Source organism: Cronobacter malonaticus LMG 23826 (genome assembly GCF_001277215.2).
GTDB lineage: Bacteria > Pseudomonadota > Gammaproteobacteria > Enterobacterales > Enterobacteriaceae > Cronobacter > Cronobacter malonaticus.
On record NZ_CP013940.1, the window covers coordinates 3,884,848 to 3,942,518 of the forward strand.

Annotated in this window: 44 protein-coding genes, 4 tRNA genes, 3 rRNA genes and 1 riboswitch (1 of these 52 running past the window's edge); of the genes, 10 read left to right on the forward strand and 41 right to left on the reverse strand. The window is 56.8% G+C overall.

Annotated elements, in window-relative coordinates:
* Positions 1–9 precede the first annotated feature (9 nt).
* The 14 genes from wecG to trxA all read right to left on the reverse strand — a co-directional run bounded on the left by wecG (position 10) and on the right by trxA (position 15,022).
* Positions 10–750 (reverse strand): lipopolysaccharide N-acetylmannosaminouronosyltransferase, encoded by a 741-nt coding sequence (wecG, locus tag AFK66_RS18220; RefSeq protein WP_007780075.1) that lies wholly within the window; start codon positions 748–750, stop codon positions 10–12.
* 15 nt (positions 751–765) lie between these two features.
* Entirely contained in the window at positions 766–2,130 is a 1,365-nt protein-coding gene (gene wzyE, locus AFK66_RS18225; protein WP_007798159.1) for an ECA oligosaccharide polymerase, read from the reverse strand.
* Entirely contained in the window at positions 2,127–3,203 is a 1,077-nt protein-coding gene (locus AFK66_RS18230; RefSeq protein WP_032983056.1) for a TDP-N-acetylfucosamine:lipid II N-acetylfucosaminyltransferase, read from the reverse strand. The genes wzyE and AFK66_RS18230 overlap by 4 nt, the downstream gene beginning before the upstream one ends.
* Entirely contained in the window at positions 3,200–4,450 is a 1,251-nt protein-coding gene (gene wzxE / locus AFK66_RS18235) for a lipid III flippase WzxE (protein WP_007780069.1), read from the reverse strand. The genes AFK66_RS18230 and wzxE overlap by 4 nt, the downstream gene beginning before the upstream one ends.
* 1 nt (position 4,451) lies before the next feature.
* A complete protein-coding gene (rffA, locus tag AFK66_RS18240) occupies positions 4,452–5,582 on the reverse strand; it encodes a dTDP-4-amino-4,6-dideoxygalactose transaminase (protein WP_032983058.1) in 1,131 nt (376 codons plus the stop codon).
* 5 nt (positions 5,583–5,587) lie between these two features.
* Positions 5,588–6,271, reverse strand: a complete 684-nt coding sequence (gene rffC / locus AFK66_RS18245; RefSeq protein WP_032983059.1) for a dTDP-4-amino-4,6-dideoxy-D-galactose acyltransferase — start codon at positions 6,269–6,271, stop codon at positions 5,588–5,590.
* Positions 6,249–7,130, reverse strand: coding sequence for a glucose-1-phosphate thymidylyltransferase RfbA (gene rfbA / locus AFK66_RS22520; protein WP_007780061.1), 882 nt, complete (start codon positions 7,128–7,130; stop codon positions 6,249–6,251). The genes rffC and rfbA overlap by 23 nt, the downstream gene beginning before the upstream one ends.
* Before the next feature lie 18 nt (positions 7,131–7,148).
* Positions 7,149–8,216, reverse strand: a complete 1,068-nt coding sequence (gene rffG / locus AFK66_RS22525) for a dTDP-glucose 4,6-dehydratase (RefSeq protein ID WP_023899635.1) — start codon at positions 8,214–8,216, stop codon at positions 7,149–7,151.
* Positions 8,213–9,475, reverse strand: a complete 1,263-nt coding sequence (wecC, locus tag AFK66_RS18260; protein ID WP_023899636.1) for a UDP-N-acetyl-D-mannosamine dehydrogenase — start codon at positions 9,473–9,475, stop codon at positions 8,213–8,215. Before wecC ends, rffG begins: the two co-directional genes overlap by 4 nt.
* Positions 9,472–10,602: a non-hydrolyzing UDP-N-acetylglucosamine 2-epimerase gene (gene wecB / locus AFK66_RS18265; RefSeq protein WP_032968541.1), complete on the reverse strand. Its 1,131-nt coding sequence runs from the start codon at positions 10,600–10,602 to the stop codon at positions 9,472–9,474. The genes wecC and wecB overlap by 4 nt, the downstream gene beginning before the upstream one ends.
* 57 nt (positions 10,603–10,659) lie before the next feature.
* The gene (gene wzzE, locus AFK66_RS18270) at positions 10,660–11,709 is read right to left on the reverse strand and encodes an ECA polysaccharide chain length modulation protein (RefSeq protein ID WP_004386381.1); all 1,050 of its coding nucleotides are present in this window, start codon (positions 11,707–11,709) and stop codon (positions 10,660–10,662) included.
* 17 nt (positions 11,710–11,726) lie between these two features.
* Complete coding sequence (gene wecA, locus AFK66_RS18275; protein WP_007798133.1) at positions 11,727–12,827, reverse strand: UDP-N-acetylglucosamine--undecaprenyl-phosphate N-acetylglucosaminephosphotransferase; 1,101 nt, start codon at positions 12,825–12,827, stop codon at positions 11,727–11,729.
* A gap of 250 nt (positions 12,828–13,077) precedes the next feature.
* Positions 13,078–14,337, reverse strand: coding sequence for a transcription termination factor Rho (rho, locus tag AFK66_RS18280; protein ID WP_004386383.1), 1,260 nt, complete (start codon positions 14,335–14,337; stop codon positions 13,078–13,080).
* Positions 14,338–14,692: 355 nt separating this feature from the next.
* Positions 14,693–15,022, reverse strand: a complete 330-nt coding sequence (trxA, locus tag AFK66_RS18285; protein WP_004386384.1) for a thioredoxin TrxA — start codon at positions 15,020–15,022, stop codon at positions 14,693–14,695.
* Positions 15,023–15,139: 117 nt separating this feature from the next.
* On the opposite strand from trxA, the gene rhlB reads away from it, so the two are divergent.
* On the forward strand, positions 15,140–16,405 hold the full coding sequence (gene rhlB / locus AFK66_RS18290; RefSeq protein ID WP_007780047.1) for an ATP-dependent RNA helicase RhlB: 1,266 nt from the start codon (positions 15,140–15,142) through the stop codon (positions 16,403–16,405).
* A 5-nt stretch (positions 16,406–16,410) separates the two neighbouring features.
* A complete protein-coding gene (gene gppA, locus AFK66_RS18295) occupies positions 16,411–17,895 on the forward strand; it encodes a guanosine-5'-triphosphate,3'-diphosphate diphosphatase (RefSeq protein ID WP_032983060.1) in 1,485 nt (494 codons plus the stop codon).
* 67 nt (positions 17,896–17,962) lie between these two features.
* Here gppA and rep read toward each other — a convergent pair whose 3' ends face one another.
* A complete protein-coding gene (gene rep / locus AFK66_RS18300) occupies positions 17,963–19,984 on the reverse strand; it encodes a DNA helicase Rep (protein ID WP_007780043.1) in 2,022 nt (673 codons plus the stop codon).
* A 118-nt stretch (positions 19,985–20,102) separates the two neighbouring features.
* On the opposite strand from rep, the gene ppiC reads away from it, so the two are divergent.
* The gene (gene ppiC / locus AFK66_RS18305; RefSeq protein WP_001140255.1) at positions 20,103–20,384 is read left to right on the forward strand and encodes a peptidylprolyl isomerase PpiC; all 282 of its coding nucleotides are present in this window, start codon (positions 20,103–20,105) and stop codon (positions 20,382–20,384) included.
* Between the two features lie 258 nt (positions 20,385–20,642).
* Here ppiC and ilvC read toward each other — a convergent pair whose 3' ends face one another.
* Entirely contained in the window at positions 20,643–22,118 is a 1,476-nt protein-coding gene (ilvC, locus tag AFK66_RS18310; RefSeq protein ID WP_004387272.1) for a ketol-acid reductoisomerase, read from the reverse strand.
* Positions 22,119–22,379: 261 nt separating this feature from the next.
* Between ilvC and ilvY the strand changes: the two genes are divergently transcribed.
* Positions 22,380–23,273 (forward strand): HTH-type transcriptional activator IlvY, encoded by an 894-nt coding sequence (gene ilvY, locus AFK66_RS18315; protein ID WP_023899639.1) that lies wholly within the window; start codon positions 22,380–22,382, stop codon positions 23,271–23,273.
* Here ilvY and ilvA read toward each other — a convergent pair.
* The 6 genes from ilvA to ilvL form a co-directional block, all read right to left on the reverse strand.
* On the reverse strand, positions 23,270–24,814 hold the full coding sequence (gene ilvA, locus AFK66_RS18320) for a threonine ammonia-lyase, biosynthetic (RefSeq protein ID WP_007798111.1): 1,545 nt from the start codon (positions 24,812–24,814) through the stop codon (positions 23,270–23,272). The genes ilvY and ilvA overlap by 4 nt on opposite strands.
* 2 nt (positions 24,815–24,816) lie before the next feature.
* The gene (ilvD, locus tag AFK66_RS18325) at positions 24,817–26,667 is read right to left on the reverse strand and encodes a dihydroxy-acid dehydratase (RefSeq protein ID WP_023899640.1); all 1,851 of its coding nucleotides are present in this window, start codon (positions 26,665–26,667) and stop codon (positions 24,817–24,819) included.
* Positions 26,668–26,732: 65 nt separating this feature from the next.
* Positions 26,733–27,662, reverse strand: coding sequence for a branched-chain amino acid transaminase (locus AFK66_RS18330; protein ID WP_004387276.1), 930 nt, complete (start codon positions 27,660–27,662; stop codon positions 26,733–26,735).
* 20 nt (positions 27,663–27,682) lie between these two features.
* Entirely contained in the window at positions 27,683–27,940 is a 258-nt protein-coding gene (gene ilvM / locus AFK66_RS18335; RefSeq protein WP_007766319.1) for an acetolactate synthase 2 small subunit, read from the reverse strand.
* Positions 27,937–29,583 carry an acetolactate synthase 2 catalytic subunit gene (gene ilvG / locus AFK66_RS18340; protein ID WP_032978021.1) on the reverse strand — a complete coding sequence of 549 codons (1,647 nt, stop codon included), beginning with the start codon at positions 29,581–29,583 and terminating at the stop codon, positions 27,937–27,939. Before ilvG ends, ilvM begins: the two co-directional genes overlap by 4 nt.
* A gap of 138 nt (positions 29,584–29,721) precedes the next feature.
* Positions 29,722–29,820, reverse strand: coding sequence for an ilv operon leader peptide (ilvL, locus tag AFK66_RS21795; RefSeq protein ID WP_071601137.1), 99 nt, complete (start codon positions 29,818–29,820; stop codon positions 29,722–29,724).
* Positions 29,821–30,171: 351 nt separating this feature from the next.
* On the opposite strand from ilvL, the gene AFK66_RS18345 reads away from it, so the two are divergent.
* Positions 30,172–31,692 (forward strand): YifB family Mg chelatase-like AAA ATPase, encoded by a 1,521-nt coding sequence (locus tag AFK66_RS18345; protein WP_007780013.1) that lies wholly within the window; start codon positions 30,172–30,174, stop codon positions 31,690–31,692.
* A gap of 79 nt (positions 31,693–31,771) precedes the next feature.
* Here the strand turns inward: AFK66_RS18345 and AFK66_RS18350 are convergent, their stop codons facing one another.
* Entirely contained in the window at positions 31,772–32,110 is a 339-nt protein-coding gene (locus AFK66_RS18350; RefSeq protein ID WP_004387280.1) for a MaoP family protein, read from the reverse strand.
* Positions 32,111–32,217: 107 nt separating this feature from the next.
* Between AFK66_RS18350 and hdfR the strand changes: the two genes are divergently transcribed.
* Positions 32,218–33,051, forward strand: coding sequence for an HTH-type transcriptional regulator HdfR (hdfR, locus tag AFK66_RS18355; protein WP_023899645.1), 834 nt, complete (start codon positions 32,218–32,220; stop codon positions 33,049–33,051).
* A 100-nt stretch (positions 33,052–33,151) separates the two neighbouring features.
* Here the strand turns inward: hdfR and AFK66_RS18360 are convergent.
* The 9 genes from AFK66_RS18360 to btuB all read right to left on the reverse strand — a co-directional run bounded on the left by AFK66_RS18360 (position 33,152) and on the right by btuB (position 41,456).
* Positions 33,152–33,227 (reverse strand) — tRNA-Trp (locus tag AFK66_RS18360).
* 8 nt (positions 33,228–33,235) lie between these two features.
* Positions 33,236–33,312, reverse strand: a tRNA-Asp gene (locus AFK66_RS18365).
* Between the two features lie 54 nt (positions 33,313–33,366).
* Positions 33,367–33,482, reverse strand: a 5S ribosomal RNA gene (gene rrf / locus AFK66_RS18370).
* A gap of 92 nt (positions 33,483–33,574) precedes the next feature.
* Positions 33,575–36,476: ribosomal RNA gene (locus AFK66_RS18375) — 23S ribosomal RNA — on the reverse strand.
* A gap of 168 nt (positions 36,477–36,644) precedes the next feature.
* Positions 36,645–36,720: transfer RNA gene (locus AFK66_RS18380), tRNA-Ala, on the reverse strand.
* Positions 36,721–36,753: 33 nt separating this feature from the next.
* Positions 36,754–36,830: transfer RNA gene (locus AFK66_RS18385), tRNA-Ile, on the reverse strand.
* A gap of 68 nt (positions 36,831–36,898) precedes the next feature.
* Positions 36,899–38,440: ribosomal RNA gene (locus tag AFK66_RS18390) — 16S ribosomal RNA — on the reverse strand.
* The 16S, 23S and 5S rRNA genes sit together here with 4 tRNA genes alongside, the layout of an rRNA operon.
* A gap of 366 nt (positions 38,441–38,806) precedes the next feature.
* Positions 38,807–39,658 (reverse strand): glutamate racemase, encoded by an 852-nt coding sequence (gene murI / locus AFK66_RS18395; RefSeq protein WP_032968493.1) that lies wholly within the window; start codon positions 39,656–39,658, stop codon positions 38,807–38,809.
* Positions 39,603–41,456 carry a TonB-dependent vitamin B12 receptor BtuB gene (gene btuB / locus AFK66_RS18400; protein ID WP_032983254.1) on the reverse strand — a complete coding sequence of 618 codons (1,854 nt, stop codon included), beginning with the start codon at positions 41,454–41,456 and terminating at the stop codon, positions 39,603–39,605. Before btuB ends, murI begins: the two co-directional genes overlap by 56 nt.
* 70 nt (positions 41,457–41,526) lie before the next feature.
* Positions 41,527–41,711, reverse strand: a riboswitch (cobalamin riboswitch).
* A gap of 118 nt (positions 41,712–41,829) precedes the next feature.
* Here btuB and trmA point away from each other — a divergent pair.
* Positions 41,830–42,930 carry a tRNA (uridine(54)-C5)-methyltransferase TrmA gene (gene trmA / locus AFK66_RS18405; protein WP_032983253.1) on the forward strand — a complete coding sequence of 367 codons (1,101 nt, stop codon included), beginning with the start codon at positions 41,830–41,832 and terminating at the stop codon, positions 42,928–42,930.
* Between the two features lie 29 nt (positions 42,931–42,959).
* On the opposite strand, the gene AFK66_RS18410 is transcribed toward trmA, so the two are convergent.
* On the reverse strand, positions 42,960–43,319 hold the full coding sequence (locus tag AFK66_RS18410) for a YijD family membrane protein (protein WP_007704281.1): 360 nt from the start codon (positions 43,317–43,319) through the stop codon (positions 42,960–42,962).
* Between the two features lie 10 nt (positions 43,320–43,329).
* Positions 43,330–43,968 (reverse strand): HTH-type transcriptional repressor FabR, encoded by a 639-nt coding sequence (gene fabR, locus AFK66_RS18415; RefSeq protein ID WP_007779290.1) that lies wholly within the window; start codon positions 43,966–43,968, stop codon positions 43,330–43,332.
* Positions 43,969–44,161: 193 nt separating this feature from the next.
* Here fabR and sthA point away from each other — a divergent pair, with 193 nt between their 5' ends.
* Positions 44,162–45,562, forward strand: a complete 1,401-nt coding sequence (gene sthA, locus AFK66_RS18420; RefSeq protein WP_007779293.1) for a Si-specific NAD(P)(+) transhydrogenase — start codon at positions 44,162–44,164, stop codon at positions 45,560–45,562.
* On the opposite strand, the gene oxyR is transcribed toward sthA, so the two are convergent.
* From oxyR to argC, 5 genes are all read right to left on the reverse strand, one after another.
* Positions 45,545–46,462 (reverse strand): DNA-binding transcriptional regulator OxyR, encoded by a 918-nt coding sequence (oxyR, locus tag AFK66_RS18425; RefSeq protein WP_004386937.1) that lies wholly within the window; start codon positions 46,460–46,462, stop codon positions 45,545–45,547. The two genes, sthA and oxyR, sit on opposite strands and share 18 nt — an antisense overlap.
* A 279-nt stretch (positions 46,463–46,741) precedes the next feature.
* Complete coding sequence (gene argH / locus AFK66_RS18430; protein WP_007779295.1) at positions 46,742–48,115, reverse strand: argininosuccinate lyase; 1,374 nt, start codon at positions 48,113–48,115, stop codon at positions 46,742–46,744.
* Between the two features lie 215 nt (positions 48,116–48,330).
* Positions 48,331–49,548: an argininosuccinate synthase gene (locus tag AFK66_RS18435; RefSeq protein WP_004386940.1), complete on the reverse strand. Its 1,218-nt coding sequence runs from the start codon at positions 49,546–49,548 to the stop codon at positions 48,331–48,333.
* Positions 49,549–49,574: 26 nt separating this feature from the next.
* The gene (argB, locus tag AFK66_RS18440) at positions 49,575–50,351 is read right to left on the reverse strand and encodes an acetylglutamate kinase (protein WP_105609486.1); all 777 of its coding nucleotides are present in this window, start codon (positions 50,349–50,351) and stop codon (positions 49,575–49,577) included.
* 14 nt (positions 50,352–50,365) lie between these two features.
* Positions 50,366–51,370 (reverse strand): N-acetyl-gamma-glutamyl-phosphate reductase, encoded by a 1,005-nt coding sequence (gene argC, locus AFK66_RS18445; protein WP_007779300.1) that lies wholly within the window; start codon positions 51,368–51,370, stop codon positions 50,366–50,368.
* Between the two features lie 180 nt (positions 51,371–51,550).
* On the opposite strand from argC, the gene argE reads away from it, so the two are divergent.
* Both argE and ppc read left to right on the forward strand, forming a co-directional pair.
* Positions 51,551–52,702 carry an acetylornithine deacetylase gene (gene argE / locus AFK66_RS18450; protein WP_023899651.1) on the forward strand — a complete coding sequence of 384 codons (1,152 nt, stop codon included), beginning with the start codon at positions 51,551–51,553 and terminating at the stop codon, positions 52,700–52,702.
* A 592-nt stretch (positions 52,703–53,294) separates the two neighbouring features.
* Positions 53,295–55,946 carry a phosphoenolpyruvate carboxylase gene (gene ppc / locus AFK66_RS18455; protein ID WP_023899652.1) on the forward strand — a complete coding sequence of 884 codons (2,652 nt, stop codon included), beginning with the start codon at positions 53,295–53,297 and terminating at the stop codon, positions 55,944–55,946.
* Between the two features lie 66 nt (positions 55,947–56,012).
* On the opposite strand, the gene AFK66_RS18460 is transcribed toward ppc, so the two are convergent.
* A complete protein-coding gene (locus AFK66_RS18460; RefSeq protein WP_007779306.1) occupies positions 56,013–57,104 on the reverse strand; it encodes a fimbrial protein in 1,092 nt (363 codons plus the stop codon).
* 107 nt (positions 57,105–57,211) lie between these two features.
* On the reverse strand, positions 57,212–57,671 hold the end of the coding sequence (locus AFK66_RS18465) for a fimbria/pilus outer membrane usher protein (protein ID WP_023899653.1). It continues 2,210 nt past the right edge of the window; 460 of the gene's 2,670 nt are visible here — the last part of the coding sequence; the start codon falls outside the window, past its right edge; its stop codon occupies positions 57,212–57,214.

Consider the following 57,671-nt stretch of genomic DNA (forward strand, 5'->3'; position numbering starts at 1 on the left):
GCATAGGGATCACAGCTTGCCGGTATAGTGCCAGCCCAGATAGCGCAGCAGGCGCAGCTGGCGTTTGAGACGGCTCGGCTGGGAGAGCAGACGATAGAGCCATTCCAGCCCCAGGTTTTGCCACGCTTTCGGCGCGCGTTTCACATGGCCGGTGAAGACGTCGTAGGTGCCGCCAACGCCCATATACAGGGCTTGCGGGTGGACGAGACGGCAGTCGCGCATAAAAATTTCCTGGCGCGGCGAGCCCATCGCAACCGTGACAATCTGCGCGCCACTGTCGCGGATACGCGCAAACAGCGCCGCCCGCTCTTCAGGCTTAAAATAGCCGTCCTGCGCATCGACGATATTCACATTCCACTGCCGTTTGAGCTTTTCGATGGTTTGCGTCAGCACCTGCGGCTTGCCGCCCACCAGAAACACCGGCGTGCCTTCGCGTCCGGCGCGCGCCATCAACGCCTCCCAGAGGTCGGCACCCGCCACGCGCGACACTTTCGCCTGCGGATATTTTTTATGTACCGAACGCACGACGCTAATGCCGTCGGCATATTTAAACTCCGCCGCTTCAATCAGGCTGCGGACTTCGGCGTCCGCCTCCAGCGCCAGCATCTTTTCGGCGTTAATCGCCACCAGCGTGCCGTGGCGCAGCGTGCCGTCGGCATAGAGATAATCGAGCGCGTGTTGCATATCGCGCCACCCCAGCAGCGGCAGCCCGCGAAGCGTATAGACCGGGGCGGTGACCTGTTCAGACATCATATTCCCTTAACCTTAAAGCGTTTCCGTTGGCGACAGCGGCGCTGTGCGGCGGCGGCGGCGCGGCTGGATAAGCCCTGCGCTATCTAGCAGCCAGTAAATCAGTTTCGCGACCACCAGACAGGCACCAAAGACCAGCATAAAAAAGACTACACGCGACACAAACGCATCCAGCCCTTCACGGGCCAGCACAATCATGTTGAAAATAGCGCCAAAGCAGAAGCTGTGCAGAATCGCGGCCTTATAGCGGTTCGGCTCAAGGTTGCCGCGCTCATACAGCCAGTCGAACCATTTGATGATAAGGCCCACCACCACCGCGCCAGGCGGGATAAACCATACGCCGCCCATCACCACCAGCGAGCCAAGCAGCGTCGGGGAGATAGCCAGCCCCGAGTGGTTATTCAGCACTTCCCAGGTGAAATAGTTGGCGGTGTTAAGCACGATATGTGGCCGGTCTGGCCAGACCCATGACGGAATAAATACATAGAAATCGCGCGCAATCGGCGCCAGCCCCTGAAACTCAATATCGCCGTAGTGTTGCAACAGCAGCGCCAGGTTCTCCCACGGCGAGAAGGTGTCACGCGTAAGATAAAGAAAGGTGTAAAACGCTTCGTCGCCGCTGACGTTAAGCCCGTAGCGTTTCAGCGCCAGCCAGAACATCCCGACAATCCCCATCGCACCCGCCGCAGCCAGCATGCCTGGCGAGATCCAGCCGCGAATAATGCCAATAAACAGGAAGATAGCGAACGCGATAATGATATTGGCGCGCGTGCCGCCGACAATCATATACGTCAGCAGGCCAAACCCGACGGTGCTGACGAGGAAAAAGAGCCACGCGCGGCTGCTCTGACGCAGAAAATAGACCACCAGCATCGCCGGTATAAAGAAGTAGAAAAAGCGCTTAAGCGCCACGCCGGAGACTTCGCTGGAGAAAATCTGGCTGTACGAATGGAGCCGGAACAGCAGAAAGCCGTTATGCATAAAGAAAATGCCGACGCTCACCAGCGCGACCGCCATCATCACCATCCACGCCAGATGGGTTTCAACGCGGTTCATGGTAAACAGTCCGCCGCCGGAAGACGATGCCTGCGCCCTCGCCCGCAATCGTGTTTTATAGGTGACGTAATAGACCGCGTAGAAACAGCCCGCTGAAAGCAGCGCCTGCAACAACACCTCCGCAGGCACCACCGCCACGTTAAAGCGAAACACCAGAATGCTGGTCAGTGGAAAGCCGAAGAAAAAGGTCAGCAGGAACAGCAGTGAGAAAAAGACGTTAAAGTTAAACCGCACCCGGCGGAACTCAAACCAGGTCAGCGTGCCGATAAACAGCGTCGCCAGCAGCCAGACGATAAACAGGCCGCTGAATTGCAGTAAGCTCATGCCACTTCTCCTGAGGCGATACGCAGCGCGCGGTGCCAGCCGGTCAGGTAGTTAGGTTTAAAGAACGCGATTTGCGATTTATCGACCATCTGCAACTGACGCTGCGCCTCGCGCACCGTCACCTCGTTAAGCTTATCGCCGGTAAACAATACCGGCAGATTTTGTTCTACCATATCCTGCCAGAACGGGTTCTCGCGGCTCAGCACGCACGGGACGCCCGCCTGAATGAGCAGGCACAGCGTGCCGATCCCCTGCTGGCGCGCAAAAATGAAATAGCCGAGATCGCACTGGCGCAGCAGCGTCAGATACGCGTCGAAATCAAGTTTTTCACGCAGCACGTTGAGGTTTTCCGGGCTGAACAGCGCCTGCCCGGCCCGCGTGACTTCATCTATCCACGCGTCGTTATTCGACGGGTATCCCATCGGCACAATCACACTGACGTTATCGCCAAACTGCTGATGCACCGCCTGCAACGCCGCGATATGGTCGTTACTCCGGTCGCCAGAGTTACCTACCAGAATCGTTAACTTGCCGTCACGCTCTGGCGGCGGCAGCTGGTTTAACCCTTCATCCATGCGGGTCGGGAAATAGAGCAACTCGCCCGGCACGCCGGGGTGGCGCTTCGCGAAGTGACTGAGATCGCCGCGCGTGGCGAACACCTGGCCTACACGCCCCTGCGCCAGTCGGCGCAGCCGGTAAAAGAGCTGAAACTTCAGGCTGCGCGAGGCTTCGTAGAGATCTGCGCCCCAGATATGCCAGCTCACCTGCGCGGGCTTCAGCCCACCGCCGAGCAGCGCCAGCCACAGCGGCGCATTAAACTGGCCGTGCAGGAAAAAGCGCTGCTGGCGATTTTCACGCGCCAGCGCCACCACGGCGCGGGCAAGCGATTTTTTATCGGGATAAATGCTCAGCGAAAGCGCCGGGTACTGCTGGCGGAGTTGTTCATCGGCGCTCACCACCATAAAGCGGCGCGCCTGTTCGTTAGCCTCTGCCAGCTCATCGTTAAAGAAACGCAGTACCGTCTGGTTATGATGGGGAATATCGGACCCCAGAACGTGAATCAATGCTGTCATGTCTGTCTGCGCCAGAGTAAAAATACGCCACAACAGAGGGCGAAATAGACAATATAGGTCGCCATATAGGCCTGTGCCGCCCCTGCCGCGCCGTGCGCCGGGATCAGCCAGTATGAAAAGCCGGTTAATAAAGCAAACTGGCTGACTTCCGTCAAAATATAAAAGCGCAGCGAGGCTTTCGCGATAATCAGATAGCCAAAGACGTAAGCGCCCACTTTCAGCACGTCGCCCACCAGTTGCCAGGCGAAGAGGTCACGCATGGCAGTAAACTGCGGCGAGAACAGCAGCCAGATGGCGAAATCCCGCAGCAGCCAGACCGCGAGGCTCGCCGTCGCCACCGCGGGCAGCACAAACTTCAGCGCGCGCCCGATCTCGCGGGTGATGTCGCGCTTCGCCTCAAGACGGGAGAGCGTCGGCAACAGCCAGACGCTGAACGACGCGGTAATAAACTGTAAATAGGCATCGGAGATGCTGCTCACCCCCTGCCAGATGCCGACGGCCTCCCACCCGTAACGCGCGGCCAGCAGGTTTCGCATCATTACATACGCGACCGGCAGCGTTACCGCCGTCATCAGGGCCATCAGCGTGAATTTACCGAGATGGCGCGCCAGCGGGCCGTCCCAGGAAGGTTTCAGGTAGCGCAGCGGCACATGCTCGCGCCGCATCAGCATCCAGACCGCCGGAATGGCCACCAGCGCAGGCACCAGCGCCAGGCCCAGCAGCGCGCCTTCATACCCGCCGAGACGAAAACAGGCGTAATACGCCACCACGCCAATAAGGCTGCCGATAATCAGCGCCAGCGCGTTGCCCGCCGCGTCACGAAAGCCTTTGATAATGGCAAGTGTCAGGTTGGCCCAGGCGATCCCCATCTGGATAAAGGCCACCATGCGCACCACGTTTTCATAGCGATCGTGACCAAACAGGCCAACGCTAATCGGCCCCGCCGCCAGCAGAAAAATCACCGCCAGTAACGTCGAGAAGCCCAGCACCATGGCCGATGCCGTACCCGTGACGCGCTGCAGCCCGGCGGCGTCATGCTGATGCTGCGCGACCAGTTTCGTCACGCCGTTGAAAATGCCCGCCCCGGCTAACACCCCGAGCACCGTAATCAGCTGACGGAAGTTCCCCGCCTGCCCGACGCCCGTCGGGCCAAACGCGACCGCCAGCAGTTTGACGACCACAAGCCCGGCGCCGATTTTGATAAGCGTGGACCCGGCGGTCCACACGGAAGCTTTAGCGAGCGACATATCAGCCGAAATAACTCAGCAGCGTATTGATCACCGTGCGCTGATTGACCGGCGCGAGGTTAAAGAACAGCGGCAGGCGGAGCAGGCGTTCGCTCTCGGCGGTGGTGAAGCGGTCTTCACCGTGGAACTCGCCGAATTTTTCGCCCGCCGGACAGCCGTGCAGCGGGATGTAGTGGAACACCGCCAGGATTTCGGCCTCTTTGAGATACGCGATAAGCTTGCTGCGATCGTCGTTATCGCGAAGCTTAATGTAAAACATATGCGCGTTATGACGGCAGGTATCGGGGATCGACGGCAGCGTGATGCGCCCGGCGCGCGCCAGCGGCGCAAGCGCGTCGTAATAAGTCTGCCACAGCGTCAGGCGCTGCTGGTTAATGCGGTCTGCCGCTTCCAGCTGCGCCCAGAGATAGGCGGCCTGCAAATCGGACATCAGGTAGCTGGAGCCGATATCACGCCAGGTATATTTATCTACCTGACCGCGGAAGAACTGGCTGCGGTTGGTGCCTTTTTCGCGAATGATCTCCGCGCGCTCAACCAGGGCCGGATCGTTAATCAGCGTCGCGCCGCCTTCGCCGCCGGCGGTGTAGTTTTTGGTTTCATGGAAGCTAAAGCAGCCGATGTGGCCGATAGTGCCGAGCGCGCGGCCTTTATAGGTCGACATTACGCCCTGCGCGGCGTCTTCCACCACATACAGCTGATGTTTTTCGGCAATCGCCATAATGACATCCATCTCGCAGGCCACGCCCGCGTAATGCACCGGCACGATGGCGCGGGTCTTGTCGGTAATGGCCGCTTCAATCCGCGTTTCGTCGATATTCATGGTATCCGGACGCACATCCACAAAGACGATTTTCGCGCCGCGCAGCACAAAAGCGTTAGCGGTGGAGACGAACGTAAAGCTCGGCATGATCACTTCATCGCCCGGCTGGATGTTCAGCAGCAGCGCCGCCATCTCCAGCGACGCGGTGCAGGACGGCGTAAGCAACACTTTCGGGCTGCCGAAACGATGCTCCATCCACTGCTGGCAGCGGCGGGTAAAACCGCCGTCGCCGCACAGCTTGCCGCTGCTCATCGCAGACTGCATATAGTCGATTTCCGTGCCAACCACGGGCGGTGCGTTAAATGGGATCATGATAGTTACCTGTATAACCAATAAGCGGTGCTTTCGATGTTGCCACCGCTGGCAATATAACGGCGCAGCGCGGCGCGGTTGCCCGCCTGCGTCGCGACCCGCAAGGTGTAAAGCCCGCGCGTGACGCACCAGTGGCGCGCCGCCTGCATCAGGGCTTCTCCGGTGCCGCGACCGGCCAGCAGGCCGATGCGGGCTTCTTGTTCATTAAGCGCGCGCAGCGTGACGAAACCGCGCAGCGCCCCCTGCGGCGTGCGCAGGATAAGACATTCGTGGTCGAACGCGCCTTTTACCGCGTTTTCGACCCACTGCGCGTAAAACCGTCCGCTGGCGTCGGGCGCATACCAGGGCGCGCGAAACCGGCTCATGGCGAACGCCTCCGCCGCCGCGTCGCGCAGCAGCGGAATATCGTCAGGGGTGGCAGTGGTTATCTGCGCGTCGGGCACGGGCGCATCAGGCGTGAGCGTGAGCGCGAAATCCACTTCGCCTTCTACCAGCCGAAAGCCGAGCTGCGCCAGTCCATCCAGCAGATCGCTGCGGGCGGCGGGCACTTTCGCCTGCACGCGCGGCCAGCGGCTTAATTGCGCCACGTCTAACTGTGGCGCGGTATCAGAGAAACGGACAATCGCGCTGTCGATGCCGAAAAACTGGCTCTCCCACGCCAGCGGTTCAATACTGGCGCGGACGTGCACGGAGCAGCTCCAGCAGATACTGGCCGTAGCCGGTTTTGGAAAGTTGCTGCGCCACGCGTCGAACGTCGTCGTCATTAAGCCAGCCGTTGCGCCAGGCAATCTCTTCCAGACACGCGATTTTAAAGCCCTGACGTTTTTCGACGGTCTGCACAAAGGTGCTGGCCTCGATCAGGCTGTCATGCGTGCCGGTATCAAGCCAGGCGAAACCACGGCCCAGTAACTCAACGTTCAGCTTGCCTGCCTCCATGTACATCTGATTAATGGAGGTAATTTCAAGCTCGCCGCGGCTGGAGGGCTTAACCTGTTTCGCGTATTCCACCACATTGCTGTCGTAGAAATAGAGCCCGGTCACGGCCCAGCGGGATTTCGGATGCGTCGGTTTTTCTTCGATGGAAATGGCGCGGAAATTGTCATCAAACTCCACCACGCCGAAACGCTCAGGATCCATAACCTGATAACCGAACACCGTCGCGCCTTCGGTACGTGCCGCGACGTGGCGCAGTTTCGGGCTAAACCCCTGACCGAAAAAGATGTTATCGCCCAGCACCAGACAGGAAGGACCGCCCGCGAGAAACTGCTCGCCGATAATAAACGCCTGCGCGAGGCCATCCGGACTCGGCTGCACGGCGTACTCCAGCGAAATACCAAACGCGGAGCCGTCACCCAGCAGGCGCTGGAAATAGCTCTGGTCTTCAGGCGTGGTGATAATGAGCACCTCGCGGATCCCCGCCAGCATCAATACCGACAGCGGATAGTAAATCATCGGCTTATCGTAGATGGGCAGGAGCTGTTTAGAAACGCCGCGAGTAATAGGGTGAAGGCGGCTGCCAGAGCCGCCCGCCAGAATAATGCCTTTCATGCCGGTCTCCCGTCGTGTTTAACGCGCAAGCCCCAGACGCTGGCCCTGATAACTGCCGTCCTGAACCTGCTTCCACCAGGTTTCGTTATTGAGATACCACTGCACCGTTTTACGCATTCCGCTTTCAAAGGTTTCCTGCGGACGCCAGCCAAGCTCGCGCTCGATTTTGCTGGCGTCAATGGCGTAGCGTAGATCGTGGCCCGGGCGATCCTGGACGAACGTGATAAGCGAACTGTACTGATCCACGCCCGCTGGTTTTTGCGGCGCCAGTTCTTCCAGCAGCGCACAAATGGTTTTCACTACATCGAGGTTTTTCTGCTCGTTATGGCCGCCGATGTTGTAGGTTTCACCCACGACGCCTTCCGTCGCCACCAGGCAGAGCGCGCGCGCGTGGTCTTCCACATAGAGCCAGTCGCGGATCTGCTGGCCGTTGCCATATACCGGCAGCGGTTTACCCGCCAGCGCGTTAAGGATGGTCAGCGGGATCAGTTTCTCCGGGAAGTGGTACGGCCCGTAGTTATTGGAGCAGTTGGTTACGATGGTCGGCAGACCATAGGTGCGTCGCCAGGCGCGAACCAGATGATCGCTGCCCGCTTTGGACGCGGAATACGGACTGCTTGGCGCGTACGGCGTGGTTTCCGTAAAGAAATCATCAAGGCCGTGCAGATCGCCATACACTTCGTCAGTTGAGATATGGTGAAAGCGAAACGCCGCTTTACCGGCATCACCCAGCGCATTCCAGTAGCGGCGCGCCGCCTCGAGAAGCGTATAAGTGCCGACAATGTTGGTTTCGATAAACGCCGCCGGGCCGTCGATAGAGCGGTCAACATGGCTTTCCGCCGCCAGATGCATCACGACGTCAGGCTTAAACTGCGCGAACAGACGATCCAGGCTCTGCGCATCGCAGATATCAACCTGTTCAAATGCGAAACGCGCGTCCTGCGCGACCGGTGCCAGCGACGCCAGATTTCCGGCGTAGGTCAGTTTATCCACCACCAGCACGGCGTGGTCGGTGTTCTGGATAAGGTGTCTGACGACGGCGGAGCCGATAAAACCCGCCCCGCCCGTGACCAGAAAGCGTTTCATCGCCAGACTCCTTTGGTGTCGACGACCCAGGCGTGGTTAAGCGTCGAGCCGTCGATGGCCTTGAACTGCTGATGGTCAACCAGCATTACCAGCACGTCGGCCTGCGCCAGAGCGTCGTCGAGCGCGCTCAGGCGGCACTTGCCTGCAAGGCGTGCCGGCAGCGTATGGATATTCGGCTCAACGACCAGCGTTTCGCCGCTGTGCCAGTCGGCGATAAGCTCAGCGATTTCCATCGCCGGGCTTTCGCGTAAATCGTCGATATCCGGTTTAAACGCCAGGCCAAAGCAGGCGATTTTCACTTCGCTCGCGCGGCGGTTGGTCGCGGCAAGGCAGTCCGCCAGCGTGCTTTTCACCTGCTGGATGACCCAGTGCGGTTTATGATCGTTCACTTCGCGCGCGGTGCGGATGAGACGCGCCTGCTGCGGGTTCTGCGCCACAATAAACCATGGATCGACCGCGATGCAGTGGCCGCCGACGCCAGGGCCCGGTTGCAGAATGTTCACGCGCGGGTGGCGGTTCGCGAGACGAATCAGTTCCCAAACGTTAATGCCCTGATCGGCGCAAATCAGCGACAGTTCGTTGGCGAACGCAATATTCACATCGCGGAAGCTGTTTTCAGTGAGCTTACACATCTCGGCGGTGCGGGAGTTAGTCACCACACACTCACCTTCGAGGAAGATTTTATACAGCTCGCTGGCGCGCGCCGAGCAGACCGGCGTCATCCCGCCAATCACGCGGTCGTTTTTAATCAGTTCGACCATTACCTGGCCTGGCAGCACGCGCTCCGGACAGTAGGCAATATTGATATCCGCCGCCTCGCCCGCCTGCTGCGGGAAGCTGAGATCCGGGCGCAGCGCCGCAAGCCATTGCGCCATCTGTTCAGTCGCGCCGACTGGCGACGTGGATTCCAGAATCACCAGCGCGCCTTTACGTAGCACCGGCGCGACAGATTCCGCCGCCGCCTGCACGTAGGCCATATCCGGCTCGTGATCGCCTTTGAACGGCGTGGGAACGGCGATGAGATACGCGTCGGCTTCAACGGGCGTTGTGCTGGCGCGCAGAAAGCCGCCTTCCACGGCAGTTTTTACAACCTTATCGAGTTCCGGCTCGACAATATGAATTTCACCCCGGTTGATGGTATCGACCGCATGCTGATTGATGTCGATGCCGATGACCTGTTTTTCTCGCGATGCGAATGCCGCCGCGGTGGGTAAACCGATATAACCCAGACCAATCACCGAAATGGTATTAAAACTCATAGTGATACCCGATTATTTTTAAGTGCATGTAATATCCGTTCGCATGCCTGGCCGTCGCCATAAGGGTTATGGGCGTGGCTCATGGCCTGGTACGCCGCCTCGTCGTTCAGCAGTCGCGTGACTTCAGCGACGATACGCTGCGTGTCCGTGCCCACCAGACGCACCGTACCCGCCTCGACCGCTTCCGGCCGTTCGGTGGTTTCTCGCATCACCAGTACCGGTTTACCCAGCGACGGCGCCTCTTCCTGGATGCCGCCGGAGTCGGTCAGGATCAGCCAGGCGTGGTTCATCAGCCAGACGAACGGCAGGTATTCCTGCGGCTCAATCAGCACCACGTTTTCGACGTGGCCCAGAATACGGTTGACCGGCTCGGTAACGTTGGGATTGAGGTGGACAGGGTAGACAATCTGTACATCGCGGTTTTGCGCGGCGATATCCGCCAGCGCGCGGCAAATCTGCTCGAATCCTTCCCCGAAACTTTCGCGGCGATGGCCCGTTACCAGGATCATTTTTTTATCGCCATCGAGGAACGGGTATTGCGTTTCAAGGCGCAGGCGCAGCGGTTCGTCTGCCAGCACGCGGTCGCGCACGGCGATCAGCGCGTCAATAACGGTGTTGCCGGTGACGAAGATCCGCGCGTCCGGGATGTTCTCGCGCAGCAGATTCTGGCGCGACCGCTCGGTCGGGGCGAAGTGATACATCGCCAGATGGCCGGTGAGCGTGCGGTTAGCCTCTTCCGGCCACGGCGAGTAGAGATCGCCGGTGCGCAGCCCCGCTTCGACATGGCCGACGGGAATACGCTGATAAAACGCGGCCAGGCTGGTCGCGATGGTGGTTGTCGTATCGCCATGCACCAGAACGACATCCGGGCGGAATTCGGTCAGAATCGGTTTCAGCCCTTCCAGAATGCGACAGGTGATCTCGGTCAGCCCCTGTCCGGGCTTCATGATGTTCAGGTCGTAGTCCGGCACAATGGAAAAAAGATTCAGCACCTGGTCCAGCATCTGCCGATGCTGGGCGGTGACGCAAACCCGGGTGTCGAACGCGGGATCCTGTGCCAGCGCATGAACCAGCGGCGCCATTTTGATAGCTTCTGGTCGCGTGCCAAAAACGGTTAGTACTCTCACAGCGATTCTCTTCAGTTGGCGATGAAGGCGACGCGCGCCTTCATCCAGGACGCGTGCTTATGCGGTGCGACGGCGGCGGACCAGAGCCACGCCAGCGCCTGTCAACGCTCCAACAGCTCCCCACATGATCATCAGGAACGCGCGACGTGGGCTGTCGCGTTTAACCGGCTCTTCCGGTGTGCGCAGATAGCGATAGGTCTGAAAGCGCGGGTCCAGCGTCGGCCCGACGTTCAGCGTCGCCAGCATCGCCCGGTTCTGGTCATAGTCGATGTCATAGGTCGGCCCTACCGCCTGGAGATTTTCCAGACGCGCCTGTAACAGCGGGCGACCCAGCATGAACAGTTCAGAATCCGGCAGCTCATCTGCGGGAACGTCCGTTTCGCTGCGAGAAATGTTGTGTTGCTCCGCCACCTGTAACGCCTGCTGAACGTTGTGCACGCGGCGATCAAAAATGGATTTCGCGACGGCTTCCTGTCGCTTTACCTGCGCTTTCATCTGCACGGTGCGCGCCGCCCAGGCACCTTTCAGCTCATCGTTAAGATGGCTGGCGGCCCGCTGGCTGGCGAAGGCAATGTACTGGCGCAACAGGTTGTTGGCATCCGGTGCGGTTTCGGCAATCAGCCGAATGTTGTCGTTTTGATTACGGGTGACGTCGCCTGCGGTGAACTGGATATTGTCGATAAACTCATCCAGCAGCGCGGCGTCAGCTTTGCTGTTGCCGACACGGCGCTGTTTGTAATAGTCCGTTTGCGACCAGAAATCGCGACGGGTATCCCACGCGGAGAGTTGCATGATGAATTCTTTATAAGCGTCGTCCATCACCGAGGGCTGATCCACCGGCGTCAGGTTGGCTTTCGCGTCCAGATTGCGCAGGAACTGCTGCTGCGAATAGTAGCCGCCCAGCATATTGACGGTGGGTCTGTCGGTAATCGCCATCGCGCTCCACTCCTGGCGCGCGAAGAACGTGTAAGTGAGCGCGACCAGCGCAAACAGTACGGCCATGCCGACTATCCAGAATTTCCCTGCCCACAGCGTTCGGAACAGACCACGAATATCCAGTTCATTATCTGCCACTCCTGGCGGAGTACCCGGCACTTTTTGATTCATCACGTCCCCGTTTTTCTTTAATTAGCGGTGGGCTTGTTGCTTCCGCGCTTAATGCGACGCTTAACGCGTTTGATGAAGCGCGCCACTTTCCATGCCCGTTTGATACAGTAGCCGTAGAAGAAAAATGCTAGCAAGAATAATGCCAACATTACCCACTCAGGGATAATATGGGCCGCATATTCTGACGCCACGCCAATGCCTGCCAGCAGCGCGGCCGCGAGCGTAATAAGGACAAACGCCTGACGAGAAGTAAAACCGGCGCGCATGATCAGATGATGAATGTGCTGGCGGTCAGGCGAGAAGGGACTCATGCCTTTACGCAGGCGGCGGTACATGATGGCAATCATGTCCATCAGTGGAATCGCGATGATCCAGAGCGCGGTTACCGGGCTAATGGGATGCGTTTTCCCCTGGGTGGTTTCCAGCAGGATCCAGATAACGGTGAAACCGATAAGCGTACTGCCCGCATCGCCCATAAAGACTTTATAGCGCCGCCCGAATGCGCCAAGGTTCAGGAGAATATAAGGGAGGATGGCGGCTATCATGGCGAAGCACCACATCGACAGGCTGGTCTGCCCGTCAAACCACAGGATCATCCCGATGGCCGCGAAAGAGACGCACGACAACCCGCCCAGCAGACCGTCAATGCCGTCAACCATGTTGAAAGCGTTAATCGCCGCCCAGACGGCAAACAGCGTGAGGAAATAACCAAACGGCCCCAGCACCATCTCCCAGGAGCCAAAAATATAGCCGAGGCTTCGCAGATACAGCCCGCCGACCGTCATCATGACCACGCCGATAACGGCCTGGATAACGGCACGAATTTTCACGCTAATGTCATAGCGATCATCCAGCGCGCCGACAAACACCAGCACCCCGGCGCTCGCCAGATATAACGCAGCATGAGGGATGTAATAGTCCGCGATGGCGAAAGTAAAACAGATACCTGCATAAACGGAGATGCCGCCCACGAGCGGAATAAGCCCCTGGTGGCGCTTGCGGAAGTTGGGTTTATCAACCAGACCCACTCTTTTGCCGATCTTTCGTGCAAAAAAAAGAAAAACAAATGTGAATAAAAAAATACTGAGTAGCTCAGTACCAACGGTAACTAAATTCACAGTGTGCGCTCTCTGCAAACGTTAAGTCCGGAGGAAGTATAACTGCGGCAGTCAGGCTTTCTAAGCACTCCTCCGCCCCTCATCCCTGAACAGACTAATTATTATTCAGTAAGATAAACATAGCTCAGGCCAGATAAAAACTGGCGCACCTTTACTGAAAATCGCGTAAAGATCACGCCTGTTGCCTATCGTATAGAGCAACAAAGAAAAACGCCACGTCGTGACGTGGCGTTCCCCGAGTTTCCGCTGACTACGAACGTTTCATCATATCGAAAAATTCGTCGTTAGTTTTGGTCATCGCCAGTTTATTAATGAGGAATTCCATGGCGTCGATCTCACCCATCGGGTGAATGATTTTACGCAGGATCCACATTTTCTGTAGTTCTTCCTGAGTCGTCAGCAGCTCTTCTTTACGGGTACCGGAACGGTTGTAATCGATAGCCGGGAAGACGCGTTTTTCTGCGATCTTACGGGAGAGGTGCAGTTCCATGTTACCGGTGCCTTTAAACTCTTCGTAGATAACTTCATCCATTTTAGAGCCGGTATCAATCAGAGCAGTCGCAATAATGGTCAGGCTGCCGCCCTCTTCCACGTTACGCGCCGCGCCGAAGAAACGCTTAGGACGATGCAGGGCGTTCGCGTCCACACCACCGGTCAGTACTTTGCCGGAGGCTGGCACAACGGTGTTGTACGCGCGCGCCAGACGGGTGATGGAGTCGAGCAGAATAATAACGTCTTTTTTGTGCTCAACCAGGCGCTTGGCCTTCTCGATAACCATCTCGGCGACCTGAACGTGGCGGGAAGCCGGTTCGTCGAACGTGGACGCAACCACTTCGCCTTTCACCAGACGCTGCATCTCGGTCACTTCTTCCGGACGTTCGTCGATGAGCAGTACCATCAGGACGCAATCCGGATGGTTATACGCGATGCTCTGCGCGATGTTCTGCAGCAGCATGGTTTTACCGGCTTTCGGCGGTGCCACGATAAGACCACGCTGGCCGCGGCCGATCGGCGATGCCAGATCCAGAACGCGAGCGGTCAAATCTTCGGTCGAACCGTTACCGCGCTCCATACGCAGACGCGAGTTGGCGTGCAGCGGCGTTAAGTTTTCGAACAGGATCTTATTACGTGCGTTTTCCGGTTTATCGAAGTTAACTTCGTTCACTTTCAACAGCGCGAAGTAGCGCTCGCCTTCTTTCGGCGGACGAATCTTACCGGAGATGGTATCCCCTGTGCGGAGGTTGAAACGGCGGATTTGGCTGGGAGAAACGTAGATGTCGTCGGGACCGGCAAGGTAGGAGCTGTCTGCAGAACGGAGGAAGCCGAAGCCATCCTGCAATATCTCCAGCACACCGTCGCCAAAGATATCTTCGCCACTCTTCGCGTGCTGCTTCAGGATAGCGAAAATAATATCCTGTTTGCGCATGCGGGCCAGGTTTTCCAGTCCCATATTTTCGCCGAGAGTAATCAGCTCAGAAACCGGCGTATTCTTTAATTCGGTAAGATTCATAGTGGTGGGTTCTTAAACTCGGGGTAAATCTCGAACGTAATGTTGTGAATGGTATGGCAGGGTCATCCATGCCTGTTAACGGGCTTCATCTCATGTCTGTTCGTTGCCTGGTTGCAGGTAAGGAACGCAGAACTGAAACGACAAGACGGAATGAGTGATAAGTCCCGGAGTTAATGCTCTTCTCGCCTACCGGTCTCGGTATTGACATTGTCACGGGCGGGAAGCGTCGGGTATTACAAGATTCAAACTAAAAGGTAAGTTTAAATTGAAGTCAAAAATTAAGTTAGCATGACTGAAGCCGGGCGTCCAGCGGTCCTGAGTATTTAGGAACCGTGATCGCCCCGGCGGGGAACCATTACGCCAGGTTGGCGTCGAGGAACTCTTTCAGTTGGCCTTTAGACAGCGCACCGACTTTGGTCGCCGCTACTTCACCGTTCTTGAACAGCAGCAGAGTCGGAATGCCGCGGATGCCGTATTTCGGCGCGGTGCCCGGGTTCTGGTCGATGTTCAGCTTGGCAACCGTCAGTTTGCCCTGATATTCATCAGCGATTTCATCAAGGATAGGGGCGATCATCTTGCACGGACCACACCATTCTGCCCAGAAATCAACCAGCGTCAACCCGTCCGCTTTAAGTACATCCGTGTCGAAACTGTCGTCAGTCAGGTGAATAATTTTATCGCTCATGTTTTACTCCAAAGATTAGGCCTGTCATGTTGGTGTAGCATTAACCAACATAAGGTTGACTTTATTTCACCGGATACGCTTTCGTAAAGCAATAGTTAGCTGATATTCTACCACACTATGAGCAAAACACACTTGACTGAACAGAAGTTTTCCGACTTCGCCCTGCACCCTGTTGTAGTTCAAGCCCTTGAGAAAAAAGGGTTTTATAACTGCACCCCTATCCAGGCTCTGGCACTCCCGTTAACGCTCGCGGGCCGTGACGTTGCAGGGCAGGCGCAAACCGGTACCGGCAAAACGATGGCGTTTTTAACGTCAACGTTTCACTATTTACTCTCTCACCCTGCGGCGGAAAATCGCCAGGTGAATCAACCGCGCGCCCTGATTATGGCGCCCACCCGCGAACTGGCGGTGCAGATTCACTCCGACGCAGAGCCGCTGGCTGAAGCCACCGGCATTAAGCTTGGTCTCGCCTACGGCGGCGACGGCTACGACAAACAACTGAAAGTGCTGGAAAGCGGCGTCGATATCCTGATCGGCACCACTGGCCGTCTTATCGATTACACCAAACAAAACCACGTGAACCTGGGCGCTATTCAGGTTGTGGTGCTCGACGAAGCCGATCGCATGTACGATCTGGGCTTTATTAAAGACATCCGCTGGCTGTTCCGCCGTATGCCAGCCGCCGCAGAGCGTCTCAATATGCTGTTCTCCGCCACGCTTTCTTACCGCGTGCGCGAACTGGCGTTTGAGCAGATGAACAACGCGGAATATGTCGAAGTCGAGCCGGAGCAGAAAACGGGCCACCGTATTAAAGAAGAGCTTTTCTATCCGTCTAACGAAGAGAAAATGCGCCTGCTCCAGACGCTGATTGAAGAAGAGTGGCCGGATCGCGCCATTATTTTCGCCAATACCAAACACCGCTGTGAAGACATCTGGGGCCATCTGGCGGCAGACGGTCATCGCGTCGGCCTGTTGACCGGCGACGTGGCGCAGAAAAAACGCCTGCGTATTCTGGATGAATTTACCCGCGGCGATCTCGATATCCTGGTCGCAACGGACGTCGCGGCGCGCGGCCTGCATATTCCTGCCGTTACGCACGTCTTTAACTACGACCTGCCGGACGACTGCGAAGACTATGTGCATCGCATCGGCCGTACCGGTCGTGCGGGTGCCAGCGGCCACTCCATCAGCCTCGCCTGTGAAGAGTACGCGCTGAACTTGCCGGCGATTGAAACCTATATCGGCCACTCCATTCCGGTGAGTAAATACAACCCGGATGCGCTGTTAAGCGAACTGCCGCCGCCGAAGCGCCTGTCGCGTCCGCGTACCGGCAATGGCCCGCGTCGTTCCGGCGCGCCGCGCAACCGTCGTCGTACAGGATAAACGCTATGCCCGGCACCTCCTCACTGTATGCGGCAATCGACCTCGGTTCGAACAGCTTTCATATGCTGGTGGTACGTGAGGTGGCCGGGAGCATTCAGACGCTCACGCGTGTGAAACGCAAGGTACGTCTCGCGGCGGGCCTCGGCGCCGATAATGCGCTCTCGGCCGACGCCATGGAGCGCGGCTGGCAATGTCTGCGTCTGTTTGCTGAACGGCTTCAGGATATTCCCCCCTCGCAAATCCGCGTAGTCGCCACCGCGACGCTGCGCCTTGCCACCAATGCCGATGTGTTTGTCGCCCGCGCTCAGGAGATCCTTGGCTGCCCGGTTCAGGTTATTGCCGGTGAAGAAGAAGCCCGTCTGATCTATCAGGGCGTGGCGCATACCACCGGCGGTGCCGACAGGCGTCTGGTTGTCGATATCGGCGGTGCCAGCACGGAGCTTGTGACCGGCACCGGCGCGCGCGCGACCTCGCTCTTCAGCCTGCCGATGGGCTGCGTGACCTTTCTTGAGCGCTTCTTTACCGATCGCAGCCTGACGCAGGAGCATTTTGCCAGTGCCGAACAGGCCGCCCGCAATATCCTGCAACCGGTTATCGCGCAACTGCGCGGCCAGGGCTGGAAGATCTGCGTCGGGGCCTCCGGCACCGTGCAGGCGCTGCAGGAAATCATGATGGCGCAGGGGATGGACGAGCGCATCACGCTGGCGAAACTTCAGCAGCTCAAGGCGCGCGCTATCCACTGCGGCCGTCTTGAGGAGCTTGAGATCGAGGGCCTGACGCTTGAGCGTGCGCTGGTATTCCCGAGCGGCCTCGCCATTCTTATCGCGATTTTCAGCGAACTGGAAATCGACTGTATGACGCTTGCCGGCGGCGCGCTGCGTGAAGGGCTGGTGTACGGCATGCTGCACCTGGCAGTGGATCAGGATATTCGCAATCGCACGCTGAAAAACATCCAGCGGCGTTTTATGGTGGATATCGCCCAGGCCGGGCGCGTGGCGCAATTGGCGGAGCGTTTTGCCGTCAGCGTTGAACGTGAATGGGCGCTGGACGATCTCAGCCGTGCGCTGCTGCACAGCGCCAGTTTACTGCATGAAGTGGGCCTGGCGGTCGATTTCAAACGCGCGCCCCAGCACGCCGCTTATCTGGTGAATAACCTGGATTTGCCAGGCTTTACGCCCGCGCAGAAAAAGCTGCTGGCGACGCTCTTGCTGAACCAGACCGGTACGGTCGATCTCCCGGCGCTGCAACAGCAAAACGCCGTCCCGCTGCGCGTGGCCGAGCGTCTGTGCCGATTGCTGCGTCTGGCGATTATCTTCGCCAGCCGTCGGCGCGACGACATGCTCCCTGACGTTACGCTCACCGCGCATGACGACACGCTCACCGCGTCGCTCCCGCAGGACTGGCTTTCCGTTCACCCGCTGGGCGCGGAGATGTTAGAGCAGGAGCAGCTCTGGCAGAGCTACGTACACTGGCAGCTCGACGTTAAGTAACGTTTAGTGCATAAAAAAACCGCCTCCAGAGGCGGTTTTTTTATTGTCGGCTCAACGAGTAGCGGTGTTATCCGCCGCGCGCTTTCGCCAGCATCGCTTTAATGTTCGCGACATTCGCCTGGCCTTTTTGCATCCGCTCCTGCGGCGTTACCACTTTGCGCTCGGTCTCCCAGTGCAAATCGTCCTGCGGCAGTTCCAGCAAAAAGCGGCTCGGCTCAGGACGTACCAGCTCGCCATACTGACGGCGCTCTTTGCACAGCGTAAAGGTCAGCTCTTTCTGGGCGCGCGTGATGCCCACGTAGGCGAGGCGTCGCTCTTCGTCGATGTTGTCTTCATCGATGCTGCTCTGGTGCGGCAGCAGTCCCTCTTCCATACCAACCAGAAACACATACGGGAACTCCAGCCCTTTCGAGGCGTGCAGCGTCATGAGCTGTACCTGGTCGAGCTCTTCATCGCTTTCACCGCGCTCCATCATGTCGCGCAGCGTAAAACGCGTGACGACCTGCGTCAGCGTAATCGGTTCGTCGAGATCGGTACCTTCCAGCATCTCCGTCATCCAGCTAAAGAGCTGGTTGACGTTCTTCATGCGCATCTCCGCCGCTTTCGGGCTGGGCGAGGTTTCAAACAGCCAGGCTTCATAATCGATACCGCGAATGAGATCGCGTACCGCCGCGACCGGTTCACGCTCAGACAGCACGGCCACTTCCTGCAGCCAGCTTGTGAAGCGCGTCAGCGATTCGTAACCGCGCCCGGTCAGCGTCTGGGCAAGCCCCATATCAAAACTGGCGGTAAAGAGACTCTTATTGCGCTGGTTCGCCCACTCGCCGAGCTTTTGCAGCGTCGCCGGGCCGATTTCGCGCTTCGGCGTGTTCACAATGCGCAGAAAGGCGCTGTCGTCGTCCGGGTTCGTCAGCACGCGCAGATAGGCCAGCAAATCTTTGATTTCCGGGCGCGAGAAGAACGACGTACCGCCGGAAATACGATACGGGATGCGGTTTTGCATCAGCATCTTTTCAAACACCCGCGACTGGTGGTTGCCGCGATACAGGATGGCGTAATCTTTGTACTGCGTCTTATTAATAAAGTGGTGCGCGATAAGCTCGCCGGTGACGCGCTCCGCCTCATGATCTTCATGATTGGCAGTAAGCACTTTCAGCTCGGTGCCATAGCCCAGTTCGGAAAAGAGTTTTTTCTCAAAGACATGCGGGTTATTGGCGATAAGAATGTTGGCGGCTTTCAGAATGCGCCCGGACGATCGGTAATTCTGTTCAAGCTTAATCACCTGGAGCGCCGGGAAATCCTGGCTTAACAGCACTAGGTTTTGCGGGCGAGCTCCACGCCAGGAGTAAATCGACTGGTCATCGTCACCCACTACTGTAAAGCGCGCGCGGTTGCCCACCAACAGTTTCACCAGCTCATACTGGCTGGTGTTGGTGTCCTGATATTCATCCACCAGCAGGTAGCGAATGCGGTTCTGCCAGCGTTCCCGTACCTCTTCATTACGCTGCAACAGCAGCGTCGGTAGCAGGATCAGATCGTCAAAATCGAGCACGTTGCAGGCTTTCAGATGGGCGTCGTACAGGCTATAGCAGTGCGCGAAAATGCGCTCGCGCTCGCCGGTTGCGCGCGCGGCGGCCTGCTGCGGGCTCAGCAGATCGTTTTTCCAGTTCGAGATCGTGGAAATCAGCTGCTGTAAAAGTACTTTATCGTTTTCGACCAGCCCTTCGGTCAGCTCTTTGACAAGCGCCATCTGATCGGTATCGTCAAACAGCGAGAAATTGGATTTCATGCCCAGCGCCGCGTACTCACGCTTGATGATTTCCAGGCCCAGCGTGTGGAATGTTGAAATCATCAGGCCACGCGCCTCTTTGCGTCCCAGCGTCTGGGCCACACGCTCTTTCATCTCACGCGCGGCTTTGTTGGTAAAGGTGACCGCCGCGATATGGCGCGCCTGATAGCCACAACCGCGGATGAGGTGCGCGATTTTGTTGGTGATAACGCGGGTTTTACCGGAGCCAGCACCCGCCAGCACCAGGCAGGGGCCAGTGACGAATTCGACGGCTTGTTGTTGGGCGGGGTTCAGACGCATAAATTACTCAGTGAAAGTCAGAGGAGAAAGCGGCTCCCCACAGCAGGTACGACAGTACGAAGGGAGAAAAACGCGTGGTAGTATAGCCAGCGTTATCAACCCCACTCAAGGCACGATCATGGCAAAAACAGCAGCAGCACTGCATATCCTTGTTAAAGAAGAAAAACTGGCACTGGATCTGCTGGAGCAAATTAAGAACGGCGGCGATTTTGAAAAGCTGGCCAAGAAACACTCCATTTGCCCGTCGGGCAAAAAAGGCGGCCATTTAGGCGAATTCCGCCAGGGCCAGATGGTGCCGGCTTTCGATAAAGTGGTGTTCTCCTGCCCGGTGCTGGAGCCGACCGGCCCGCTGCATACGCAGTTTGGCTACCATATTATTAAGGTGCTGTACCGTAACTGATAAAAAGGCCTTCTCCATGAGAAGGCCTTTTTTCTGGCGTTGATTACGGGGAGCGTTTCGTTGCTCACGGCGGGTGCGCGGGGCTTACCCGCCTGATAAAACCACGGTTACCCGCACGTAGGATGGGTAAGTGAAACGCACCCACCTTTTAATGGCCATGCCTGCGGCGGGTGCGCAGGGCTTACCCGCTCTACAAAACCATGTTTACCCGCAAGTAGGGTGGGTAAGTGAAACGCACCCACCTTTTAACAGTGCCGGTTAGCCTGCGACCGCGATACGCTTCATATCGGTCATATAACCGCGCAGCTTCTGTCCCACTTTTTCGATCTCATGGCTGCGAATCGCATCGTTAACGTCACGCAGCTGCGCGTTATCCACCGCGGTGCCTTCTACGGCTTTCCCCAGATCGCCCGGCTGCAGTTTGGTCATAAACTCTTTCAGCAGCGGTACGGCTGCATTAGCGAACAAGTAGTTGCCATATTCCGCGGTGTCAGAGATAACCACGTTCATTTCATACAGACGCTTACGGGCGATGGTGTTGGCAATCAGCGGCAGCTCATGCAGAGACTCATAGTACGCAGACTCTTCAATAATGCCTGCGGCGACCATGGTTTCAAACGCCAGCTCAACGCCCGCTTTCACCATCGCGATCATCAGCACGCCTTTATCGAAATACTCTTGCTCGCTGATTTTGCCTTCATACTGCGGCGCATTTTCGAACGCGGTTTTGCCGGTCTCTTCGCGCCAGGTCAGCAGTTTCTTATCGTCATTCGCCCAGTCCGCCATCATGCCGGAAGAAAACTCGCCGGAGATGATGTCGTCCATGTGTTTCTGAAACAGCGGCGCCATAATGGTTTTCAGCTGTTCGGAGAGCGCGTAAGCACGCAGTTTCGCCGGGTTGGAGAGGCGATCCATCATCAGCGTGATACCGCCCTGTTTCAACGCTTCGGTGATGGTTTCCCAGCCGAACTGAATCAGTTTTTCCGCATACGCCGGGTCTGTGCCCTCTTCCACCAGCTTGTCGAAGCACAGCAGAGAACCGGCCTGTAACATGCCGCACAGGATGGTCTGCTCGCCCATCAGGTCAGATTTCACTTCCGCCACGAACGAAGACTCCAGCACGCCTGCGCGGTGACCGCCGGTGGCCGCGGCCCACGCTTTGGCAATCGCCATGCCCTCGCCTTTCGGATCGTTTTCCGGGTGTACCGCGATAAGCGTCGGCACGCCGAAACCACGTTTGTACTCTTCACGCACTTCGGTGCCCGGACACTTCGGCGCCACCATCACTACAGTAATGTCTTTACGGATCTGCTCACCTACTTCAACGATGTTAAAACCGTGGGAATAACCCAGCGCGGCGCCATCTTTCATCAGCGGCTGCACGGCGCGTACAACGTCAGAGTGCTGTTTGTCCGGCGTCAGGTTAACCACCAGATCCGCCTGCGGGATCAGCTCTTCATAAGTGCCTACCTGAAAACCATTTTCTGTCGCCTTGCGCCAGGAAGCGCGCTTCTCGGCGATCGCTTCTTTACGCAGGGCATAGGACACATCCAGACCGGAATCACGCATGTTCAGCCCCTGGTTGAGGCCCTGCGCGCCGCAACCCACGATGACTACTTTTTTACCTTTGAGGTAGCCTGCGCCGTCGGCGAACTCATCGCGCGCCATAAAACGGCATTTGCCCAGTTGCGCCAGCTGCTGACGCAAATTCAAAGTATTGAAGTAGTTAGCCATGGTGATACCTCGTGATGTTGTCGTGTCTTATTGTTCGTTTACCGCGTCGTCAAAAGCGACGCTACAGAATTCAGGTTACAGGAAGGCGACGTTTTCGCGAGCCTTATGCCGCAGGGTTGCGAGCCTGGTCAGAGAAAGCTCTCATCCCTGCGTCCTGAAACAGCGTAAAACCACTATATGACAGGAAATTCGTTGCGGAAATTGATATATTGACAACATCACGTTGCGTTTTATGCAACAGCATTTCAGGGAGTCGACGCCATGGATCTACGCGATCTGAAAATGTTCCTGCATCTGGCGGAAAGCCGCCACTTTGGCCGTAGCGCGCGAGCCATGCACGTTAGCCCCTCGACGCTGTCGCGCCAGATCCAACGGCTTGAAGAGGATCTCGGCCAGCCGCTGTTTATTCGCGATAACCGCGCCGTCACGCTGACCGAAGCAGGCGACGCGCTGCGCCAGTTCGCGCAACAAACGCTGCTGCAATATCAGCAGTTGCGCCACGCTATCGACCAGCAGGGGCCGACGCTCTCAGGCGAACTGCATCTGTTTTGTTCAGTAACAGCGGCGTACAGCCATCTGCCGCCGATTCTCGATCGCTTTCGCGCCGAGCACCCATCGGTGGAAATCAAGCTGACAACGGGCGACGCCGCCGACGCTGTGGAAAAGGTCAATTCCGGCGAGGCCGATATCGCTATCGCCGGTAAGCCGGAAGCGCTGCCCGCGGCCGTCGCGTTTTCGATGCTGGAAAATCTCAGCGTGGTGTTGATAGCGCCAGCGCTCCCTTGTCCGGTGCGCGCGCAGGTTTCGGTACCGGAGCCGGACTGGACGAAAGTGCCGTTTATCATGCCGGATCAGGGGCCAGTGCGGCGGCGCATTGAGTTGTGGTTTCGCCGCCATAAAATCAGCAATCCGTTTATTTACGCCACCGTCGCTGGCCACGAAGCAATGGTATCGATGGTCGCGCTGGGCTGCGGCGTAGCGCTGATACCCGAAGTGGTGCTGGAAAATAGCCCGGAACCGGTACGCAATCGCGTACTGATACTTGAGCGCAGCGATGAGAAAACGCCGTTCGAGCTTGGCGTCTGCGCACAAAAAAAGCGGCTGCATGAGCCGCTTGTTGAAGCCTTCTGGAAACTCCTGCCAGGCTACCGTTAACCTGCCAGAAAGAACCGAAACGCCGGGTTGCCGGTTTCGTCGTGGCATTCGTAGCCGAGTTCGTTGAGCCGGGTTTCGAAATCTGGCTCATGTTCGCCAAGTTCAAAGGCGGCCAGCACGCGGCCATAGTCGGTGCCGTGACTGCGGTAATGAAACAGTGAAATGTTCCAGTGCGTGCCGAGCGTGTGAAGAAAACGCAGCAGCGCGCCCGGCGCCTCCGGGAATTCAAAGCTGTACAGCCGCTCGCGCAGCGGCCGCGAAGGGCGCCCGCCAACCATGTAGCGAACATGCAGCTTCGCCATTTCGTCATCGGAGAGATCCACCACGCCGTAACCATCGCTGGTAAGTTGCTCGATGATCTCATGCCGTTCTTCCATGCCACGACTGATTCGCACGCCGACGAAAATGCAGGCGTCTTTAGCGTCGGCAAAACGGTAGTTGAACTCCGTGACCGCACGTCCGCCCAGTAACTGGCAGAATTTCAGGAAGCTGCCTTTCTCTTCCGGAATAGTCACTGCCAGCAACGCCTCGCGCTGTTCACCAAGCTCGCAGCGTTCAGAAACATAACGCAGCCCGTGGAAATTCACGTTGGCGCCGGAGAGTATATGTGCCAGACGTTCGCCGCGAATATCATGCTGCGCGACGTACTTTTTCATGCCCGCCAGCGCCAGCGCGCCGGAAGGCTCCGCTACCGCGCGGACATCTTCAAACAGATCTTTCATCGCCGCGCAGATAGCGTCGCTGTCGACGGTAATAATATCGTCGAGATACTCCTGACACACACGGAACGTCTCATCACCGATGCGTTTAACCGCCACGCCTTCTGCAAATAACCCGACGCGCGGCAAATCGACCGGCTGGCCAGCCTCAAGCGCCGCTTTCAGACAGGCGGAATCAGCAGCTTCGACGGCGATCACTTTGATTTGCGGCATGAGTTGTTTGATCAACACCGCGACGCCTGCCGCGAGACCCCCACCGCCGACCGGCACAAAGACGCGATCGATATGCGCATCCTGCTGGAGTAACTCCAGCGCCAGCGTGCCCTGCCCGGCGATAACGGCCGGGTGATCGAACGGCGGCACGTAAGTAAATCCCTGCTGCTGCGAAAGCGAAATCGCATGGGCTTTCGCCTCGTCGAAGTTCGCGCCATGCAAAAGCACTTCGCCGCCAAAGCCGCGAACCGCATCCACTTTGATATCCGCCGTGGTGACCGGCATAACGATAAGCGATTTAATGCCCAGCCGGGATGCCGAAAGCGCCACGCCCTGCGCGTGATTGCCCGCAGAAGCGGTAATCACGCCACGCGCTTTCTGCTCGTCATTGAGATTCGCCATCATGGCGTAAGCGCCGCGCAGCTTAAAGCTGTGTACCGGCTGGCGGTCTTCGCGCTTCACCAGCACCACGTTATTAAGCCGTGCCGACAGCTTCTCCATCTTTTGCAGCGGCGTAACCTGCGCCACTTCATAGACCGGTGAGCGCAGCACGGCGCGCAGATATTCCGCCCCGCAGGGGGCGGCGGAAAGCGGTTGCGATTCGGCCATGATCAGCCTCCCAGCTTCGATTTATCGCGCACGGCGCCTTTATCGGCGCTGGTGGCGAGGCTTGCGTAAGCGCGCAACGCGAAGGAAACCTGACGCTCGCGGTTACGCGGCGTCCAGGCGTCAGCACCGCGCGCTTCCTGCGCTTCACGGCGCGCCGCAAGCTGCTGGTCGCTGACTTCAAGCTGAATACCGCGGTTGGGGATATCAATCGCTATCATGTCGCCGTCTTCGATAAGCGCGATGTTGCCCCCGCTGGCGGCTTCCGGCGAGACGTGGCCGATGGAAAGCCCGGACGTGCCGCCCGAGAAACGACCATCCGTGATAAGCGCGCAGGCTTTACCGAGGCCCATTGATTTCAGGAAGCTGGTCGGGTAAAGCATCTCCTGCATACCCGGCCCGCCTTTCGGCCCTTCGTAGCGGATCACGACGACATCGCCCGCGATGACTTTACCGCCGAGGATGGCTTCTACCGCGTCATCCTGGCTTTCATAGACTTTCGCCGGGCCACGGAACACCAGACTGCCTTCATCAACGCCCGCCGTTTTTACGATGCAGCCGTTTTCTGCGAAGTTGCCATACAGAACGGCAAGGCCGCCGTCCTGGCTGTAAGCGTGTTCCAGCGAGCGGATGCAACCGTCCTGACGATCATCGTCCAGCGAATCCCAGCGGCAGGATTGCGAAAACGCCTGGGTGGTACGAATACCCGCCGGGCCTGCACGGTACATCTCTTTCACGGCGCTATCCTGAGTGAGCATGACGTCGTACTGCTCAAGCGTCCGCGAAAGCGTTAGCCCCAGCACGTTATTCACCTCGCGGTTCAGAAGACCGGCGCGATCCAGTTCCCCGAGAATGCCGATGACCCCGCCCGCGCGGTGAACATCTTCCATATGGTATTTCTGGGTGCTGGGCGCCACTTTGCACAGCTGCGGTACTTTACGGGAGAGACGGTCGATATCGCTCATCGTGAAGTCGATTTCCGCCTCTTGTGCCGCAGCCAGCAGATGCAGAACGGTATTGGTGGAGCCGCCCATCGCGATATCGAGCGTCATGGCGTTTTCAAACGCCGCTTTGCTCGCAATATTGCGCGGCAACACGCTGGCGTCGTCCTGCTCGTAATAGCGTTTGGTGAGAGAAACGATACGTTTACCTGCGTTGATGAAGAGATCTTTGCGGTCGGCATGGGTCGCCAGCAGCGAGCCGTTGCCCGGCTGCGACAGGCCCAGCGCCTCGGTCAGACAGTTCATGGAGTTAGCGGTAAACATACCGGAGCAGGAACCGCAGGTTGGGCAGGCGGAACGTTCCACCTGGTCGCTCTGCTCATCGCTGACGTTCGGGTTCGCGCCCTGGATCATCGCATCGACCAGATCGAGTTTGATTATCTGATCGGAAAGTTTGGTTTTACCGGCTTCCATCGGACCGCCGGAGACAAAAATCACAGGAATATTCAGACGCAGAGAGGCCATCAGCATCCCTGGGGTGATTTTGTCGCAGTTGGAGATACACACCATGGCATCCGCACAGTGGGCGTTCACCATATATTCAACGGAGTCGGCAATAAGTTCGCGGGACGGCAGTGAATAGAGCATGCCGCCGTGTCCCATGGCGATGCCGTCATCCACCGCGATGGTGTTGAACTCTTTCGCCACGCCACCAGCCACCTCGATTTGCTCCGCAACCAGTTTGCCCAGATCGCGCAGGTGCACATGGCCCGGCACAAACTGAGTAAAGGAGTTCACAACCGCGATAATTGGCTTGCCGAAATCGGCATCGGTCATTCCCGTGGCGCGCCATAAGGCGCGGGCACCCGCCATATTGCGGCCGTGCGTGGTGGTGGCAGAACGGTACTTAGGCATGCTTTTTCACTCCAGTCTCTACAAAAGCCGGGCGGCTCAGGCCGCCCGTGCAGGTGTTATTGTGCTTACGGGTTAACCTGATCCAGCCAGCCCCATTTATCTTCAGTCTCGCCGGTGAACAGGCCAAAGAATGCCTGCTGAACGCGTTTGGTCACCGGACCACAGCGGCCTTCGCCTACCTGGATGCCGTCTACGCTGCGCACCGGCGTGATTTCCGCCGCCGTACCGGACATAAACACTTCATCCGCCAGGTATAGTGATTCACGGGAAAGCACCTGCTCACGGACTTCGATGCCCATATCTTTGGCAAGCTTGATGATGGCGTCACGGGTGATGCCTGGCAGCGCGGAAGAGGTAAACGGCGGGGTGTAGATGACGCCATCTTTCACTTCAAACAGGTTTTCGCCCGCGCCTTCTGAGATATAGCCGTGAACATCCAGCGCGATACCTTCCTGATAACCGTGACGGCGCGCTTCGCTGCCGACCAGCAGAGAGGAAAGATAGTTACCGCCCGCTTTAGCGGCGGTTGGAATGGTATTTGGCGCCGCGCGGTTCCATGAAGAGACCATCGCGTCGATGCCCTGATCCAGCGCTTCAGCCCCCAAATACGCGCCCCACGGGAACGCTGCGATAATGACGTCCGTCTTGTAGCCCTCTGGCGGGTTAACGCCCATACCGACATCGCCTACGAACACCAGCGGACGAATATAGGCGCTGGTCAGTTTGTTTTCGCGAATGACCTGGCGGCAGGCTTCCATTAACTCATCAACAGACTGGCTAACCGGGAAACGGTAAATTTTGGCGGAATCACGCAGACGCTGCATATGTTCACGATGGCGGAACACGACCGGGCCTTTGTGCGAATCGTAGCAGCGGATGCCTTCAAAGACTGATGTACCGTAGTGCAACGCATGAGACATGACGTGAACCTTCGCCTCGCCCCAGGGAACCATTTCGCCGTTGAACCAAATGTAATCAGCTTTTTTCGTCGTCATTTTTCTTCTTCCTTTTGCGCTCAGGCGCGGATTTGTTGTGATGTTGGTTGCTGGATCTCGACGCACGCGACATCGACCAGTTTGCTTAGCTGACTAAACAGTAATTCGACTGGGCGCGGGCTGGCAACGGTCAGTTCAATATTTATATTTTCCGCATTAGCGCATGCCGCCATATTCATGGCGCAAATTTGAAAGCCACGGTGACGCACCACGCGCAGCACACGTTCCAGGGTTTCCGGGCGAAAGCGAGCCTGTACGGCGAGTTGATGTTGCATCATGATATTTTCTCCAGCATTTGTGAGTTGCTGGCGCCAGGAGGCACCAGAGGCCAGACGTTTTCAGCTTCATCGATTGAAACGTGCAGCAAATAAGGGCCTTCGTTGTTGAACATAGTCTCCAGCGCGGCTGCCACCTGGTCTTTACGGGTGATGCGCTGACCGGCAATGCCAAAGGCGCTGGCCAGCGTCAGAAAATCAGGGTTATCAGAAAGATTCGTCTCGCTGTAGCGCTCCGAGAAGAAAAGTTGCTGCCACTGGCGCACCATTCCCAGACGCTGGTTATCCAGCAGTACAATCTTGAGGGGCAGCTGTTTGCGCTTCACGGTGCCCAGTTCCTGAATATTCATCATGAAAGAACCGTCACCGGTTACACAGATAACGGTATCGTCAGGGCGAGCCACCTGCGCGCCTACCGCAGCCGGCAGGCCAAAACCCATCGTTCCAAGACCGCTTGAGGTGATGAAATTTTCCGGGCGGCTAAAGCGCATGTGCTGCGCCGCCCACATCTGGTGCTGGCCTACATCGGTGGTCACTACGCTGTTTACCGGCTTGCGGTCCGAGAGCTGCTTTAACAACAGCGGGGCGAAAATCCCCTCGCCTGGATGATCGTAACGCCAGTCATGTTCGCTTCGCAGCGCGGCGACGCGCTCACGCCAGGCGTCGATAGCCATCGGCCGTTGCAGCGCGGGTAATAACGCGTTGAGATCGCCCTGCAGCCCTACATGCGCCTGACGCAGCTTATTCAGTTCCGCCGGATCGATATCCATGTGAATAACTTTGGCGTGAGGCGCGAAGGTATTGAGCTTGCCGGTAACGCGATCGTCAAAGCGTGCGCCGACCGCTATCAGCAAGTCGCACTCCTGCACTGCCAGATTCGCCGCTTTGGTGCCATGCATACCCAGCATACCGACGTACCATGGGTAGCTGGCTTCTACCGCGCCAAGTCCTTTAAGCGTAACTGCGCATGGGATTTGCGTTTGTGACATGAATTCGCGCAGCGCTGGCACCGCCTGCGCCATGCCGACGCCGCCGCCGACATAGAGCATGGGTTTTTCAGCCTGGCTCAGTAACGAACGAGCCTGCTCCAGCTCCGCTTGCGGTATGACAAACGTGTCTTCGACACTGGAAAGCCACGGCTCAAGCTCCCCGCTGGTCAGCTGAATATCTTTAGGGATATCGATCAGTACCGGCCCCGGACGACCTGAGCTGGCCAGATGAAAAGCCTGCGCCATGATTTCCGGCAGCTCGTCCAGAGACTCTACAAGAAAGCTGTGTTTGGTACAGGCAAGCGACAAACCAAGTACGTCGACCTCCTGAAAGGCATCGGTACCGATAAGCGGTGCCGCGACCTGGCCGGTGATTGCCACAACAGGAACCGAATCCAGCAGAGCATCAGCAAGGCCTGTTATCAGGTTGGTAGCGCCTGGCCCGGAGGTAGCGATGCACACGCCGGTTTTACCGGTGGCGCGAGCATAACCGATGGCCGCCATTGCTGCGCCCTGCTCGTGCCGACACAGTAGGTGTTCCACGCCGCCGTCGTATAACGCATCATAGACCGGCATTATCGCCCCGCCCGGATAGCCAAAAACGGTATCCACTCCCTGAGCTCGCAAAGCATGTACCACCCACTGTGCACCATTCATAGTTAGTTCCCCGCCTTACAGTGCGGACAACAGAATTTTATGCTACTGCTCATTATCTGTTCCTCGCTTAAGTTTTAGGTCATAAAAAAACCCCCGGACCTTTCGGTGCGGGGGTTTTCGATGATTCAGGCTTGATTTCTAAGCCTTTCTTCTTCCGAGTGCAGCCCCGCACGGTGGGTTAATAATCACCACCACGCTAATCACGACCAGGCTAATCACTAGTAGAAGGGTTGTCATTTCTGTATGTACTTACGTCATTTTCGAAGGAATACCTAAAGAGTTATCACAGAGAACAAAGCTGTGACAAGAAATATTTATGACGCGAAAAAGAAATACATTCAGCAAATCTATTAAAACCCAACGTAATCAACCGGTAACGCTAACTGAAATTTTTTCAGGATTTTTAGCCATCGTGCCTGTGGGCGCAATAACCTTTCGAAAACTTATTACGCTTTTGCGAGACGTCTCGGGCCAAATAAGAATGTGCAACTTCATACGATAAAACATTGCTATTTGTGCCGAAAAAACGCGAATTATGCCTCGATAACGCCCCTTATTCTGGCGATGCTTTTACTTCCAGGAGGGATTATGTCGTTATCTGTTATCCATACTCGTGCTGCGCTTGGAGTAAAGGCGCCGCTCGTGACAGTTGAAGTACATATCAGCACCGGGCTGCCCGGCCTGACAATCGTCGGCCTGCCAGAAACTACCGTTAAAGAGGCAAGAGATCGTGTACGCAGCGCGCTCATTAATAGCGGTTATGAGTTCCCGGCTAAAAAGATAACCATCAATCTGGCACCGGCGGATCTACCTAAAGAGGGTGGACGATATGATTTACCTATCGCCATCGCGCTTCTGGCCGCGTCTGAGCAATTAAGCGCATCTCATCTCGGTGAATATGAATTTGTAGGTGAGCTGGCGCTTACCGGCGCGCTGAGAGGCGTTCCCGGTGCAATTTCAGCCGCCATTGAGGCTCTGGGATGTAAAAGAAAAATTATCGTTGCACATGATAATGGCCCTGAGGTGGGACTCATCAATAAAGAAGGTTGCCTTGTGGCTCATCATTTACAGGAGGTCTGCGCCTTTCTGGAAGGGAAAACGCAGCTCGAATGCGCCGAACCATCTGACTTTGAATTCAAAGAGCCTGCCGGAGACCTGAGTGAGGTCATCGGGCAACCTCAGGGGAAACGCGCACTGGAGTTAACAGCAGCGGGCGGGCATAACCTGCTTTTTATTGGGCCTCCCGGTACAGGTAAAACGATGCTTGCCACCAGACTCAATGGGTTACTACCCCCTCTGAGCGACCAGGAAGCCCTTGAGAGCGCTGCGATACTAAGCCTGGTTAACCCCGTCTCTTTGCACCATCAATGGCGTCAGCGTCCATTCAGAGCCCCTCACCATAGCGCGTCGCTGAATGCCATGGTGGGTGGAGGAGCCATTCCAGCACCTGGAGAAATCTCACTTGCCCATAATGGCGTGCTTTTTCTGGATGAGTTACCTGAATTCGAGCGTCGCGTGTTGGATGCTTTACGCGAGCCGATTGAATCAGGGCAGATTCATCTTTCACGCACCCGGGCAAAACTAACGTATCCGGCACGCTTTCAACTTATTGCTGCTATGAATCCCAGCCCAACAGGACACTACAAAGGAAACCATAACCGCTGCTCGCCAGAGCAGACGCTGCGTTATCTCGGTCGGCTTTCCGGGCCATTCCTTGACAGGTTTGATATCTCGCTTGAAATTCCGCTGCCTCCGCCGGGTATGCTTAGTCAGGTGGGACAGTCTGGCGAAAGCAGCGCGCAAGTGAGGAAACGTGTAATGGAAAGCAGAGAATGTCAGTTTGCTCGGCAGGGCAAGCTTAACGCCATGCTGGACAATGGGGAGATACGTCAGTTTTGTGTGCTTAGCCCGGAGGACGCGCAGTGGCTGGAGGCAGCGCTAATCAAACTGGGACTGTCGGTTCGCGCATGGCAGCGCTTACTCAAAGTGGCGCGTACTATCGCTGATTGTGAACAGAGTCAAAGGATTGGCCGTAAACATCTGCAGGAGGCCCTGAGCTATCGTGCGATAGACAGGATGCTGGCGCATTTGCAAAACATGATGGCATAGCTCTCACGGAAATTCTCAGCACACCATATGCAAACAGCAAGCGATACATAAGATAATGGGGCTTACGCCCCATTAGTGATTAATCATCCGTTTCCACGAAATCATCCATCCCTTCCATTTGCGGCTTGCCGCCGGACAGGGTATGGAAACGCTTGGGACGTTTGATGCGGGTCATATATTTAGACCACACGCGTTCTGCTTCAGTAGCAGGTTCGCGAATACCGCGACAGACTTCAACAAACTGTTTTTCTTCCGCAGTCACAGGCTCACGCTTGCCGAGATCCAGCTCATTAAAGGCATAGCCATGACGCTCAAGCAGCTGTGCTTCTTTAATGGTGAAATCACCATGGCGAGAGAACCCGCGCGGATAATATTTGTTGTCGAAAAATCGATTAGTCGTCGTAAAGCTTTCCGCCATCCTACACGCTCCTAATTCTCTTGGCCGAGCTATTTATGGCGCGGAGTATTAGTTACGCTTGACAGAGTGTAAAACAAAACATTTAAATCATTACGACAAATTTTTTTGTGGAGTGGGATGTGGATACCGACTTGCTGAAAACCTTTCTTGAAGTCAGCCGAACGCGCCATTTTGGCAGAGCGGCTGAAGCGCTTTACCTGACTCAGTCAGCGGTGAGCTTTCGCATCCGTCAGCTGGAAAACCAACTGGGCGTCAATCTTTTTACTCGTCATCGCAATAACATACGCCTGACGGCCGCAGGCGAAAGACTTTTACCGTATGCCGAAAACCTGATGAATATCTGGCAGACTGCGCGCAAAGATGTTGCGCAGACATCACGGCACAATCTCTTCTCCATTGGTGCCAGCGCATCGCTCTGGGAATGTATGCTCTCCGGCTGGCTGACAAGGCTTTATCAGGAAAAGAGTGGAATGCAGTTCGAAGCGCGTATTGCCCAGCGACAGTCGCTGGTCAAACAGTTGCATGAACGTCAGCTGGATCTTCTTATCACTACTGAAGCGCCCAAAATGGATGAATTTTCCAGCCAATTACTAGGGCATTTCACACTGGGTCTTTATTGCACACTACCGGAACACACTAAGACCAGCCTCAATTATTTACGGCTAGAATGGGGGCCAGATTTCCAGCAACACGAAGCGGGTTTAATTACGCCAGAAGAAATACCCGTACTGACAACCAGCTCTGCCGATATAGCCAGAAAAATGCTGCCGGAATTGCAGGGGTGTACCTGGTTACCGGTTAACTGGGCTAAAGAAAAAAGCGATCTACATCCGGTGCTTGATAGCGCGATGCTTTCTCGCCCGCTTTATGCTATCTGGCTGCAAAACAGCGATAAACACAACAGCATAAAAGATCTTCTCAAGATCCCAGTTATTGCTTAATTTTTTATGGAATGATTGCAATAAGAAGCAAACAAAAAGGAGGGGTTGTTTTGCAGAAAAAGATAAAAAAAAATCCTTAGCCGAAGCTAAGGATAATTTCTGGCAGGGGCGGAGGGACTCGAACCCCCAACACCCGGTTTTGGAGACCGGTGCTCTACCAATTGAACTACGCCCCTAAATAGGGTGGCGGAACGGACGGGACTCGAACCCGCGACCCCCTGCGTGACAGGCAGGTATTCTAACCGACTGAACTACCGCTCCACCGAATTTCTTCACACCACCGGGTTATCGTTCCGGCTTACTGCTTAATTTGATGCCTGGCAGTTCCCTACTCTCGCATGGGGAGACCCCACACTACCATCGGCGCTACGGCGTTTCACTTCTGAGTTCGGCATGGGGTCAGGTGGGACCACCGCGCTACAGCCGCCAGGCAAATTCTGTCTCGTTCACCGCTTCCGCCATGAACGTTTATCCGTCACAAGCTGAATATCTCTCTCAACACGCCAGACTTCTTTGGCGTTGTAAGGTTAAGCCTCACGGTTCATTAGTACCGGTTAGCTCAACGCATCGCTGCGCTTACACACCCGGCCTATCAACGTCGTCGTCTTCAACGTTCCTTCAGGAGACTTATAGTCTCAGGGAGAACTCATCTCGGGGCAAGTTTCGTGCTTAGATGCTTTCAGCACTTATCTCTTCCGCATTTAGCTACCGGGCAGTGCCATTGGCATGACAACCCGAACACCAGTGATGCGTCCACTCCGGTCCTCTCGTACTGGGAGCAGCCCCCCTCAATTCTCCAGCGCCCACGGCAGATAGGGACCGAACTGTCTCACGACGTTCTAAACCCAGCTCGCGTACCACTTTAAATGGCGAACAGCCATACCCTTGGGACCTACTTCAGCCCCAGGATGTGATGAGCCGACATCGAGGTGCCAAACACCGCCGTCGATATGAACTCTTGGGCGGTATCAGCCTGTTATCCCCGGAGTACCTTTTATCCGTTGAGCGATGGCCCTTCCATACAGAACCACCGGATCACTATGACCTGCTTTCGCACCTGCTCGAGCCGTCACTCTCGCAGTCAAGCCAGCTTATGCCATTGCACTAACCTCCTGATGTCCGACCAGGATTAGCTGACCTTCGTGCTCCTCCGTTACACTTTGGGAGGAGACCGCCCCAGTCAAACTACCCACCAGACACTGTCCCCACGCCGGATCACGGCGCCAGGTTAGAACATCAAACATTAAAGGGTGGTATTTCAAGGTTGGCTCCACGCAGACTGGCGTCCACGCTTCAAAGCCTCCCACCTATCCTACACATCAAGGCTCAATGTTCAGTGTCAAGCTGTAGTAAAGGTTCACGGGGTCTTTCCGTCTTGCCGCGGGTACACTGCATCTTCACAGCGAGTTCAATTTCACTGAGTCTCGGGTGGAGACAGCCTGGCCATCATTACGCCATTCGTGCAGGTCGGAACTTACCCGACAAGGAATTTCGCTACCTTAGGACCGTTATAGTTACGGCCGCCGTTTACCGGGGCTTCGATCAGGAGCTTCTCTTGCGATAACCCCATCAATTAACCTTCCGGCACCGGGCAGGCGTCACACCGTATACGTCCACTTTCGTGTTTGCACAGTGCTGTGTTTTTAATAAACAGTTGCAGCCAGCTGGTATCTTCGACTGACTTCAGCTCCACCCGCAGGGGCTTCACCTACATGTCAGCGTGCCTTCTCCCGAAGTTACGGCACCATTTTGCCTAGTTCCTTCACCCGAGTTCTCTCAAGCGCCTTGGTATTCTCTACCTGACCACCTGTGTCGGTTTGGGGTACGATTTGATGTTACCTGATGCTTAGAGGCTTTTCCTGGAAGCAGGGCATTTGTCACTTCAGCACCGTGGTGCCTCGTCATCACGCCTCAGCCTTAACTTTCCGGATTTGCCTGGAAAGTCAGCCTACACGCTTAAACCGGGACGACCGTCGCCCGGCTGACATAGCCTTCTCCGTCCCCCCTTCGCAGTAACACCAAGTACAGGAATATTAACCTGTTTCCCATCGACTACGCCTTTCGGCCTCGCCTTAGGGGTCGACTCACCCTGCCCCGATTAACGTTGGACAGGAACCCTTGGTCTTCCGGCGAGCGGGCTTTTCACCCGCTTTATCGTTACTTATGTCAGCATTCGCACTTCTGATACCTCCAGCATGCCTCACAGCACACCTTCGCAGGCTTACAGAACGCTCCCCTACCCAACAACACATAGTGTCGCTGCCGCAGCTTCGGTGCATGGTTTAGCCCCGTTACATCTTCCGCGCAGGCCGACTCGACCAGTGAGCTATTACGCTTTCTTTAAATGATGGCTGCTTCTAAGCCAACATCCTGGCTGTCTGGGCCTTCCCACATCGTTTCCCACTTAACCATGACTTTGGGACCTTAGCTGGCGGTCTGGGTTGTTTCCCTCTTCACGACGGACGTTAGCACCCGCCGTGTGTCTCCCGTGATAACATTCTCCGGTATTCGCAGTTTGCATCGGGTTGGTAAGCCGGGATGGCCCCCTAGCCGAAACAGTGCTCTACCCCCGGAGATGAGTTCACGAGGCGCTACCTAAATAGCTTTCGGGGAGAACCAGCTATCTCCCGGTTTGATTGGCCTTTCACCCCCAGCCACAGGTCATCCGCTAATTTTTCAACATTAGTCGGTTCGGTCCTCCAGTTAGTGTTACCCAACCTTCAACCTGCCCATGGCTAGATCACCGGGTTTCGGGTCTATACCCTGCAACTTAACGCCCGGTTAAGACTCGGTTTCCCTTCGGCTCCCCTATACGGTTAACCTTGCTACAGAATATAAGTCGCTGACCCATTATACAAAAGGTACGCAGTCACCCTCTTACGAAGGCTCCCACTGCTTGTACGTACACGGTTTCAGGTTCTGTTTCACTCCCCTCGCCGGGGTTCTTTTCGCCTTTCCCTCACGGTACTGGTTCACTATCGGTCAGTCAGGAGTATTTAGCCTTGGAGGATGGTCCCCCCATCTTCAGACAGGATATCACGTGTCCCGCCCTACTCATCGAGCTCACAGCCTGTGTGCCTTCGTGTACGGGGCTGTCACCCTGTATCGCCGGCCTTTCCAGACCGTTCCACTGACACACAAGCTGATTCAGGCTCTGGGCTGTTCCCCGTTCGCTCGCCGCTACTGGGGGAATCTCGGTTGATTTCTTTTCCTCGGGGTACTTAGATGTTTCAGTTCCCCCGGTTCGCTTCGTTAGCCTATGTATTCAGCTAACGATGATGCACCGAAGTGCACCGGGTTTCCCCATTCGGACATCGCCGGTTATAACGGTTCATATCACCTTACCGGCGCTTTTCGCAGATTAGCACGTCCTTCATCGCCTCTGACTGCCAGGGCATCCACCGTGTACGCTTGTTCGCTTAACCTCACAACCCGAAGAAGTCTTCGTGCTGCGAGTTTGAGAGACTCTGACATACCGTGCATTCCTTATTACGGAGAAATGCAACAGCATGTCTGTTTCAATTTTCAGCTTGTTCCGGATTGTTAAAGAGCAAATACTTCGCAGTATACTCATTGAGTACACTCTGAAGTGATGGTGGAGCTATGCGGGATCGAACCGCAGACCTCCTGCGTGCAAAGCAGGCGCTCTCCCAGCTGAGCTATAGCCCCATCGTAGTTAAACCTCTTCAACTCCTGTGGAGTTGGTAGGCCTGAGTGGACTTGAACCACCGACCTCACCCTTATCAGGGGTGCGCTCTAACCACCTGAGCTACAAGCCTGTAGAGGTTTTGCTTCTTTACTTTCTATCAGACAATCTGTGTGAGCACGCGAGGTTGTATCTTTCAGGTAAGGAGGTGATCCAACCGCAGGTTCCCCTACGGTTACCTTGTTACGACTTCACCCCAGTCATGAATCACAAAGTGGTAAGCGCCCTCCCGAAGGTTAAGCTACCTACTTCTTTTGCAACCCACTCCCATGGTGTGACGGGCGGTGTGTACAAGGCCCGGGAACGTATTCACCGTGGCATTCTGATCCACGATTACTAGCGATTCCGACTTCATGGAGTCGAGTTGCAGACTCCAATCCGGACTACGACGCACTTTATGAGGTCCGCTTGCTCTCGCGAGGTCGCTTCTCTTTGTATGCGCCATTGTAGCACGTGTGTAGCCCTGGTCGTAAGGGCCATGATGACTTGACGTCATCCCCACCTTCCTCCGGTTTATCACCGGCAGTCTCCTTTGAGTTCCCGGCCGAACCGCTGGCAACAAAGGATAAGGGTTGCGCTCGTTGCGGGACTTAACCCAACATTTCACAACACGAGCTGACGACAGCCATGCAGCACCTGTCTCAGAGTTCCCGAAGGCACTCCCGCATCTCTGCAGGATTCTCTGGATGTCAAGACCAGGTAAGGTTCTTCGCGTTGCATCGAATTAAACCACATGCTCCACCGCTTGTGCGGGCCCCCGTCAATTCATTTGAGTTTTAACCTTGCGGCCGTACTCCCCAGGCGGTCGACTTAACGCGTTAGCTCCGGAAGCCACGCCTCAAGGGCACAACCTCCAAGTCGACATCGTTTACGGCGTGGACTACCAGGGTATCTAATCCTGTTTGCTCCCCACGCTTTCGCACCTGAGCGTCAGTCTTCGTCCAGGGGGCCGCCTTCGCCACCGGTATTCCTCCAGATCTCTACGCATTTCACCGCTACACCTGGAATTCTACCCCCCTCTACGAGACTCAAGCTGACCAGTTTCAAATGCAGTTCCCAGGTTGAGCCCGGGGATTTCACATCTGACTTAATCAACCGCCTGCGTGCGCTTTACGCCCAGTAATTCCGATTAACGCTTGCACCCTCCGTATTACCGCGGCTGCTGGCACGGAGTTAGCCGGTGCTTCTTCTGCGGGTAACGTCAATCGCTGTGGTTATTAACCACAACGCCTTCCTCCCCGCTGAAAGTACTTTACAACCCGAAGGCCTTCTTCATACACGCGGCATGGCTGCATCAGGCTTGCGCCCATTGTGCAATATTCCCCACTGCTGCCTCCCGTAGGAGTCTGGACCGTGTCTCAGTTCCAGTGTGGCTGGTCATCCTCTCAGACCAGCTAGGGATCGTCGCCTAGGTGAGCCGTTACCCCACCTACTAGCTAATCCCATCTGGGCACATCTGATGGCATGAGGCCCGAAGGTCCCCCACTTTGGTCCGAAGACGTTATGCGGTATTAGCTACCGTTTCCAGTAGTTATCCCCCTCCATCAGGCAGTTTCCCAGACATTACTCACCCGTCCGCCACTCGTCAGCAGAGCAGCAAGCTGCTCCCTGTTACCGTTCGACTTGCATGTGTTAGGCCTGCCGCCAGCGTTCAATCTGAGCCATGATCAAACTCTTCAATTAAAAGTCTGATGCTCAAAGAATTAAACTGTTAGTTCGTAATGAATTAACTGTTGTTCACTTGAGACTTGATATTCGTTTATCGTCCGAAGACGTTAAGATATCAGTGCCCCGAGTGCCCACACAGATTGTCTGATAAATTGTTAAAGAGCGGTGCGACGCGGCATTCAGCCTGCTGTCGCGAGGTGGCGTATATTACGCTTTCCTCTTTCAGAGTCAAGCGTTTATTTTCGCTTTCGTCTGCCTGACGGGCCGGCTCGTTTGCCGTTGTGCCGTGTCAGTGGAGGCGCATTATAGGGAGTTCTCTTCGCCTGACAACCCCTAATTTCAAAAAAGTTTTCAACTGTCTCTTTTTTGTGCAAAACATCCTTAAACTGGCAGTTTTTCGAGCTTATTGAAGCCATAACGCTGTAAAACGGACATTAATTGCGCAACTTCCGGCGTTAATGCCATGCAGTACGCAATATTCTTATCAGAAGAACATGCATCCGGCGCTTCATGCTCCAGCAGCCACGCGGTGCGTCTCGCAATCGCCGCGCCCGAATCCACCAGCCGGGTGCCTTCAGGCAACACCTGCAACAGCTCGTCGGCCAGTAGCGGGAAGTGCGTACAACCAAGCACGACGGTATCCGGCGGCTCCGGCATACGCAGCCACGGGCGTAGCACGCGGCGCAGCGCCTCCAGCGAGACCGGTTCACCGTGCAGTTTCGCCTCGGCAATTTCCACCAGCTCCGCCGATCCCAGCATTTCTATCTGGCATTCATTGGCGAAGCGCGCAATCAGCTCATGCGTATAAGGACGCTTAACGGTTCCGCGGGTCGCGAGCAGCCCTACCACGCCGTTCGCCGTCAGACGCGCGGCCGGTTTGATAGCAGGCACCACGCCCACCACAGGAAACGCGAATTTTTCACGCAAGGCAGGGAGAGATACCGTACTGGCAGAGTTGCAAGCGATAACGGCGAGCGCCAGCGGGTAGCGCGACTGAACGGCAGTCACAATCTCGACCACGCGCTCAACGATAAACGCTTCGCTCTTTTCACCGTAAGGAAATGCAACGTTATCGAAGGCATAGATGTAATGCAGATCCGGCAGGAGCTGCCGGATCTCATCATAAACAGAAAGCCCACCCACGCCGGAGTCAAAAACCAGGATGGTTGGGCGAGCCTCAGAAGGTGTAGCTGCCTGACAAGTTGTACTCCCGTCCTGCAGTTTGGTAGCCATAAACCGTCTCGTAATCTTTATCGAACAGGTTAGCTATTTTACCACGAACTGTAAGGCGAGAGGTGACCGGATATGAAACCGCGACATCCCACAGGCTGACGCCGCCGAGCTTCACTTTTTCTGATGGGAAAGTATTAAAGTTAGTATCTTCGCGCTCACCGATATACTGGTAAGTGACATCCCAGCCAAAATCAGAGATTTCACCGCTGAGATCGTATTTCACCTGTTGTCTGGCGCGGCGCTGTAAACGCTCATGAGTTTCATCATCACGTGGGTCGATATACTGCAAAGTAAGCTGATGACTTACAGGCCCGGTGGTCAGATTGCCCGTCCACTCCACCCCTTTAATCGTGGCGGATTTGACGTTGTAATAAGCGTCATTGTTATAGCTTATCAGGTTGTCAATTTTGTACCGCCACGTCGACAAGCGCCAGTCCAGCGGACCGGTGATGCCTTCAATGCCTGCTTCCCACTGTCTGGATTTTTCCGGCTGAAGATCCGGGTTGGACGCAATGCCATACTGCGGCGACCCAAACTGCTGGGTCAGGCCCGGCGCCAGAAATCCTGTACCATATGAAAGGGTGGCGCGGTAGCCATCAGTAAACTCCCATCCAGCAGCGGTCTGCCAGGTGCCATGCCAGCCAAACTGCTCATCATGATCTTCACGACCTGATGCTTCGAGCGTGACGTGCTCAAGCACCTGTTGCTGGCCGGTAAGGTAAATCCCCGTCGTATCGCGTTTATAGCGGTCAGTATCAGCCTGCGTTACTGACGTGAGTTTTTCTTGCTTCCAGTCTACTCCGGCACTGACAGAACCGTGGCCGACAACAAGGTTGTTACCCCATTGAATATAACGCTGCTCCATGCGATCAAGCGTCGTACCATCCTGGTAACGGCCATAAAGGCTGCTGTAGTTATAGCTTTTCAGCTTCTGGAAACTGGCGATGAGCTGAGAAGAGTAGATGTCGGCGTTATATCGTAATCCGGTGTCCCATGACTGATTGTCATATTGGTTTTCATCCGCGCTGTACGCCGGAGAAAATGGCGGGCTCCCTACATCGTAATCAGCATTATTGGCATAACCATAGCCGCGAAAGAAACCCTCAACGTTGTCAGAGAAATGATGTTGAAGGCTGCCAAAAAACGTTTTATTACGATAACCGTCGCGGTCGCTATCATGGCTCCATGTCGAACCCGGCTGAACGTTAAATCCGTGAGTCGTCTGATACGCCCCCATCGCCGTTACCACCGTGTCGCCAAAACGCTGACGCAGCGTGCCCGAATATTCCTGATAGCCCTTAGAACCGACGCCAGCATCAATCCGTGACACTTCATCATCACTCTGCGTGATGATATTAATCACGCCCCCAATGGCTCCGGAGCCATATACCGCAGAACGCGGCCCGCGAATAAACTCAATACGCTGAATTAGCGACACCGGGATTTGATAAAGATTTGAGTCATTGGAAAGGTTTGGGCGAGAAACTGGTACGCCGTCCATCAGGATGAGCGCGTGGCGTGAATCCGTGCCGCGGACATAAACGGAAGCGAGCTGCCCCATTCCCCCGTTTTGTGAAATATCCACGCCAGGCAAACGACGCAATACATCCAGCACCGTTTTAGACTGCCATTTATCGATTTGCTCACGCGTCACAACATCAGTCGGCGCCAGCACCGTATTCACCGGCTGCTGAAAACGGTTGGCGGTCACGACCAGAGAATCTGAGCCGCTATCCTGCGCCCAGCCAGAAAACGCCGTGACGGAAAGCGTCGTCAGCAGCGAGATTTTTTTTATCATCATTAATGTAAGCATCCGCTTAACGTATAGGATGCCGCAGGCGCACTTAATAGAACGCGATAAGCGCGCAAGATGCGACGTGACTCCGGCAGGTCTTCGGGCTTGGAGGTGTGTTACGGATGAGGACTTCCCACCGGCGGGCCGGCAGTGTCTGCGAACGCGTTCATCCCACCTGTCTTTACCGCTGCGCGTCAGCTCCAGATTCGCACTGGATTCCCTTTTCACTCACAGGAGACCGGAAACGGCATGCTACATGGAGCGCCAGACAGAAGTCCAGACTTCCATCTGTGATGATGCAAAAACAATCAACGCTGGACATCACGCCCGCATTCCCTACAATCCCGGCGTAAATTTTTATCACCCAGGACGCATGATGACCCCTGAACATCTCCCTATCGATCAATACGACGCACAGCTGGCCGAAAAAACCGAGCGCCTGCAAAGCATGATGGCGCCTTTCGCCGCGCCAGCGCCGGAGGTGTTCCGCTCGCCGGTAAGCCACTACCGCATGCGCGCCGAGTTCCGCCTCTGGCATGACGGCGACGACCTCTACCACATCATTTTCGATCAGGAGACGCGCAGCCGCATTCGCGTCGACAGTTTCCCGGCGGCAAGCGAGCTGATTAACGCCCTGATGCCGCGCATGATCGCGGGCATTCGCGACAATCGCACGCTGCGCCATAAGCTGTTCCAGATTGACTACCTGACCACCCGCAGCCAGCAGGCGGTCGTCTCGCTGCTCTATCACCGCGCGCTGGATGACGCCTGGCGTGAAGAGGCGACGCGTCTTCGCGATGCGCTGCGCGCCGACGGCTTCGACGTCCACTTTATTGGCCGCGCGACAAAAACCAAAATCATGCTCGATCAGGATTACATCGACGAGCGCCTGCCGATAGCGGGCACGGAGATGATTTATCGCCAGGTGGAGAACAGCTTTACCCAGCCAAACGCGGCGATGAATATTCATATGCTGGAGTGGGCGCTGGATGTCACGCAGGGTTCAAAGGGCGATCTGCTGGAACTCTACTGCGGTAACGGCAACTTCTCGCTGGCGCTGGCGCGCAACTTTAATCGCGTGCTGGCGACAGAAATCGCCAAGCCGTCCGTCGCCGCCGCGCAATACAACATTGCGGCCAACCATATCGACAACGTGCAGATTATCCGCATGGCGGCAGAAGAATTTACCCAGGCGATGAACGGCGTACGTGAATTTAACCGCCTGCAGGGGATCGACCTGAAAAGCTATCAGTGCGAGACGATCTTCGTCGATCCGCCGCGCAGCGGGCTGGATCAGGAGACCGTCAAAATGGTGCAGGCGTATCCGCGCATCCTTTATATCTCCTGCAACCCGCAAACACTTTGCGAGAACCTCGACACGCTAAGCCAGACGCACCGCGTTGAGCGCCTCGCGCTGTTCGATCAGTTCCCTTACACCCACCACATGGAATGCGGCGTGCTGTTAACGCGCCGCTAATAAAAAAGGGCGCCGCGGCGCCCTTTTCTTCACTCTTCGTAGCGCGCTTTGCGCCGACGCAGGCGAAAACCAATCCAGAACAGCAGCACTACTGACAGCACCGACGGCAGGAAGTTAGAGCCAATCGCCGGGTATTCGGCGCGCACCACGGCGCTGTAAAGCAGCACGCCCAGAATAAAGCAGGCGGCGGCAATGCCCGGCAGGCCCACCGGCATCGTGCGGTTAAGGTAACGCTGATGCAGACAGTACACCGTCAGCGCCAGGGAAATAATCGGGAAAATCGAGAAAGGCACGATGGAGCTAAACAGCGCCGCGCAGGTGCCGTTAATTGACAGGCCGGCTAACAGCGCCAGCAGCAGCGTACCCTTTTCTTGTGTCGTGGTTCTCATTGCTCGTCCTTCACTTATCGGAATTTTGCGCCATCTTTTCTTGTTCGCGACGGTACCAGTAGTAAGCGCCTTTGGAAATCATGCGCAACTGCAAGACCAGCCGCTCTTCTAATTGCCCGCGCTGTTCCGGGCTTACGTCCAGCGCCTCCGCGCCAGCACTAAAGACAATAGTCACCATCGCCTCTGCCTGGGCCTCGGTAAACGCGCGCGGCATATGATTTTCGAGTTCCAGATAATCGGCAAGTTCCGCGATGAAATGCTGGATTTCACGCGCCACCGCAGCGCGAAACGCCGCAGACGTGCCGGAGCGCTCGCGCAGCAGCAGCCGGAAGGCGTTCGGGTTATTGCCGATAAACTCCATAAAGGTGGAGACTGACGTGCGGATCACGCTGCCGCCTTTAGCGATACGCTGGCGCGCCTGGCGCATCAACTGGCGCAGCATCAGCCCGCTTTCATCCACCATCGTCAGACCCAGCTCATCCACATCGCGAAAGTGCCGGTAAAACGAGGTCGGCGCGATACCGGCCTCGCGCGCCACTTCGCGCAGGCTCAGGCTGGCAAAACTTCTTTCCGCGCTTAGCTGACTAAACGCGGCTTCCACCAGCGACCGCCGGGTTCGTTCTTTTTGTTGCGCTCTGACGCCCATCACGTTGCCTGATTCCTTCCTGTTGAAACGGCACTATACCAGTTTTAAAACTACCGGGTTTATAACGGATTGTGAATGATTGTTTACGAAGCGGAGGCTACCAGAGATGGCAAAACGCACAGGGAGAATTGGGTTATTCTTTGGGTGATGTTACTATTCTGTTGCTTTTATGTATAAGAACAAGGTAAGCCTTACCATGCCACAAACCTACGATTATGATGTAATAGTGATTGGCTCTGGCCCTGGCGGCGAAGGCGCTGCGATGGGCCTGGTGAAACAGGGCGCCACGGTAGCCGTGATAGAGCGCTACCATAATGTCGGCGGCGGTTGCACCCACTGGGGCACCATCCCGTCGAAAGCGCTGCGCCACGCCGTCAGCCGTATCATTGAATTTAACCAGAACCCGTTATACAGCGCCCACTCCCGTCCTCTCCGTTCTTCTTTCGCCGACATCCTCAACCACGCCGACAACGTGATCAATCAGCAGACCAACATGCGCCAGGGCTTTTATGAGCGCAACCGCTGCCAGATCCTGCAAGGCGACGCGCGTTTTATTGACGAGCATACGATTGAGCTGACCTGTCACGACGGCTCAATAGAGACCCTGACCGCAGAGAAATTCGTGATTGCCTGCGGCTCGCGTCCTTATCACCCGGACGATGTGGATTTCACCCACTCGCGCATCTACGACAGCGACTCCATCCTCAGCATGCACCATGAGCCACGCCACGTGATTATTTACGGTGCGGGCGTCATCGGCTGTGAATACGCGTCGATTTTCCGCGGGATGAACGTCAAGGTGGATCTCATCAACACCCGCGACCGCCTGCTGGCGTTTCTCGATCAGGAGATGTCCGATTCGCTCTCATACCACTTCTGGAACAGCGGCGTGGTGATTCGCCACAACGAAGAGTATGAGCGTATCGAAGGCGTGGATGACGGCGTGATTGTGCACCTGAAATCAGGCAAGAAAGTAAAAGCCGATTGTCTGCTCTATGCAAACGGACGCACCGGTAACACCGATTCGCTGGCGCTGGAGAATATCGGGCTGGAGGCCGATGGCCGCGGGCTGCTGAAAGTCAACAGCATGTACCAGACCGCGCTACCGCACATCTACGCCGTGGGCGATGTGATCGGTTATCCGAGCCTGGCCTCCGCCGCCTACGATCAGGGCCGCATCGCCGCGCAGGCGCTGGTGCAGGGCGTGGCGTCGGCGCACCTGGTGGAAGATATTCCAACCGGCATTTACACCATTCCGGAAATCAGCTCCGTCGGCAAAACCGAACAGCAGCTCACCGCCATGAAAGTGCCTTACGAAGTGGGTCGCGCGCAGTTTAAACATCTGGCGCGTGCGCAAATTGTGGGCATGAACGTGGGCACGCTGAAGATTTTGTTCCACCGCGAAACCAAAGAGATTCTGGGAATTCACTGCTTTGGGGAGCGCGCGGCCGAGATTATTCATATCGGCCAGGCGATTATGGAGCAGAAAGGTGGCGGTAACACCATTGAGTACTTCGTTAACACCACCTTTAACTACCCGACGATGGCGGAAGCCTATCGGGTCGCCGCGCTGAACGGCTTAAACCGCCTGTTTTAACGCGCTATCGAAGCGGCCATCCATCTGTTTGCGGATGGCCTCTGCGAGCTGCTCATAGCGGCTGCGCAGCGGCGAGCCCGGACGATACACCAGACCAATGGTGCGTCGCGGTTCCGGCTTCACGCAGGGCAGATAAACCACGCCGTCGCGATGACGTTCCGGCGGTACGGCGAGCGCAGGCAAAAGCGTAATGCCGCTGCCTGCCGCCACCATATTGCGCAGCGTCTCAAGGCTGGTCGCGCGGAAATGCGTGTCTTCATCCGCGCCTGCTTCGAAGCAAAAGCCCATCGCCTGATCGCGCAGGCAGTGGCCGTCCTCCAGCATCAGCAGTTTTTCGCCCGCCAGTTCGCCCATCGGCACGCGGTCGCGTCCCGCCCATGGGTGATCTTCATAGACCGCCAGCAGCATCGGCTCATCAAACAGCGGCACTTCGATAAAGGCTTCGCTCTCTTTCACCAGCGCAAGAATAGCGCAGTCGAGCTTGCCGCTGTCGAGCTGGGCCAGCAGCTGATGCGTCTGCGCTTCATGCAGATACATTTCGAGTTTGGGGAACGTCTGGTGCAGCATCGGGATGATTTGCGGCAGCAGATAAGGGCTGATGGTCGGGATAAGGCCAATATGCAGCGGGCCGGACATGGTTTCGCCTTGCTGGCTCGCCATCTCCTTCAGCACTTTAACTTCACGTAAAACGGTACGCGCCTGGTCTACCAGCAGCAGCCCCGCCTGCGTGAACAGCACTTTGCGGCTGGTGCGTTCCAGCAGCATCACGCCGAGTTCATCTTCAAGCTTACGGATTTGACCGCTCAGGGTTGGCTGACTCACGTGGCAGGCGTCCGCCGCACGCCGGAAATGGCGATGTTCGGCAAGAGCCACCAGGTATTCAAGATCACGAATATTCATTCTTCATCCTCCGCCGCCATGATAGTTCATGGCGATAGATAGCATAGCAACCAACGATTATCCCTATCAAGCACGAAAGTGAATAATAGCCTCAGCCGCGGAGAACATCACTCGTTACCCTCACTGAGTGATAACCCGCACACAGAGTCTCTCTGTTAGCCGTATAACTAAAGCCAACGTGAACTATTTAGCGGACAGTAAGTCCGCTTTTTTTTGCCTGCGTTTCGGGGTGCATAAAAAAAGCCCGACATCCGCCGGGCTTTCTTCTGCCATTCGCAATTATGCCAGTCGCGTTTTCGCCGCGCTAATGGCCTGCGCCACCTGCACAGGCGACACGCCGCCCTGCGCCGCGCGCTTATCAAGACACGACTGAAGCGACAGCACCGGGTACACATCGTCACTGATTACTGGGCTGAATTTTTGCAGGTCGCCGAGCGCCAGATCTTCCAGCGGTTTGCCCTGACGAATCGCCTCTACCACCGCCTCGCCCACAATGTGGTGCGCTTCGCGGAACGGCACGCCTTTGGCGACCAGATAATCCGCCAGCTCCGTGGCGTTAGCGTAGCCCTGCTGCGCGGCTTCCTGGCAGCGCGGACGTTTCACCTGAATGCCATCCAGCACCAGCGCCGCCATATGCAGGCAATCAAGCCAGGTGTCGAGCGCGTCGAACAGCCCTTCTTTATCTTCCTGCATATCTTTGTTGTAGGCGAGCGGCAGACCTTTCAGCGTCATCATCATGCCGGTGAGCGCGCCCTGCACGCGGCCGCATTTGCCGCGAATAAGCTCCAGCGCGTCCGGGTTTTTCTTCTGCGGCATTAACGAGGAGCCGGACGTCACGCGATCGGACAGCTCGACAAACCCCGCTTCGCCGGAGTTAAAGAAAATCAGATCTTCTGCAAAGCGCGACAGATGCACCATGCTGATGGCGGCGTCCGACAGCAATTCCAGCACATGGTCACGATCGGAAACGCTGTCCAGGCTATTGCGGGTGGCGCTTGCGAAGCCGAGCCAGCCCGCCAGTTGTTCACGGTCTATCTCATACGCCGTACCGGCGAGCGCGCCGCTGCCAAGCGGGCTGACATCGAGACGTTTCAGCGTATCTTTCAGGCGGCTTTCATCGCGCGCCAGCATTTCGACATACGCCAGGCACCAGTGCGCGAACGTCACCGGCTGGGCGCGTTGCAGGTGGGTGTAACCCGGCATCACCGCATCCTGGTTTTCCTCGGCGGTCACCACCAGCGCCTGCTGGAGCTGGCGTGTGGCGCTCAGCAGCGCGTGCACCTGGGTTTTGCACCAGAGCTTCAGGTCAGTCGCAACCTGATCGTTACGGCTGCGTCCGGTATGGAGTTTTTTGCCGAGCGGGCCGACTTTGTCGATAAGCTTGCCTTCTACCCAGCTGTGAATATCTTCCGCGTCGCTTTCCAGAATCGCGTGCGGGTTTTCCAGCACCTCTTCCAGCAGCGTATTGAGCGCGCCTTCAAGCTGGCTTTGCTCCTGCGCGGTCAGCACGCCGACGGTGACCAGCGCTTTAGACCAGGCCACGGAGCCGATAATGTCCTGCTCGGCGAGTCGGTAGTCAAAGCGCAGAGAGTCATTAAATTGTTTAAACCGCCCGTCTGCCGCCTGAGTAAAACGTCCGCCCCAAAGTGCCATAATCCGCTCCGTTATCTGTCTTGCAATGGCGGGAGCGCTTTGCTTACCCGCACTACGACTGTTCTGGTTATCTCTTAAATGCGGGTGCGCTTTGCTTACCCGCCCTACAAACATTGTGCTGCTTTTCTGCGGCGGGGCGCTTCATTTACCTGCGCCCCCTTACCGGGCGTAGGGCGGGTAAGCGTCAGCGCACCCGCCATCCACGCAACGGCAGATTACTTCTTCAGCTCATTCAGCGCACGGATGCGTGAAGAGAGGGAGAATAGACGGATAAAGCCGCCCGCGTGGCTGTGATCGTACACTTCGTCTTCGCCGAAGGTCGCGAACTCTTCGTTATACAGGCTGTTGGTCGATTTCTTCTGAATCGCGGTGACACGGCCTTTATAGAGCTCCAGCACCACTTCGCCGCTCACCTGTTCAGCCAGCGACTGCGCCGCCGCCTGCAGGGACTGACGCAGCGGGGCGAACCAGCGGCCGTCGTACACGACATAAGACATCTCAAGGCCCACCTGCTCACGCCATTTAAAGCTATCGCGATCCAGCACCAGCTGCTCAACGCCGCGCAGCGCCGCCATCATAATGGTGCCCCCCGGGGTTTCGTAGCAGCCGCGGGATTTAATACCCACCAGACGGTTTTCCACGATATCGATACGGCCCACGCCATGCTTCGCGCCGATTTTATTCAGCACTTCCAGGCAGCCAAACGGGGTCAGATGCTCGCCGTTAACCGCAACCACGTTGCCTTTCTCAACGGTCACGGTCACCTGCTCCGCCTCATCCGGCGCGTCTTTAGGATCGACCGTCCAGACCCAGCAATCCTGGTTCGGGGCATTCCACGGGCTTTCCAGCACGCCGCCTTCGGTGGAGATATGCCAGGCGTTCTCGTCACGGCTGTAGATTTTCTCAAGCGATGCGGTGGTCGGGATATCGCGCGCTTTCAGGTAATCCAGCAGCGCTTCACGGGAACGCAGGTTCCACTCACGCCACGGGGCGATAACTTTCAGATGCGGAGCCAGCGCCGCCCAGGCGGATTCAAAACGCACCTGGTCGTTGCCTTTACCCGTCGCGCCGTGGCACAGCGCGTCGGCGCCGACTTTCTTCGCCACGTCCACCAGCGCTTTGGCGATCAGCGGACGCGCCATCGAGGTGCCCAGCAGATAGCTGCCTTCATACAGCGCGCCGGTTTGCAGCACCGGATACACGTAATCTTTGATGAACTCTTCACGCGCATCGACCACATAGCACTCAGACGCGCCGGAGCGCAGCGCTTTCTGCTCAACGCCTTTCAGATCGTCACGATCCTGGCCGATATCGACCACGCAGGCGACCACGTCGCACCCTTCATAGTTTTCTTTCAGCCACGGAATGATGGCAGAGGTGTCGAGGCCGCCGGAGTAAGCGAGAACCACTTTTTTGATGCCGTGATTTTGCATTGTCTTTTTCCTTTAAAAATTTGTAATCAGGCCAAAATGCGCGTGCCGATGGACACGCCATTAAAGAGAGCGGGCAACTGCTCCGCGTGGCGCCAGGAGGCGATGTCTACCGGGCGGCCCAGCGTGCGGGCGGCGTCCAGCGCCGCGTGCACTTTAACGATCATCCCGTCGGTGATAATGCCCTGCGCGATAAGCTGCTCGGCTTTCGCAGAGGTCATCTCAGCGATGCGCTGGCCTTTGCCGTCCAGAATGCCGCTTACGTCGGAGAGCAGAATCAGATCCGCGCCAAGCGTCGCAGCAAGCGCCGTGGCCGCCTGGTCGGCGTTCACGTTCATCAGGTCGCCGTTGTCGGTGACGCCAATCGAGCTAATCACCGGCATAAAGCCGTTTTCCAGTAGCGCGTTAATCAGCTTCGGCGACCCGGGATGCGCCTGGCCCACATGGCCCAGCTCTTCATCAAGCGGCGTCACGCTGACGCTGTCGCCGTCGCCCAGGAACAGGCCGACGGAGGCGATACCGTGTTTTTTCGCCCAGGCGAGCAGCGTCTTGTTGGCGGTGCCCGCCAGCGCCCCGGTAATGATGTCGATTTGATCGGCAGGCGTGACGCGCAGGCCGTCTTTCTTTTTCACCGGCAGGTTGAGCTGCTTCATCAGGTCGTCAACGAGGCAGCCGCCGCCGTGAACGATGACCAGCGGGCGCTGATGCTCCTTGCGGTAGTTAACGAGGGCGGTAAAAAGACGCTCCAGCGCCTCTTCGCTGTCGAGCAACACACCGCCTAACTTAATGATTAACGGGTTCATCATCACACCTGACTCGGTTAAATAAGAGACTGCGTTTCGGCGAAGCCAAAACGAATATTCATACACTGCACCGCCTGCGCGGCGGCGCCTTTCAGCAGGTTATCTTCCGTGGCGACCACGATCAGATGTTCGCCCTGCACGGCGAAGCCGATATCGCAAAACGGCAGGCCCACCACGTTTTTCAGCGCGGGCACGCCTTTGTCATACAGCCGCACCAGCGGTTTGTCGCCGTAAGCGTCCTGGAAGGTGGCAGCGACTTGCTGCGTGCTCACTCCCGGCTTCAGGCGGCAGGTGATGGTTTCCAGAATGCCGCGCGGGAAGCTGCCGAGGTGCGGCGTGAAGATTACCTCCGCGCCCAGATGGCTCGCGATTTCCGGCTGATGGCGATGCGTAAAAATGCCGTAAGGCTGAAGGCTCACTTCGCAAAAACTGTTGGAGATAGCCGCTTTCCGCCCCGCGCCGCTCACGCCGCTGGTGGCGTTAATCACCGGCCACTGATTGAGATCCAGCAAACCGGCGTCAATCAGCGGTTTCAGCGAAAGCTGCGCCGCGGTCGGGTAGCATCCCGGCACCGCCACCAGCGTCGCTTCCTTCAGCGCGTCGCGGTTCCACTCCGCCAGGCCATACACCGCCTGCGCCAGCAGCTCCGGGTGCTGGTGCGTGAATCCGTAAAATTTGTCGTAGAACGCGGCGTCGTTAACACGAAAGGCGCCGGAGAGGTCGAATACCACGCAGCCCGCATCGAGAAACTGCGGCGCGAGATCGTGGCTGACTTCATGGGCGGTGGCGAGAAACACCACATCCACGCCGTCGGTGAACTCGCGAATGTCGCTCATCGGCTGCAGCGGCAGGTCAAGCACGCCTTTCAGCTGCGGATGCAGATCGGAGATTAACTTTCCCGCATCATTGCTTTGCGCTGAGACCGTCAATGCGGTTATGTTCATATGCGGATGGCGATTCACGTAGGTCGCAAGCTCTGCGCCGGCATAACCACTGGCGCCAACAATCAGCGTGTTCAACATCGGGGCTGGATACCTTCTACCGTCATGTATTTCAGGCGCGGGCCTCCGGGCCGTTGCCGCGTCCGCGAGCGTATCGTCTTCACCGGAACCCGGCGGTTCCCTTACGCTCAACGTTAATGTATTTTTATTCATAAATACTGCATGAATATTGATACTATCACGACCTGAGGTCTGTCAACAGTGAAAATGAAATTACCGCCATTTATCGAGATTTACCGCGCGCTTATCGCCACGCCTTCCATCAGCGCCACCGACAGCGCGCTTGATCAGAGTAATGCGACTTTAATCAATTTGTTGGCGGGCTGGTTTGGCAGTCTCGGCTTCCAGGTCGAAGTACAGCCGGTCCCCGGTACGCGCAATAAATTCAATATGCTGGCGAGCACCGGCAGCGGCGCGGGCGGCCTGTTGCTGGCCGGGCATACCGATACCGTGCCTTTCGACGACGGGCGCTGGACGCGCGACCCTTTCACGCTGACCGAGCATGACAACAAGCTGTTCGGGCTTGGCACCGCCGATATGAAAGGCTTTTTCGCGTTTATTCTCGATGCGCTGCGTGACGTGGATGTGACGCAGCTGAAAAAACCGCTCTACATCCTGGCGACGGCCGATGAAGAGACGAGCATGGCGGGCGCGCGCTATTTCGCTGAAACGACCGCGTTGCGACCAGACTGCGCCATCATCGGCGAGCCGACGTCGCTCCAGCCGATCCGCGCCCATAAAGGCCATATCTCCAGCGCCATTCGCGTACAGGGGCAATCCGGCCACTCCAGCGACCCGGAGCGCGGCGTGAATGCCATCGAGCTGATGCATGACGCCATCGGGCGCATTATGCAACTGCGCGATTCGCTCAAAGAACGCTATCACTATGACGCGTTTACGGTGCCTTACCCGACGCTTAACCTCGGCCATATCCACGGCGGCGACGCGTCGAATCGCATTTGCGCCTGCTGCGAACTGCATATGGATATTCGTCCGCTGCCGGGCATGACGCTTGACGATTTAAGCGGCTTGCTGAACGAGGCGCTGGAGCCAGTGAGCCTGCGCTGGCCGGGCCGCCTGACGGTGTTTGATCTGCATCCGCCAATTCCCGGCTATGAATGTCCGCCGGATCATAAGCTGGTGCAGGTGGTGGAAAAGCTGCTCGGCGCGCAAACCGATGTGGTGAACTACTGCACCGAAGCGCCGTTTATTCAGACGATTTGCCCGACGCTGGTGTTAGGCCCCGGCTCGATTAATCAGGCCCACCAGCCGGATGAATATCTGGAAACGCGGTTTATCAAGCCTACCCGCGAGCTGATTTCGCAGGTGGTGCACCACTTCTGCTGGCACTGAGTGCCCTGAATATTATGGTGGATGCGCTGCGCTTATCCACCCTACGAAAATCCACATCCGCCCCCCAGGGCGGGTAAGCCACACGCACCCGCCGTTGTAGCGCCACCGCTTCACCGTAGGGCGGGTAAGCCACGCGCACCCGCCATCCCGCTCGTCACATGCAGCCCATTTCACTGCTTTTACGCCCAGCCGCAGCGCGTGTGACTGAACATCGCGCCGCGCACCTGCACGCTATGTTCATAAGCGTTACTTATCTGCAATAACGTGAATTAACTTTCATAAATTGCCGCGGTTTATTCACCTGCTGAAGCGATTTCGCAGCAATTGACGAACGGGATTTCACGTGGCTTTATAAAGTAAGAAGTCATTCAAGCCTGAACTTTCGGACGTAAGTAAAAGCTATCGCTTTTCGGTGTCCTGATTTTTGCAGAACCTATACCCAAGGATTTCGTGTTGCAGGAAGGCGGCAAGCCTGGTGAGCCCCGGGAGCTTACATCGGTAAGTGACCGGGGTCGCCAGGCGCGGCCAACGCGCCTGCGGCGCGAAAGACGACGGGTATTAAACATAATTGAGATGGGGTGTCTGGGGTTATATGAACGAACAATATTCCGCTTTGCGAAGCAATGTCAGTATGCTCGGCAAGTTGCTCGGGGATACCATCAAGGATGCGCTGGGAGAAAACATCCTTGACCGCGTAGAAACAATCCGCAAGTTGTCGAAGTCGTCCCGTGCTGGCAATGAAGCAGACCGCCAGGCGTTGTTAACCACGTTGCAAAACCTTTCCAACGATGAACTGCTGCCGGTGGCCCGCGCGTTCAGTCAGTTCCTGAACCTGGCCAACACCGCCGAGCAATACCACAGCATTTCGCCGAAAGGCGAAGCCGCCAGCAACCCGGAAATTATCGCCCGCACCCTGCGTAAGCTTAAAGATCAGCCCGACATCAACGAAACCGCCATCCGTCAGGCTGTAGAGGCGCTGTCGCTGGAACTGGTGCTGACCGCGCACCCGACCGAGATCACCCGCCGCACGCTTATTCACAAAATGGTCGAAGTTAACAACTGCTTAAAACAACTCGACCACAAAGATATCGCCGATTACGAGCGCAACCAGATCATGCGCCGCCTGCGCCAGCTTATCGCGCAGTCCTGGCACACCGATGAAATTCGCAAAAATCGCCCAAGCCCGGTGGACGAGGCCAAATGGGGTTTTGCGGTGGTGGAAAACAGCCTCTGGGAAGGTGTGCCGAATTATCTGCGCGAGCTGAATGAACAGCTCGAAGCGCATCTCGATTACAAACTGCCGGTGGATTTCGTGCCGGTGCGTTTCACCTCCTGGATGGGCGGCGACCGCGACGGCAACCCGAACGTCACCGCGGATATCACCCGTCACGTTCTGCTGCTAAGCCGCTGGAAAGCGACCGACCTGTTCCTGAAAGATATCCAGGTGCTGATTTCCGAGCTCTCGATGGTCGAGTGCAGCGACGCGCTGCGCGAATATGTCGGCACCGAGGGCGCGCAGGAGCCTTACCGTTACCTGCTGAAAGGGCTGCGCGCGCAGCTGCTCGCGACCCAGGCCTGGCTTGAAGCGCGCCTGAAAGGCCAGAAGCTGCCGAAGCCGCAGGGCCTGCTGACCCAAAACGAACAGCTCTGGGAACCGCTCTACGCCTGTTATGAATCGCTCGTCGCCTGTGGTCTGGGGATCATCGCCAACGGCGAACTGCTCGACACCCTGCGCCGCGTTAAAGCCTTCGGCGTGCCGCTGGTGCGTATCGATATCCGTCAGGAAAGCACCCGCCACACCGAAGCGCTGGGCGAGCTGACCCGCTATCTCGGCATTGGCGACTATGAAAGCTGGTCGGAAGCCGACAAACAGGCGTTCCTGATTCGCGAACTCAACTCCAAACGTCCGCTGCTGCCGCGCCAGTGGGAGCCGAGCGATAACACCCGCGAAGTGCTGGATACCTGCAAAGTGATCGCCGAAGCGCCGAAAGGCTCGATCGCCGCGTACGTAATTTCCATGGCGAAAACGCCGTCCGACGTGCTGGCCGTTCACCTGCTGCTGAAAGAAGCGGGTATTGGCTTCGCGCTGCCGGTCGCCCCGCTGTTTGAAACGCTCGACGACCTGAACAATGCCAATGACGTGATGACCCAGCTGCTGAATATCGACTGGTATCGCGGCTTTATTCAGGGCAAACAGATGGTGATGATTGGCTATTCCGACTCCGCGAAAGACGCGGGCGTGATGGCCGCCTCCTGGGCGCAGTACCAGGCGCAGGACGCGCTGATCAAAACCTGCGAGAAAGCGGGTATCGCGCTGACGCTGTTCCACGGGCGCGGCGGCTCCATTGGCCGCGGCGGCGCACCGGCGCACGCGGCACTACTTTCCCAGCCGCCGGGCAGCCTGAAGGGCGGCCTGCGCGTGACCGAACAGGGCGAGATGATCCGCTTTAAATATGGCCTGCCGGAAGTCACCATCAGCAGCCTGTCGCTCTACACCAGCGCCATTCTGGAAGCTAACCTGCTGCCGCCGCCGGAGCCGAAAGCCGGCTGGCGTCACATCATGGATGAACTGTCCGACATCTCCTGCACCATGTACCGCGGCTACGTGCGCGAAAACAAGGATTTCGTGCCATATTTCCGCTCGGCCACGCCGGAGCAGGAGCTCGGCAAACTGCCGCTCGGTTCACGCCCGGCCAAGCGTCGTCCGACCGGCGGCGTCGAATCGCTGCGCGCCATTCCGTGGATTTTCGCCTGGACGCAAAACCGGCTGATGCTTCCCGCCTGGCTGGGCGCGGGCGCCGCGCTGCAAAAAGTGGTGGAAGATGGCAAACAGGACGAACTGGAAACCATGTGCCGCGACTGGCCGTTCTTCTCCACGCGCCTCGGCATGCTGGAGATGGTCTTTGCCAAAGCGGATCTGTGGCTGGCGGAATACTACGATCAGCGTCTGGTGAAAAAGGAACTCTGGCCGCTTGGCCGTGAGCTGCGCCAGTTGCTGGAAGCAGATATTAAAGTGGTGCTGGATATCGCCAACGACTCGCATCTGATGGCGGACTTACCGTGGATTGCCGAGTCCATCCAGCTACGCAATATCTACACCGACCCGCTGAACGTGCTCCAGGCAGAGCTGCTGCACCGTTCACGCCTGGCCGAGGAAGAAGGCAAACCCGCCGACCCGTGCGTTGAGCAGGCGCTGATGGTCACCATCGCAGGCGTCGCGGCAGGAATGCGCAACACGGGCTGATGACACACCTCAGAAGCTAAAAAGCCCCGGCATGCCGGGGCTTTTTTATGGGCGCAACGGTCAGCGTCAGTAGTAGAGCACCGTAAATGTAATCGCGCCGTTTGCCTTGCCGGGGCGCATACGGTCTTCCGTCTGAACATAGCGCGCCACAAACGGAATGCGGTGCGTATTCACATCATCCGTGCTCAGATTCCAGTAGTTATTGTTGTAGGTGTTCAGCACCATCGGCTCATGCGACGCATCCGACACGTTGCCTTTGGCTATCTGAATGCCTACCCCGCTGGCGCTGTCGCTGCCCGGCGTCACGGAGAAGATACCGTTGTTCGCGTCAATCACCGTTGTGGAAGGTTTCATCGTTATCCACACCGGGTTTGGCGAGGCGTTACCCATGGAGGTGATCCCACTGTCATTGGCGTTGATATTGGTACGGATACCCCAGGCGCGCGGGCAGTTGGTCAGGGTAATCGACGCATCGCGCCACTCCGTCCCGCTCCCTACGCCGCTGAAATCGTTCTCCGCGCTCCAGGTGCCGAGCTTCACGTTAACATCCGGCGTGGTACAGGAGAGCGCGGCGATATTCACCGAACCGGTAAAGTTGATTTTCAGCGCGTTAAGCGGGCTGCCCGAGGCACCTGACGCGATGAAATCAATCGCCATCGACGGCAGATCCTGGCCATTCACATATCCCGGCTGAACAGGGCCGGTTTTGATGAGATAGAGCCAGAACTCACTGTTCACCGTATGGTTAACGTTCTGATTGGGCTGCGGATGAACGGTATCGATGTAATACGTTCCCGGAATGGCGACGCTTTTGTCACCCTGCGCCCATACCGCGACCCCGACGCCCGGCAGATTAGTGTCCCAGACTTTGCCCGGGAACGGCGGCCCGTTCCACGGTGAAAGCCCGTGCGGCGTGCTGGTCCAGCGGTAATCATACGAAACGTCGTAAGGCACGCTGTCGGTCGAGAGACAGTCAATTTTGACCGGCGCGCTGGGCATGTAATGCAGCCGGTAGAGCGTGCGTCCGTCAGAGGCGTCAGAGCCGACGGAAATCGTTCCGTTAATCGGCAGCGTCACGCTCATCGCGTGCGAGCCGGAGTGATACGAACAGGAGGTAGAAGCCAGCACGTTTTCGCCGAACGACAGCAGCAGAAGCATTCCGGCCCCAAGTGATAAAACGCTTTTCCTTACAGCCATAATTCCCTCTTTACCGTGCATCTTTTCTGACGCAGGAAATGTGTTACTGGCCGGCCCGCAGGCCGGCGTTATCCGGCCGTGAGCGCAGCCTGCCGACGCCGGTCGGTGGAGAGCTGCAACGGCGATGAGGAAGACGCCATGCCCGAGGGCGGCAGACACGGCGTATCGAAACGCTGAATCGACTGGCGCTGCCCCTCCGCCTGCGGCATCAGTAGATAGCTGATAAGGCATTGCATCCCCACGCTCTCGCCCCACTTGACCGTAAGCTGCCCCTGGTTGTTACCAACGCGCGCATAGACCAGCCCGCCCTGTCCTGCCGAACCCACCTGGTTGCCTTCGGCATCAAACACCACCGCGCCAAACGGCACCGGTTCCCCCTGATACTGCGAGGCGATAAGTACCGGCGTGCCGGTATTGGTTTTGTAGGTGAGCTTCACCACAGCCCCGAGATACGGCGCCACTTTCTGCGAGGTGTTCTCCAGCTCTACATTCACCGGCGCGGTTTTCGGATCGACGGTGATGTCGTTG

Excerpts from the sequence above, each read along its gene's own strand:
- wecG (WP_007780075.1), bottom strand. The coding sequence starts at position 750 with ATGTCTGAACAGGTCACCGCCCCGGTCTATACGCTTCGCGGGCTGCCG.
- wzyE (WP_007798159.1), bottom strand. The coding sequence starts at position 2,130 with ATGAGCTTACTGCAATTCAGCGGCCTGTTTATCGTCTGGCTGCTGGCG.
- AFK66_RS18230 (WP_032983056.1), bottom strand. The coding sequence starts at position 3,203 with ATGACAGCATTGATTCACGTTCTGGGGTCCGATATTCCCCATCATAAC.
- wzxE (WP_007780069.1), bottom strand. The coding sequence starts at position 4,450 with ATGTCGCTCGCTAAAGCTTCCGTGTGGACCGCCGGGTCCACGCTTATC.
- rffA (WP_032983058.1), bottom strand. The coding sequence starts at position 5,582 with ATGATCCCATTTAACGCACCGCCCGTGGTTGGCACGGAAATCGACTAT.
- rfbA (WP_007780061.1), bottom strand. The coding sequence starts at position 7,130 with ATGAAAGGCATTATTCTGGCGGGCGGCTCTGGCAGCCGCCTTCACCCT.
- rffG (WP_023899635.1), bottom strand. The coding sequence starts at position 8,216 with ATGAAACGCTTTCTGGTCACGGGCGGGGCGGGTTTTATCGGCTCCGCC.
- wecC (WP_023899636.1), bottom strand. The coding sequence starts at position 9,475 with ATGAGTTTTAATACCATTTCGGTGATTGGTCTGGGTTATATCGGTTTA.
- wzzE (WP_004386381.1), bottom strand. The coding sequence starts at position 11,709 with ATGAATCAAAAAGTGCCGGGTACTCCGCCAGGAGTGGCAGATAATGAA.
- rho (WP_004386383.1), bottom strand. The coding sequence starts at position 14,337 with ATGAATCTTACCGAATTAAAGAATACGCCGGTTTCTGAGCTGATTACT.
- trxA (WP_004386384.1), bottom strand. The coding sequence starts at position 15,022 with ATGAGCGATAAAATTATTCACCTGACTGACGACAGTTTCGACACGGAT.
- rhlB (WP_007780047.1), top strand. The coding sequence starts at position 15,140 with ATGAGCAAAACACACTTGACTGAACAGAAGTTTTCCGACTTCGCCCTG.
- gppA (WP_032983060.1), top strand. The coding sequence starts at position 16,411 with ATGCCCGGCACCTCCTCACTGTATGCGGCAATCGACCTCGGTTCGAAC.
- rep (WP_007780043.1), bottom strand. The coding sequence starts at position 19,984 with ATGCGTCTGAACCCCGCCCAACAACAAGCCGTCGAATTCGTCACTGGC.
- ppiC (WP_001140255.1), top strand. The coding sequence starts at position 20,103 with ATGGCAAAAACAGCAGCAGCACTGCATATCCTTGTTAAAGAAGAAAAA.
- ilvC (WP_004387272.1), bottom strand. The coding sequence starts at position 22,118 with ATGGCTAACTACTTCAATACTTTGAATTTGCGTCAGCAGCTGGCGCAA.
- ilvY (WP_023899639.1), top strand. The coding sequence starts at position 22,380 with ATGGATCTACGCGATCTGAAAATGTTCCTGCATCTGGCGGAAAGCCGC.
- ilvA (WP_007798111.1), bottom strand. The coding sequence starts at position 24,814 with ATGGCCGAATCGCAACCGCTTTCCGCCGCCCCCTGCGGGGCGGAATAT.
- ilvD (WP_023899640.1), bottom strand. The coding sequence starts at position 26,667 with ATGCCTAAGTACCGTTCTGCCACCACCACGCACGGCCGCAATATGGCG.
- AFK66_RS18330 (WP_004387276.1), bottom strand. The coding sequence starts at position 27,662 with ATGACGACGAAAAAAGCTGATTACATTTGGTTCAACGGCGAAATGGTT.
- ilvM (WP_007766319.1), bottom strand. The coding sequence starts at position 27,940 with ATGATGCAACATCAACTCGCCGTACAGGCTCGCTTTCGCCCGGAAACC.
- ilvG (WP_032978021.1), bottom strand. The coding sequence starts at position 29,583 with ATGAATGGTGCACAGTGGGTGGTACATGCTTTGCGAGCTCAGGGAGTG.
- ilvL (WP_071601137.1), bottom strand. The coding sequence starts at position 29,820 with ATGACAACCCTTCTACTAGTGATTAGCCTGGTCGTGATTAGCGTGGTG.
- AFK66_RS18345 (WP_007780013.1), top strand. The coding sequence starts at position 30,172 with ATGTCGTTATCTGTTATCCATACTCGTGCTGCGCTTGGAGTAAAGGCG.
- AFK66_RS18350 (WP_004387280.1), bottom strand. The coding sequence starts at position 32,110 with ATGGCGGAAAGCTTTACGACGACTAATCGATTTTTCGACAACAAATAT.
- murI (WP_032968493.1), bottom strand. The coding sequence starts at position 39,658 with ATGGCTACCAAACTGCAGGACGGGAGTACAACTTGTCAGGCAGCTACA.
- btuB (WP_032983254.1), bottom strand. The coding sequence starts at position 41,456 with ATGATAAAAAAAATCTCGCTGCTGACGACGCTTTCCGTCACGGCGTTT.
- trmA (WP_032983253.1), top strand. The coding sequence starts at position 41,830 with ATGACCCCTGAACATCTCCCTATCGATCAATACGACGCACAGCTGGCC.
- AFK66_RS18410 (WP_007704281.1), bottom strand. The coding sequence starts at position 43,319 with ATGAGAACCACGACACAAGAAAAGGGTACGCTGCTGCTGGCGCTGTTA.
- sthA (WP_007779293.1), top strand. The coding sequence starts at position 44,162 with ATGCCACAAACCTACGATTATGATGTAATAGTGATTGGCTCTGGCCCT.
- oxyR (WP_004386937.1), bottom strand. The coding sequence starts at position 46,462 with ATGAATATTCGTGATCTTGAATACCTGGTGGCTCTTGCCGAACATCGC.
- argH (WP_007779295.1), bottom strand. The coding sequence starts at position 48,115 with ATGGCACTTTGGGGCGGACGTTTTACTCAGGCGGCAGACGGGCGGTTT.
- AFK66_RS18435 (WP_004386940.1), bottom strand. The coding sequence starts at position 49,548 with ATGCAAAATCACGGCATCAAAAAAGTGGTTCTCGCTTACTCCGGCGGC.
- argB (WP_105609486.1), bottom strand. The coding sequence starts at position 50,351 with ATGATGAACCCGTTAATCATTAAGTTAGGCGGTGTGTTGCTCGACAGC.
- argC (WP_007779300.1), bottom strand. The coding sequence starts at position 51,370 with ATGTTGAACACGCTGATTGTTGGCGCCAGTGGTTATGCCGGCGCAGAG.
- ppc (WP_023899652.1), top strand. The coding sequence starts at position 53,295 with ATGAACGAACAATATTCCGCTTTGCGAAGCAATGTCAGTATGCTCGGC.
- AFK66_RS18460 (WP_007779306.1), bottom strand. The coding sequence starts at position 57,104 with ATGCTTCTGCTGCTGTCGTTCGGCGAAAACGTGCTGGCTTCTACCTCC.